Origin of the sequence: Legionella massiliensis, assembly GCF_000756815.1 — a bacterium.
In the GTDB taxonomy this organism is placed as follows: Bacteria; Pseudomonadota; Gammaproteobacteria; order Legionellales; family Legionellaceae; genus Tatlockia; species Tatlockia massiliensis.
On the sequence record NZ_CCVW01000001.1, the window covers coordinates 807398 to 865068 of the forward strand.

A 57671-nucleotide genomic window follows, 5' to 3' on the forward strand; every position below is an offset into this window, starting at 1 on the left:
TCCTTAGATTCCTTACCTTCACCAGGCGATTTTTTAGTTTTCCAGAAACACCATATGTTACGTCCTTATCATGCATCCATTTGTATTGATAACAAGGGGGGGCATATAGAGCTTTATGATGGGGAATGTGTAAAAAAAGCGAATATTGCAGAATGCGATAATTTGATTGAGGATGGCTCATGGGATCCAGAAGAGGATTCTGAAATAGATGCCCCGGAAAGTGTATATTATGTCCCAGTCAGTGAAGTAACCTTAAATATTCAAAGTTTTATTGCAAGACATCAAGATATTTTAGCCTTGAAACAAATAGAACCTCCTAAAGCTCTGGAAGATATAATCCAAGAGCTTGAGGGAACTCAATATGCACAGTTGGTAAAGGATTTAGATTGGGCTGATTCTCTCATAGTTTAGTGGCTATTAGCTTATAACTATGCGAATCTCATCAGGCGGCGCTAATCTACTCTCTAAAATAACTGCAAGATCTTGCAGCTCTTTTTCTAAACGCTCAAATTTCTTTATATCTTTAGAACAGCCTTTTCGAGGAAGTGAAGCATATCGCTTTCTTAACGGATCATCTGGGTGAAGCTCTTTTATCAGTGAGTATGCTTTTTTATCTAAAGCATGTAATTCGAGTACCCTCGTGGCCCTATCACAATCTTGTTTTTTTGGTGAAGCAGGCAGCTTTTCTTTCTTTTTAAACATAGGATTAATCTCCGATTTATTCTATTAAAGGTGTGTCACCGGATGAGAATTAAACAGATGCTATAATTGAATTGCAAATAATTCTATTGAGTGATGTGGTGCTTTATGCAAGAACGACAAGAATTAATGAATGAACTGCTTGATAATGCCAATATTCCCGCATTATCGTTATCTTGGTGTCAAAAAGGCGTTCGCGATAGTGTGGCTTATGGAACGACTGACACCTCAGCCCCAAGCACAGTTGATACCAATACCCTATTTCAAGCGGCATCCCTAAGTAAGCCTGTCTCTGCAGCTATTGTTTTAGACTTGGTTGCCCAGGGGAAATGGGATTTAGACAAGCCTCTAGCTGAGATTGCTGACTATGGCCCTCCAGAACTTAGGCAAGACCCTCATTATCGAACGCTTACAACTCGTATGGTTATTGGGCAATGCTCAGGTCTGGCAAACTTTGGTCAGGATGGTGATGACGGAAAAAAATTTATCGCAGCACCTAACACGCGATTTACCTATTCAGGAGTGGCACTTGATTTTTTAAAGGATGTTATTGAGCAAGAAACACAGCATAAATGGGAAGACATTGCGCAAGATTTTTTTAAAAGAGCCGGCATGACCAGTTCTACCTTTATGAGGCAATTGCCAGATGGCAATCTGCATGATAAGCATCGCGATATTGCTCAAGCACACATGGCCGATCCCTCTCCTGATGGCCCCATGAGCCCCTTAGCTCCACTAGGCGAGAAGGAACCCGGGATCCCCGCGGGATCTATGCTTACAACCGCAGAAGATTACATCTCTTTTCTACAATATTGCTTTCAAAATGATTACCTGAAATCAACACTATTAACTGGCGCTTTATCAACACTACCCCCAACAGCCTCACCCGAAACGTCAAACATCCAATGGGGTTTAGGGATGGGGGTTTATAACGATCAGGAAAAGACCATTGGTTTTCATTGGGGAAATAATACTGGCTCTATTTCATTTTGTGCCATGGATCTGGACACTGGAGATTGTGTAGTAAGTTTTGCAAATTCAATGAATGGGCCATCGGTATTTCAGCAAGTAGCGGAGCCTATTGTTGGTGATATAAAACCCTTATTTGAATGGTTATCTACTTATTGTGCTTATAGTGATATCACCCCCCCTAAAGCACCAGATACTATTGCCTCGACAGTCCATTCAATTCGCGCCTCAGCAGTAGATAAACGCGATGAAGTCACTGAGCGATTCAAGCATAGTGTTGGGCAGCTAAGAGCTAGTCAGATGGATCAAGCCAGCTCTTCAAATACCGCGGGAAGGGAAGGTTTCAATCCTTCTCCGCTAGAAACAAAACCGAAACCACCTTGGGAACAATAAGTCTCAGGTTATTTAATAAGTCACCCCATCCCGAATTCCCGCGGCTTGACCGCGGGATCTATGGGTTCAGAGTGAAGAGCCTCTAACCAGCGGATCCCGCGGTCAAGCCTCGGGAATTCAATCTCAAAACCCATAGCGCTGCCGGCGAGGGTAAACCAAATTCTTTCATCAGCTGAGTAGCGGGGTGCAAATAAATGGGAGTGCCTAAATCCTCGGCTGCTTCCAACAGAGGCCAATATTTTTTGTCGTCAAGGTAATTATTCGCACCATAATTTGAATGGTAAGCCAGCCTGCAAAATTTAATTGATTAATCGCTCGTTCAAGTTCATTAACAGCTGCGCCAACATCATAGGGGGAGATTGAAGCAAAACCTCTGAAATGGCTGGGGTGCCGCATGCAGCAGATCATTAGTTTGCTTAGCAAGGGCCGTACTGGTTGCCTCATCACCTGTTGATGTTACTAGTTATTAACGGCAAATAATTTAAAGGACTCCCAGCAAATTACCTTCGATCTTCTTACACCCTATCCACTACTCAATATTTTAATATTTTAGATGCCCCAATCACCTGTCCTTGAAGGTAAAGTCAGAACTAAGGGTTGAGCCTGTGACTTAGATTAATACCAGCAGTCTAAGATTATTAGTAAAGGTATAGGCAGCTATATATTGATTACCTATTTGAGTTAGCGCAGGCAATCCAATTGGCGGTACTAGTGCAACATCAATAGGATTAATCGCCCAAGATAAAACTGCCTTTAATAAGCATGATAGAGCTAGGAAATACTTCGTTAGCATAAACTTTCCTTATTTATAACTGACGTTAGTCTCTCAGTAAGTGAGCTGTAACGGATCCGCAATAATTTTTTCCTTTTCACTTCGCGATAATTTTTTAATAAGACGCTCTACGCGCATGGCATCCGCCTTGCCACCATTGATTTGCCAGGATTGAGCGATTTTAACGGGTTTAAAACTCCGGGTGTACTTACACTTTCCTGTTCCATCAATATGAGATTGATAGCGCTTTAAAAGATTGTTTGTAAAGCCGGTGTAGTAGGTATTGTTTTCGCATAACAAGATATAAACCCAATAACAACTGTCGTCCATTGTATCCTCGTCGAATTAGCAACAAAGCATTAAACAGTAAAATTTGTAGGTTCAATCTTAATTTTTTCTAATTGTTCTCTCAACTTATTTCAGGAGTAAGGAGGGCTAAAGCGTTAAGGGTATTTGTCATTCCTGCCTTCGCAGGAATGACAAATACCCTTAACTAAATGGCCGTAGCAGTACTATTGTACTGAACAAACCTCGGTCTTCTCTGCAACTACTGCTTGTTCTTTGGGTTTTGCTTGTAATGCTCTGTTTAGTTCAGTTAAGGAAGCTACAAGATTAGCGTTTCTTGCTGACGTTAATTCTTCTTGCGTTAACCCTTGCACAGCTCTATCTGCCGCTAGATTATTACAAGCTATAAAGAAATTACCTTCTCTTTTAATTCGTATGCCTGGGGTACCTGGTCCACTATTTATAGCCAACGTATTGTCATCTAACTTAAAAATTACATAGTTTTCGTTAAGTTGGACAGATGTTTTCAGGGGAAAGGTTGCAAACCATTTCTTGGAATAATCGGAAGCGTCCAGGGTAACCTGTGTACCATTTTGCTTAGAAAAAGCTATCTCTTTATCGTTGTAGGAAAACGGTTGGCTTTTTTCATTTGCCACCTCTTTTTTGGGTTCTGTCTGTAATGCTTTTTTCAGTTCAGCTAAGGAAGTTGCAAGATTCGCGTTTCTTTCTAAGGCTAAATCTTCTTGCGTCACTGCTTTCATAGCTCTATCTGCCGCTTGATTATTACAAGCTATAAAGGAATTACCTTCTCTTTTAATTTGTATGCCTCGGGTACCTGGCCCACTATTCATAGCCAGAGTATTGTCATCTAATTTGAAAACGCTATATTTTTCATTAAGTTGAACAGGTGTTTTCAAAGGAAGTGTTGAAAACCACTTCTCGAAAGCGTCAGAAGAATCTAGAGTAACTTGTGTACCATTTTGCTTAGAAAAAGCTACCTCTTTAGCATCATAGGAAAACATCCGAATTTGCTGGTAAAAATCTTGGGCTTTTTGTAGTTCATCTTTCATAGTTTGCACAGCATCTTGAGGAGATTGATGTGGCTCAAGATAATTCGCTAGTTCACTTAGATAATCTTTGGGTAATTGACTTAAAAACCCATTAGGAGAGGTTCTGTTTCCTTGGACAAAAAGAGGTGCAAATTTTTTTATTTCTTTCTTAAATAAAAATCCCTGCTCATTAAGTTTATCAATAAACTCCAAAAACTTAGGATGCGTTGATGATTCTACTTTTGACGTATCCCATTCATAACCATAGGCTGCTCTAAGCTCAGATGAATACAAAGCTACAAGATTCGTAAACTGCTCATTGACTTTAAGGGAAGGTAAGATGTCAGCAAACTGTGCTTCAAAATTCTCAATGAGTAACTTTCCATAGAAATGATTTTGATAGCCGTGTCGTCCTGCATTGTCAGATTCGAGCTTTTGGACATAGGCTTCTTTCCACGTAGAGTAACTAACTTCTGATTTCTCTTGCATAATATATCCTTTGTTAATAGTTAGGTGGTAGCTAATGCAAAAGAATATCAATGTTGTATTAACGCAATATTAATAGAGATACGCATTGAAGCATGAATACCAATCAGATTGCTTTTATTTTACCACAGCAAAGGGGTGCCAGAAGAACATGCATCTGATGGACTAATATGACCATTAAATAAGTCGATAAGCATAGCTCTATCCTCTTCTTTCATTAAATTATATTGGCTGATTTTTGTTGTTATATATTCAAATAATGAGTTGATTAAAAATTCTAATTGCTCATGTCTTGCTAAATAAATGGTTTCCAAATCCGTCAACATAGACTCAATGGCATCTTTAAAGAGCTCTTCATCGGATTGACTCGTTTTATCAGCAGCTAAAACGAAACTATGATGATCATGAAAGAGCCTACTATGTTTGTGCAACAGGTAGGGGAGCCTTGTATTGGTTATTTCATGGCAGGGATAAATCTTTAAGGCTGTTTTATAAAGCGATTCAACACTAAGTACAACTGCTATAACTTTCTTTATTGGAGAATCGGGGTTCACTTCAAGAAACTCCCCCATAATCGTTAAGAGATTGGCTAATAATCTTTTTTTCCGTCTGGGATGAAAAGCATAAGTCTCGATATTTTCCATAGCATGAATAAATGCCTGCACCTTCGGATGCGACTCATTTAAGCCCTGACTGCTTTCAGATGATGAGGCAAAAAAAGCGAGTCCTGATCCGAAGCCGGAGTCTTTTAAAATTGACCTTGTTTGAACAGCCTCTTCCTGTGTCAAGGTTGAAATATCCGAGTTTTGCATTTGATCCCAATGCGCTAATACCTGCTCTTCATGGGCTAGAGTGGAGCCTAATTGAGGTGTTTGAGATTCTGAACTTATAGAATCACTGCGCTTGCGGGCTTTTTTATGCATCTCTGTTGCTAAGGTCTGAGAGGGCTGGGATTGTGTTGAGCCTGTCCGCAATCTTTTAGGTTCAATTAAGGGTAAATGGGTACTGGGAATACCTGTCTGAATATTGAGACTTAATAAAATCGCTCGTTTTTGCCAGGGCTTCCCTGCGTTGAAGAGTTCTCTTGCTCGATTATGAGAATGTTTTTCTTGTTTTAAATAACAGTCCGCAAGGTATTTCAAGGCTGGGGTCAATAGGTCTAATACCTCAGCTTCATCGCCTTGCTCAGCGCAATCAATAAGAGATTGTTTCACGTAAGATTTTTCATGCTCTCGAATTAGAAAACTAAGATCTGATGCGGGATATAAACGACTAAACTCACCAGAGCCAAGACTATATAATTTATCAACCATCTGCTCAATGCGTTCTGGATTTCTCATAAGCAGCCGTACAATATTTCCCAATGGGTTTGGCTCCATAGGGGCTTGCGGAACCTCAGATGAACTGGATGACGAAGTGGGTGTTGCTCTGCTAAGAGTTTGAATTGGAGCTTGCTGACTAGCTGATGCATGTGAGGACGAGGGAAAATGAGATGAGAGTTCTACTAGTTTGTTAAAATCTGATATGGCCTGACTAGCAGCAGGATTGTCCTCAATTATGGAATCTACGAGTGCCTGTCCTTGTGCAATTAAATAATTATTTGAGATACCATGCAATTTTACGTCGACTAAGAGAGCATAGCTTATTAATTCAAGCTGAGTAGGCGGATTATCCTGAGTCACTGCCAAGAGTTGGTATCTCTCAAGATGCGCCTTCATCTTAGCTAAAAACTCCTGTTTAGACGCTGTATCTTGTTTAAAATAGTAGAGGCGTTCAAGAAGATTTAAATAACCACAATGCATGTTTAGACCGATAGCTCCTGGCAATTTGGATTGAGTTGCAATAGCCAATTTCATTGCTCTGCAAGACTCATTTAATAAACGTTCATAATGAGGAGTGGTGACACCTAGTTCATCAGCAGTAGCAAACCATAAGTCACTTAAGAGTTCTAAATTTTCAGCTAATAATTTGTAGACAACAGTAACCTGTTGGGCTTTTGTAGTTCGCTTTTTTTCATTACGGATGTTCTCCCAGGAGTCACTCATCGAGATAACTCTATTCGTAATCGTGGTCAGCATTGAACGATAAAAAGATAAATTCTCTAGAAGCTCGTCATTAGTGACATTCACACTCTCTCTAACAAATTGATTGATTAGTTGAGATTGGGTGTACAGGACATCTGTTAGGGCATAAACATAGTGGTCACAAAACGCTATTGAGGTGAGTATTTTCGGGCTTTGATCGATTTGAGTCTCAAGGATAGCTAATCCCTTTAAATAATGAATCAAGGCCTTAGAATATTTTTTACTATTGTAATAACGATTGCCTGTTTTTTGATTGATGCTGTTAATGTAGTTTTTCATTTTCGCTCTAGGATAAAAATCTGGAATGACTGAACCCGCTAATATATAAAAGCAAGCTTAATTTTTTATTATGAAACCAGATTTTTTCTTAATAGAGACTATTTAGATCTGAAATAGCTGCAATATCCCTTAGCTGATGGTAATAAGTCAGCCTTAAATCCTGTCAGTGTGAGGAACGGAGTAGGGTCGTCTAGGGCATTTGTCATTCCCGCGAAGGCGGGAAACCATCTCTACATTGGCACTGTGCTTAGCGAGAAATAGTTTCCCGCCTTCGCGGGAATGACAAAATCTTCCTTAACATAATGGCAGTGCTGCGTGAAGTGACCTATTACAGCTGATATTGCCTCCTTTTTAATGTTATCCAGGACAAAAACTAGAAGGGAATTTCTTATCAATACATCCGCGTACATCAATTAAATTTTTAAATGCATCATCGAAGAAATTACCCGCTTTGGGTGCTGGCTTGTTACCTTCTTGTAAGGAATCAGTTCGTTGATTTTCGTTATGAGCTCCACCAACAGAATTACTGCACATCTGATCGCCTGCTGCATTGGCTGCATCATAATAACCATCAGATTCGCCTGGTGGTTTAATCCAGACATAGGCATCAATCGGCAATTGTAGATCTTGCTGAGCACTGTCTTTGTAGAGTGGATTAATCAATTTAGGATTAGACTCTGGCAACAATCCTAAGCCGGCAGAGGTTGGTTTCGCAGGAATTAACTTCCCAGGATTATCAGTCTCTACAGGCTGAATATTTTGCACGTTACACCAATTTCCACGATGATGTCGTTGATCAGCGCGTGAATAGTTAACTAGCTGATTGGTATTATTTTTCGCTAAATAATCATCATTATTAACTATCCATCCGTTGCGGCTAGTGTCAACTAGAAAATGCTTATTCGCATATTTTGCCTGAGAGGGTTGAACAATCCGATGATTATCGAGTTGCTGCAAGGTTCCATTGCTGCCTAGGCTCGCTATTTCGGCAACAAAAGAGGCCTCATCATAGGCATCATTCCAACTATAGTAGGGCGTCAGCATAATCCATTTAGAAGCTGTAGGGTTTTGATAATTTGGCAAATATTGATCGTAACTAAAGGCTTCATTTAAGGGGGTGTAATTGGATGTATTGCTAATAAATCCACGGAGCTTATTAAAACCAGCACCTAAAACATCACTATTATAGATATTCGCTACTTTATTCATATTGGTAGCCCAGCCTAACCATCCTGAATGGGCAATGTCGAGGTACATTGAAATATTAGCGCCTGGATTGCTAGAAAATTGCGATAAGGCATAGTTAACGCCCTGAGTATAGACTCCTGAACTTGCAGCAAGAGCACAGCGGCCACTATTCGCATTGGTGATTAAATTAGGTAAGGAATCGGGTTCAATAACCAATACAGTGCGCACATTCTCAGAGTTTGCTTGCTGGTAGAATTCGTCAAAAATTAATTTGATTTTATCAATATATTGAGTTTGATAATTAACCAAATCCTCAGGTTGTTTGAACTCTCCATTTGAGGAATAAGCATCACAATCACGCATAGGAAGATCATAAATAACAAAGCTAATAACCTGCGGTTTTTCGCTACTAGCCTGTTTTAATGCTTCCTCTAAATGATACTTAACACCATGTGTTCCTCGTGTAGGGTTATCTTCAATAGCAGCCTTATTATCGAGCCATATTGCAGTCGATATATTCCATTTGCCTTGGTTATCTAATAACCCCAGTGTTTGAGTTTTGTTTTTATAACTTGGATTTCTTTGGAAAAAGTCATTAACCTCTTGAACATAATCAGGATTAATATATCCCTTTGCACCGGAAAATGGATTCCCATCTGCAAAAGACGCGGAATATGCGGGGGTTAGTCTTGCTAAAGTAAAGAGTAAAACCCCTGCAAAATATACGGCGGAAAACAGTATTTTCAATGCAAAACTTTTCTTCATTTGCACTCCTTTAAGGTTGGATTTTATAGGAAATACCCCTATAAATTTAGGAGTATTGCCCTATATTATCTTCTTTTAAAAGTGCCTTAAAAACCTGTCTTTTGTAGCAGCACAGACAAACCTAAATACCCATGTTAGCGTTGTCGTCGTCATCAGCACCCTCCTTACTTTTATCATCACGCATAGTTTCGCATGCTGCTTTAGCTTGTTGCTGTAGTTGATATTGCTGGAATTGTTGTAGTTGCTGACGTAGATGTAGTTGCCGTCGTTGTAGTTGATGTAGTTGCTGCTGGTTTGGTTGTGGCTGTGTGTGCACGTGCGGTTGTGGATGCGGCTGTACGTGTGTTTGTGGATGTGGTTGCATGTGTGTTTGTGGATGTGGTTGCATGTGTGGTTGTGGATGCGGCTGCATGTGTGGTTGTGGATGCGGCTGCGGCTGCATGTGTGGTTGTGGATGCGGCTGCATGTGTGGTTGTGGATGCGGCTGCATGTGCGGTTGTGGATGCGGCTGCATGTGTGGTTGTGGATGCGGCTGCATGTGCGGTTGTGGATGCGGCTGCATGTGCGGTTGTGGATGCGGCTGCATGTGTGTTTGTGGATGTGGCTGTGTGTGCACCTGCGGTTGTAGATGCGGGTGCATGTGTGGTTGTGAATGTTTCTGCAGGAGTGGTTGTGGCTGCGGCTGTGGTTGTTGTGGATTTTGTAGATTACTAGGTGTTGCTTTAATACTGCCGGCTGAGCCAGACCCTGAACCTGAACCTCCTGCGCTAGGGTTGGCTTTGAGGGTATTTTGAGGGTTATGAGCTGCAGCGGCTCTAGCAGGAGCATCAGGCTCGATATCTGGGACATCATCAGAATCAGATTCAATGTCAGTCTCGGCATCAGGGTTGACCCAAATACCGGCATGATTACGATATTTTCTATTTCTAATATCAGAGTTTAATAAAACAGTGGTTTGCATAGAAGGATGATCCGTTGCTCTTTTATCACCAGCGCCAAGCTGAAGTTCTACGTGGTTTAATGTGCGGGCTTGCTCCATAGCAAAAGAATCATTGCTAGGGCCTAAAGTATTCGCTTGCATGAAGTAGGTAAATTTTGTTGCACCTGAAGAAGCTGGTGTTAGATAATCACCGCTATTTCCACCTATTGATGGGCTGGAAAAGTCCTGCGCCATTTTCTTAAAGTTAGTATCTCCTATATATCCAATAACCGTTCTCTCTGCTTTTACTCGTTCTGCATAATTTTCTAATAATTGTTCTGCACGCTCCTGATATGCTGCTATCTTATTAGGAATATGAGGAACTAAGACACTGTATTTCCCCTGCCCGGTTTCGAACATGATTTCACCTAATGTAAATCCAGCAGTAATTACTGCTCCCTGAAGGCTTATTGCATCTGACATGTCATCTCTAATGTAAAAATGCATGCTTTGCTTGTCGTCTGAATGACCATGACTATTCTTTCCCTGTATGTAGAATTTATGTAATTTATAAGTATCGGGGCGTATTCCTTGGTTGCTTACAGCAGCAGCAGCCGCAGCTGCTCCTGTTGGTGCTGCTGCCGTGTAACCTGTGGCAGCAGGAGGCTGAGAGCCTGGCAAAGTAAATTCCTGAGGCAAATTTTCTCTTTTACCTTCTACAACGGCTATGACCTGAGGATTTTCTCTATTTTCAAATAATTTGGGGAATGCTTCGTTATATGTAGTTACCTTAGGGAAGTGTTGTATTTTTGATGCCAAGAGGCTCATAGTGGTCGAGGGCATAGTGGTTGGCGTGTTCCCGCTATGGGGTTTATAACCGGCAGCTGTCTGTATCTTCTGATGGTATTTCGTAGAAAAATTTCGAGAGGCTTCCTGAGAGAATACTGCAACTTTAAATCCATCTTTCCAGGGTCCAGTACCAGAGCCGTTACCTACTATTTTGCGATATGCATGACTCATTGGCTGGGCGATCTTATCTCTAATATGTACGCTGTTGGATCTTGTTAGTTTATTGCCTTCTGCTTCTAGTTGTGTATCGGCTCTTTTGGGCGCGTATCCATTTGGGGCAGCGGTTTTCGCAGCGGCGGCAGCGCCAGAACCAGAACCTGAACCAGCGCCAGCAGCACTGGCGGTAGTAGGGGGGGGAGAATTATTTTTCTGTGTGGGGGGGGGCTTTGCAATCCCATTGTTACCAGCATTCGGGTTCTTACCTGGCATCATAATCTCCGATAAAAACTAACCGTCAATCGGATATTATGGTTTTTGTCGAATCAACGTGTCCTACCAATAATTATATTGCACGAAAAACAAACAATCAATTTGCTTAGTTCTCCAGGCTTGTTAAGAATTGCCAACAGTCGCTATTTTTTTTAAGATGAGTTAAACCTGTCTTTGGACTATAAAATGCCAAAAGAATCTTCAACTTGTAAAACCTTAGTTAGACTATGTACTGTTCTTTTTCTTCAAGTTTTTTTTCTAAAAGATATTCATGCGGCAGAAGTCTCTAAAATCAATACACGCAGCTCACCCTCAGAAACAGAATTTCTATTCATTGGTACCATGGAACATAGTAATACTATTAATAACTTATCTGAGAAGGGGTTATTTCATTCCTTGTTACTTGCGGATTACCTCTATAACAAAGGTATGCCAAGCAAGGGTAATACAGCAATGTATGCTTTATTTGATGTTGATTATCTGTCTCAAGGCCTGCCTGATTTAGCACCCCTACAAGCTCTGCAATATTATTCTGTCTACAAAATAGGCCATGGCAACGGCATAATCACATCGGCTTTAAAGCATAATTTTGCTGGTGATTGTGTTAATCCTGGTAACTGTAAGGTGGTAGATGACCTGATAAAATCCTCAAAAGGCAAACAAAGATATGTATTTTCTATGCCAAATGAAGATATCAATGACTTAGTTGCAGCCTTACAAGCTAAATATAGTAATTTTGAGTTTGATCCCATACCCGCTGACTCTACAAGCTACAATGTACTTTTATCAGTCTCAGACAAGAAATCAATCACTGCACAAACCATTAATGATGGTATTAGTACCCCCGATTCTTACCCTCCTCTTGTAAAACCCTTTAGCGACGATCCCAATTTCATTCAGGATGTTGGATTATTGCGGCACGGATCACCCACCGTTAAGTATTCTCCTTTAAAATCAGGGTTAAACAAGAATGAAACGGTTTATCTAGTGCGCCACGTCGAGAAATATGCAGATACGGGATTCGATATTTTTCCTGATGATGGGAACTATGGTTGTATTGGTGAATGGCGGGCTCTTTTTAATCCAGAATCACTGCATCAAATCCTGGGTTACACCTTACCGGATTTTCTTTATGCGCCAAATCCAACTCATTCTTATGGTAAGGCTTCCTATGTGCGAGCAACTACAAGCATTGCTCCTTACTCCATTAAATTCAATAAATTAGAATCCTTTGCCCCAGAGGAAATTGGTATTGACGGATTTAAGATGTATAAATATTTATTTTATGCAGACCAAGGCGGGCCAGACTTTAACGGTAAAACAATACTTGTCTCTTGGGAAAGTTTGAATATAGAAAAAATGATGTTAAGGCTTTCACTCGATTTTAAAAATAATCCTTTTAATTCAAAGGGTGGTATTTTAGGTTCTGGATGGCTAGATGGTTTTGAGAATGTCATTAAAATTGTCATTGATTCTGATGGAAATTTATCCGTTGAGAGTTTATATGAAGGTATTTCAACTACGGCATTAAGAGAATCCAAGGTTTGCCCAACGGGTTTTAGTTCCTAAAATAAGCAATCTGTAGGTAGAGAATATGGGGAATAACCAACTTATGAGTGCTTATTTTGCAGCTCTTAACCAAATCGATGAGTTAGTCTTCTTTATCTCTACTGAACTTACCATTATCGAAGTCAATTCAGCTGTCGAAAAATTTTTTAATTTAAGTAAGCAAGACTTTGAAAATCAAAGAATATCTCAGTTTTTAAATCAGCCGGATGAGATCTTTTCGTTTTTGAGCGCCAAAAACAATCTAAGAGATTTGAAAATACCAAAATCAACGATTCATCAAAAAGAAATAACCTGGGATGTCTGCCCAATATGGCGTGATGAGAACAATATAGACTGTTTTAGCCTGATTGGTCGTATAAATACTGATGAACCGCGGCAAGAATCTGAACGAATGAACGAACTGGAAACAATAATCGCGAATTTACCAGGCAATGTTTATTGGTTAGATAAAAATTGTGTTCAATTAGGCTGTAATGACAATGTTTTGAAAATGCTTGGAATCACCCTTGATGAATATGTGGGCAAAAGCTATGAAGAATTGGCTGAATACCTTAATTGGGACTGGGAACTTATCAATTCTTTCAAAAAGGCCGATTTAGAGGTGCTTGCAACCGGGAAGCCTATTTACAATGTTGAGGAATTACCTGTTAAACACACGGCCGGCCATATAGTTAACTATCTGACTACTCGTGTTCCCTTAAAAAATAAAGCAGGTGAGATTACTGGCGTTGCTGGGATATCAATTGATATTACTGAACGTAAAAAGATGAATACTATTTTGGCCAATATTATTGCTGAATGTACTCCTGGAATGCTTTATTGGAAAGATAAGGACGGTGTTTATTTAGGCTGTAACGACTTTATGATTAAAGAAGCAGGTATGCAATCCGCTTGTGATGTAGTAGGAAAAACGGATTACGATTTATGGCCGGCACAGGCTGCTGGGTTTAGAAAACATGATCTTGAGGTAATGAGGACGGGCAGCTCTGTTAGCATTGAAGAATATGTCACCTTAGCCAATGGTGAAAACAAATACTTTGCTACAGCTAAAATGCCTTTAAAAAATACCCATGGCGATATCATAGGTGTAATCGGTACGTCTCTTGATATTTCAGAAAGAAAAAAAATAGAGAGTGAGTTCCAGGTTGCAAAGAAGAAGGCTGAGGTTGCTAGTCAGGCCAAAGACGAGTTTTTACGTAATATAGAACACCAATTACGTACCCCCTTTAGCGGAATTTACTCCTTAGCTTTAATCGCTGCAGAGCAGGTAACTGATCCGCATATTAAAGATCTTCTAGTGACAACGGCACAATCAGGCGAAGAATTACTTTTGTTTATTAATGACATTATTGATTTTTCTCGAAGTGGGATGGACAGAAATGTCGTATTGGCTAAAAAATTTGATTTAAAACAATTGATTGAAAAAGCCATTATTATTGAAAAACCAGCAGCTATAGTGAAGCAACTCGAGATAAGTTATCACTATCCTAGCGAGCTCCCCTCTATTTTTATCTGTGATCCAAAACGCCTACAAAGAATCCTATTACATCTATTAAGTAATGCGATTAAATTTACTCCGAAGGGGCGTATTCATGTTGAAGTGAGGCTTGGTAAACAAGTTGATGAGAAAAAATATATTCTGCAAATCTTAGTATCTGATACTGGTATTGGTATCGCTAAAGAAGACCAAGAGTTTATCTATGAACAGTTTTATCGTGTTACGCCGGCTAACCAGAATAAATATGAGGGGGCTGGTTTAGGGCTTTCAGTGGTTAAACGATTATTAGACGATTTGGATGGCGAAATTCAGGTGCTTAGCGAATTAGGTCAAGGTTCAACTTTTATCTGTACTTTAGTTCTAATGCGCCCATTACTTGATGAGGCTATTGATGAAGAGAGCAATCCCAATAAATATTTTCTATTGAAAAAAAATGGCAAATAGACAATTAAGATATGTTTAGACCGGGTTTAAGCGCATAGGTAATAGGTCAGCCCTATCACCCTAATGCAACGTCATCCAGAGCGCAGCGAAGGATCTCCAGGATTAACACTGTGCCACATTCAGGAGATCCTTCGCTGCGCTCTGGATGACGTAGCGCTGAGACAAGGAGGGACGTGACCTATTAATGTCGTCAACTTAAGGAGTAATACCTCAGGTTTGAAGACGATATGTCCTCTCTCCCCTTGGGGAGAGAGTTAGAGACACTGCCATTAAGTTAAGCCCTACACCATTGCCTACGTCCCGCGGCTTGTCCGCGGGATCCCGTGGTTTAGCTAGATCCCTGGATCCCGCGGACAAGCCGCGGGACGTAGGCTCGGGAATAGTCCTTAAGTTGACGCCATTGCGTGACCTATTACGCGCATAATTTCTTCCAGACTTTAATCACTATTTCGGCTTCTTTTGCTGTAAAAGGCTTATTAAAATAGCCAACCATTCCATAAGCAATTGCTTTATTTTGATAGCCTTCTTCATTATGAGCAGTAACAGCCATAATAGGCGTCGTTTTGTTTAAATCACTGAGTTGTTTAATCTGATTCGTAACCTCAAAGCCATCAGGTCCGTCCCCAAGACCAATGTCCATTAAAATGATGTCATAACGAATAGTCATTGCTTTTTCCAATGCAGTAAAGCTATCCGCAGCAATATCAACCTTACAACCTTGGTTAACCATGTGAATAGTTGCCACTTTTTGTGCTAAAGGAGAATCTTCAACTACCAAGACAGAGATGGGATAACTCATTTTATCCTGAAAGCAATTAGTTAAATTAGAAATAGTATAGTTCAGGATCTGCTCGATTTTTAAATCTTTAAGTACAAAATCAGGCAAAGTTAGTCTTTTTATGGATCTGTACGGGCTGATTTTGGGGCAAAGGGAAAAACAAGAAGCCCTTCTTCCCTATGGGCACTACCATTAAGTTAAGGGATTTTATAACCGTTCGCGCTGAGGAGTGTGCGTAAGCACACGTCTCGAAGTGTCACCGTGCAAGGCTTCGAGACGGCCTAAAGGCCTCCTCAGCCCGAACGGCTTTAATGTAGCGTCCTTATCCATAACTGACGTAACTTAATGGCAGTGTCCCCTATGGGGAGAAGGTGCCCGAGCGGATGAAGGGAGGCTTCTCCCCTGATTAAAAAGTTAAAGGGATGATTTCAGGTAGGCTGCTATCCTTTAAATCGACAATATTGGATTTAACTTCTTGCATGCGCTCTTTCATCTGTTTAAACAGTTTAGGATCATATTTAACGCCTCTTTCTTCACGATTTGAAAGATTATCTTTAAAGAAATCGGTAAATTTCGCCACTGCAACGCTCAAAGACTCAATGAAGGTTAAAGAGCCCTTATTTTTAGAATCGATAATTTTTTGTGCTGCAGAAGAAAAGGTCATTCCTTCTGTCTTTAATAAGTTGAGAAGCGCAATATTGGTGCGCTCAACTGCCAGGGTAGACATCTGGATACTATTTAACATCTCCGGTGAAATTGCCGGTTTTTCGCTGATAAGATAAGACGCCACATGAAAATGATTATTAGAAATGGCTTCACGCAGATATTTAATTTTATCTGTATCGCTTAATTGATGATTTGTTTTATGCAATTGCTCCACAAGGACTTGGACTGTTCCCTTGCTTCCGCTTTTGACGGCATTTAATAAAGGATCGTTTGGCTTTCCTCTGTATGCCAAAATTGCTTCAGATATTCGCTCACTTAAGTTCTTTTTGATAGGAGCAGCCGCTGCTTCTCGGACTTCTTCAGAGATAGTTTTGTCGTCAGGCATTGCCCGTGCAATTAAGTGATTAATTCGCTGTTCTATACAATATTGCAATAACTCTGGGTTCCCACCCTTTGCTGCATAGGCAATATCACTAATGTTAAAAACATTATTTTCATCATCATAGCGTACTAACATTTTATTATATGAAGCGCTTATTTCCTGATCTTGCATCAAGACCTCAAAGGCTTCTTTTCTTCCGTGCTCAAGTGTTTGTTTAATGCAGGAATAGCGTTTATCCTTATCGTTGATTTCAGGCAAGAGCGCGCGTAAAGCCCGGGGATTATTATTTACTATCGCACTTCCGATGGCATCCCAGATATCAGTTGGTTTTCTCTTTAATAAATAGTCTATGATTGAACCGTCATTATCCCAGGCAGCGAAGGACAAGGTGGTAAATTTTTGATCCCCAGTGAAGGCTACAGCATTAACATCCGGTAAAAAGCGATCGTAAATTGAGGTAACCTCAGGAAAAGGCCTGTCCTTCAAATCTTCTGGATGTCGTATAACTTGCAGTTGCAGCCCCATATTCTTCCCGCTGAAAGTGAATACATTAGAGTGCAATTCTTTCACTAAGTCTTTTTCATTACTAAAGTATTTGTAACCTTCTGAGTAATTAGGGTCGTAAACGGCATAGACATTATTAATTTTTTGAATGGAAATTGCATGGTTCACACTACTAACTTGCATAACCTCATTATTTTTTAGTGCTAATTCCTGAAATACGGATTCCCAGTTTTTATCATTGGCAACCAATGCTAAATCAAAAGAAGATTTAAGCGCATGTCCATTAACAGATAACATTTCTATGGCATTAGTTTGTCTCAATTTCAAATTATACTTCTTGGGATCAAAGGTCGCTGCTACTCGCACGGCAAAGCGATCGATGTCTTCCTCGCTAATTCCTTCAACCTTGGTTCCATCTGCAATAAATTTAAGAATGTTTTGAAATTTGCCTAGTTCTCCTTTTAAGGCATATTCGGCATGAAGTGCAGCTAAACCATTGCAAACCCCTGTTTTATTCATGCGAAATGGTAAGTTTTGCTTTTCCAGATAGGCATTTAAATGTCGAATAATACGACCTTGATTAACATCTGTACCCATTTTCTTACTCCGCTTTTGTTTTAATTACATTATAAAAAACGGGTATTACCGCCAGCTTAATCATTAATGCCTTTTTGGAATAGGGCATTCCGATCAGGATTTGGAACTATTGTTGGATTAATTATTCCGAGCAATCCCTAGCCTGGATGCAGCATCGTTGCATCCAGGCTACATTTCATCAACAGGCCCGGGCAATACTTAATTGCGGCGTATCATCAATATCTCTTCTTAATTCTTGCAACTGCTGTTTAAAGTTGAACTGCTGTGCTTGTATTTGTGTTTGGGATGGGCAGATTTTATCGAGACAACTTTTAGCTTCTTTAGAGGTTACTTTAGCTTCTAAATTAGTCCTTAGACCCATACGTTCCATTTGATGATTTATATTAGTAAGGAGCTTGAAGGGAGTCCATGCCTTCTCAAGAGCAGGTAAAAATTGGTTAATTTGCGGAGTTGTTAACGTCCTAAGAAACTGATGTATAAATTTCTCTGATGTAAAGGAAAGTGATTTAAGTAAGGAACGTCCCTGCGCAGGCGATATCTGCTGCATTAACTCACCCAATTGCTCAGGGGTTTTTTCCATCTCTTTGATTGAGCCTTTCAGGGCTTTAAATGCTGCATTTTTTTGTTGATCGGTTAAGAGCTTATCCATTAGTTTATTGACATCGCTCATTGAGCCAATTAACGATTTCAGCCCTTGCTTATTTAAGACTGATTCAACTTTTTCTGCTGGAATATATCGCAGGATATTCCCTAGGTCCTCACTGTTTTTGACGATGTTAGGCAAATTTCCTTTAAATAAATCATAGGCAGATTTCCGTGATGCTTCAGACATGAAATGAAGTTGTTTGGCGAGAACTTTAGGGTTGTCAATTGTTTTAATATCGAGAATTAGCTCCCCATCATTTTGTTGATCAAGGTATTGGAGTAAATCAGGATGCAAGAGAACGTTTTCTTGTATAAAAGGGGTCATTAGGTTTTTTAAATTCCCATATTCAAGATATGGAATCATAGGTTTAATACTTTCTAGATTCGCAAGCATATTCTCCCGAAATAAACGCTTTTGTAGAGGGGTTGCATTCTCAGGAAAGTCACGAAGAAGGTTATAGACATTATTCCGAAAGATTTGAACAGGATTGGTTGGCGATAAATCATTACCTCGCTGAAATTGCTTGTTGATATATTGATTTATATTTTCAAATTCAATGATAAATTCTCTAATCGCTTCCGCCTGCGAAGTACGGTCACTTATAACTATATTGACCAAATGCTCCTTACTTGTGTAGCATTGTTTTAGCGCATGGAGGGCTTGTAGCTGTTTAGTGCTCAATGTTCCCAGGCGAGTTTGAAGATCGGGATACTTTTGAGCGACTAAAGCGAATAATTTTTCTTTTATCTCAGGCAAAATTTGCAGACGGCCATCGACACCAGGAAGAAATTTTTGTTGGACTACTTTGGGTACAAAGAAGACCGTATCATTATTATTTGCTGGTATATCTTCGAATGGAGATAAATTTCGTCTTTTAATAAAATTGAACATCCTTTGATGTAAAGTTCTATTTGCTTCGTTATGGTCAAATTTCGGGTAAGTATAAATTGATGTGTCACAATTGCTGGGGAAAAGAGGTGCCATTTGCCTAAAAAATTTTCCATGGAAAGGCATAGTTAGAACTGGATGTTTAGTATAAGCACCCAACATGACTTCGGCTTGAACTAAGTTTTGGAGGCCTGTTAAATCGCAGTTTTTAACGAACTCTGAACCATTTTTTTTGGCATTTTGTTTACTGTGGCCTGGAACCGGTTCCACCGCTAGTAGAGACATTGGTATGTTTAATTCATCAAGATGACGAGCCACTGAAAATGTAGTTACTGCTCCTCGACTAAACCCTGTCATATCAATAGAGTCCACTGGAATTAAGTCTTCACCCTCTGCTCCTTCTATAATAACGGCGTTACCAAACTTTTCTTGCAATTCATTAAGGGATAAGTAATTGTTTAAGTTAAAGCAGTTTTTGATATTTTTCCCCACCGTATCAAGATTAGGACTTATAAGGCCCATCAGCGTTGATCTTCCACCAATTTGACTATATTGGCAGCCGGAAAAGTAAACTCTGACGACATCTTCTTTATAGGGGACTGGGTCGGTATCACTAATCTCCTCAAACCGAGAATGCTCATCAGAAGCTTCTCCACCTGTGCCAGCAAAAACAAAAAGTATTTTCTTACCCATGATTATTCTCCAAGAGAATGACTGCTTATTGGTTAAATTATAAAAAATGGGCATTATCCTAGACTTAATTCGAAAAGACTTTTTGGCATATAGCATTCCAATCCGGATTGCTAGTAATAGGTTACCCCCATCCCGAATTCCCGCGGTCAAGCCGCGGGAATTCAATACTGGAGCGGAGGCGGACCTATTACGATTACTATTCGATTTACGAGTAGTTTTGCCCCAGAAATGGGGCAAGTGAGGATTTGAAAATAGGATTTCTAAGAACAAAATAAAACGGATATTTCTATGGCAAGGCCAAGAAAATCATCACAAGCATAATTAAGCCGGCAAACAATCCTGCAGCTGGCTGTGCATTCCATGTGGGTGACTGCCACATGCAGAACCATTCTCCACCAATAACAATAAAACCGACCATGTATAGAATAAAACCTAAGAATAATCCTATTATTGCCACATTCTTAGAGCTGTTAAATTCTGTGTCGCTTGCATTAATCTTGGATAAAAGTCGAAAACAACCCAGCCAGCAAAGAATAGCCGTCAACAATTCGCTGGCGATGATTAGATAATATATTCCAAGCTGAATTGAGGGATTTGTAATTGCGCGTCGCTTTAATATCGGGACATCAAAGGTGGTATCCATGCTTAATACATGTTGTACTGCAGGGAAGTTAGAGGTGTATTCAATTAGATTATCAAAGGCCACCAGGCTAAAAAATAAAGCAATTGATCCAACTAAACCTAGTTTTACATAGCGCAAATTCATATCATCCCTAGCAATAAGCAAATATCACTAATCATATGCACTAAAAAGACTACAAGCAACGTAGGGCGAGGGTGTTATTGCATTAGAGTTCAAGACAGAGCAAAAACTGGGCTCATTGGCGAGCAAGCGAAATCGGATTGCTTTTCTATATCGCTAAAAAATAGATGAGGATTTCTAGTTCGTTTTCTTTCTGTCTTTATTGACTCCTCAGAGGCCTTTTTAAACGAAGTAGAGGCTAGGGTATACACAGTTCCCCCACCTAGAGCCGTTAACCCTATGCCTGCTCGGCTTATTGCTGGAATAGACGGTAATCTTATTGGCGATAGAAACAGAAAAGTACTTATTGTCAGCATGATATATTTATAGATATTTAAGCCACACTTTATGCCTTGAACCAAGAGGGGTACCGGGCTAGATTCTGAGAATTTTGCAATTGCTTGCTCATGCTCATAATGCAAATAGTCTAAATAATCTCGAAGACTATAATATTCATCAGATTTTTCTAAATTTATTAGTTTTTCTTCTAACAAATCCATTTCTTTTGCCAGTAGCGCTATTTCCACCTTCTTTTGAGCAATAGTTAATTGATGTTGCTTATTAATTTCATCATAAATTTTTGTTATCAAAGTACTAAGAAAATAAATACTGCAAAATACCGTTATAACAATTAAAACGGGAGGATTGATTGCAGCTATCGCCAAGGCACCAATATAAGGGTTAATGCCATCAATTAAGGCACTCAATAGCACTGACAAAAAAGATAGAGTTTTACTTAGAGTAGTTTGCTTTATGATTTTCCTGCGTAATTCTTCAATTTGATCGAATTCTTTCAGATCCGCGATTTCGTTTAACAGCGTTTTAGCATCATTGAGCATTTTATCTTGCTGATTTAAGCGATAGCGACTCCAAATACGGTTTATTAGGGAAACCACTCCTATCACTAAACCGAGAGGGATAATTAACTGACGTATATCTACAATATCAAGCAAATGAAGTAAGGTTAAGGTGCTTGTCACACCCCGTAAGGCATTGCGCAAGCTTTTCAAGGCGTCCCTGATATAAGGCCATAGAATAGCGATAAAACGTTTAATAGGATTCTTATCGTCTTTATCTAAGCGAGAGGCTAAAAAGGCAAAACCCACAAAACTGATGGTACTAATTGCGGTAAGCGCAGCACCTAAGGGAGAGCTTATCCACTCTTGCATTGCTATTGCTGCTGACTCACTATTTTGTAGAACAATATCAAAATAATATTTGATCATAGACATGGAAAGTTTGCCGCTATCTATAGCGAGATAAATACTATAGAAAGAAACAAATTTTTGAGATTTTTTAGAAGATGTGGAAGCCATTACTAGTCGTAATCAATCGGCTAAGGGCGGTAGAATATATAGAAGAAAAAAATAAAATACAACTGGCTAGGATCTGCCACAAGTTAAAACCGCTACCTCAAAACCGTTCGGGCTGAGGAGGCCTTTAGGCCGTCTCGAAGCCTTGCACAGTGCTTGCCGCACAGACCTCTCAAAGAACGGTTTTCATTACTTCCTTCGCTTAAGCGTGGAGAAAAGGTGTCTGAAGGATAGATGAGGGGTTTCTAGTTCAAAGTTTGCCCCAAAGAGGCTTAGTTGCTCAGCGCGAACGGATGTAAATGCCCTTTAAATTTTTTAAACTTACAATCCTTCACTAGGCTTAAATAGTTGAAATACCTCCTTAATGATCGATAACTGGTTTAATTCTGGAATAACAATAAAGCGTTTTAATTGCGAAGATTTATTGCAAAAACGCTGTAATGATTTGGTTCTAAATAAAATATCTTTACCACCAACGATAACGTTAAAGGGTATTCTCAAATTACTAATGCTATTTTGGGGATCTTGTGGAGTTAGCGCCTCTGCCATTTCATTAGTATATCGAGTAGTTAATAAAGGATCTTTTTTCAGCATTCGCTTATTAACCCTTAATGTGACCACATAATCATTTTTATAATAACTATGACTACTCCATCTATTTATCCCGAACTGACGTAAAGTTAGTTGCCCTAATCGTGGCATTAGGGCAGTTTCTTGAGGTGTTTCAGATAGAAAGCCTACTGGTATGATATGGTTCCAGGTATTTTTAAAATAACGCTTGAGGATAAACGAAAAATATTTATTAAAGATTAATTAGCTGGTAGCTGATCTATCTACCACTACTTATTTGAGAATTAATATCAGCTCTGGCACCTAAGTGTTTTATATGGATTAGAGACTCTGGCTCAGAGGATTTTTAAGAGAGGATAACTCCTTCTTTTTCTCACAAGGGCGGTTGTCTTCATCTTTTGATTGTGTACAACCCCCTCTGAAAAATCTTAGTGGCGTTTCGCTGGTTTTTTTAAATATTGCCTGTTGAACCACACCGCCAATCACCGGTCCTTCAACGAAGCATAATGCCTGTAATTCTCTTTCCATAATATACATGCTTTGCACATCGATAAAGCTCATAATTTTTTGTAAACGTTCTTTCCTTTTGGATTTATTACCGAACCCAACAAGATAGCTTAGGGATTCTAGATGATGTTTCTCGAGCCGTACTACATCTGCCAAGGTAACTGTTTTGTGCACATCAGTGATGAGGCATGAGTTATAAAGAATAGCCAGATCCGCGTTGTGTACCGCTCTATCGTCTGCTACTTTCAAACCGACGATAGCGCTGATCAATGCTATTTCAGCAACCGTGTTTATTGACGTATCTATCGTGTCAAGCCTTCTTGAAAACTGGTCAAGAATATGAATTATTTCTCCCAAATCAACAATACAGCCATCACCACCTCTAATCGCATAAAAAACACTGCAGAGCTCATGTAAGTCATATTTTATTTCTTTTGCCTGGAGCATCGCCAATATAGTTTTCTCATACCATCTGTACTGCTCCATTCTAAGTCCAAAAAAATGTACGGGGATAGGTGGTAGCTGGGACATTATTGTTGATAAGTCGAACTGCTCTTCCAGTTTCAATTCATCTGCAGAAGAAACAACTGTTCCATCAGTTTTTTTTAGCATATTAAATACCAGTTTTAATTAAAAATTTTGCAATTATAAATTAATCAATAAGCTAATAATACTGAAATAGTGTTTTATGTAAACGGCAGGTCTGTATTCCCTTGAGACGCTAGATTTTACCTGATTTGGATGCGACTGATTATATTCAGAAAAATGCATTAAATTTGCTTATTTAAAGAACTAGTCCATACTTATTCTGTATAAATTTTAATCACTTTAACATGGTTAAGCAAAAGGAGTTGTCTATGAAAGTTAAATCATTAGCTGCTGGTTTAATAATAGCTAGTAGTTTCGTTTTAGCAGTTGGGTCAGTTCAAGCAGCCTCATGTTATAACTACAAACCGGGTTGGCATATGGTTCCCAAAAAATGTCATATTAAACCTGCAGAAAATTGGCAGGAATATACTAGTGGCGTTTATACACAACCAACAGCGCGAGGTTTATTCTAGGATTAGTGATAGAAGGTTGTCATCTTCGCTCCCGCGAGGATGGCAACGATTTACTGAACAAATCAACGATAAATTTTCTGCAAACTACAGAAACCCTCAAAAACCCACAAGATCAAGAAAAACAAACAACCTTGTACAACCTGTTAACCAATGAAGTTGCTAATTTAAATTCAAATGCGAAGGGCTCGAGAGAGGTTAGTCGACTATAACTGTAATAAATACGTAACTCATTTAACAAAAGCCTAAGGAAAGACTTATATCATCGCTATAAAGGGTTTGCGGCAGGCAATTAGATTCTAAGCAGAGCGCATTAAATACCTGGCGTTTTCTTCATCCAATTTGATACTTATCGTTCAATTTTGTTCAATTACAAAATTGAAATCTAAGTAATAAAACGCCAGGTATTTAATGCGCTTTGCTGGATACCTAAGGCGCGAGTGACTGTGCGGGTAACTCCTGTAAATCCTTTCTAATAAGCTTGGCTATCTGTTCGCCAGTGGTTCCCCGATTTTTTAAGTAGGCTGCTAATTCAGCCGATGAATCGTTGTTGCGAGCAATTTCTTCTATTTCTTTGCGCATGCCATCGCCTATCCAAAGACCGAAGCCTGTCTCTTGTGTTTTATAATAAAGCCGCAATGGCCAACCTAAGGTCTTATCTTTCTCTTCATCACCTGAAAGTACTAATATGATATTTGGTGTAACTAGGTAGCATGTTTTCGAACGGGCAGGACCTCTTGGTTCGCTGGGGCTGAAAAATAAAGATTGAACCATTATGTAACTCTTGTGACTAAAAAAGAGCATTATTGTACGTCGATGAATCAAAGAAAATCAATGTTGTGCAAAACCTCATTGATTCAGTGAGCTCCTTTATTAGTCTTTTGACGCTTTCTGGATAGGAGTTAAAGAACACAAGCTAGTAAAGGTCTGCATCTCGGTTGTCTTTTTTTGATAGTAATTATTAGCTGATCAATGCAATCATGGTGGAACAAGGCTAGGGAAAATGTCATGAGTAAAGAAAAAAAGTATTTTGAAATTAATAAAGCATTGTGGAACGAAAAAACAAAGCATCATATCGTTTCCTCCTTTTATGATGTAGAAGGTTTTATTGCCGGTAAAACCTCCCTTAAAGACCCTGAGTTAGAGTTATTGGGCGATGTTCGTGGACTATCAATACTACATTTACAATGCCATTTTGGATTAGATAGCCTATCTCTAGCGAGGATGGGGGCTCAGGTGGTTGGGACAGATATTGCGGATAAAGCTATTGCTTATGCGGTGGAGCTAGCTCATAAAAACGATCTATCAGCTAAATTTGTTTGCTCAGATACTTATTCTGTACCTAAGCTGATACAAGAAAAATTCGATATAGTCTTTACAAGTTATGGCGTAATAGGCTGGTTACCTGATATGCAGCTTTGGGCGCAAGTCATTAGTAAAATGTTAAAGCCAGGTGGTAAGTTAGTTTTTGTTGAATTTCATCCAGTAGTTTGGATGTTTGATAATGATTTCACTAAGATTCAACATTCCTATTTCAATACAGGACCTATTATTGAAACCCTTAAAGGGACCTATGCTAACAAAGATGCCGATATGGAAATGAAGGAAATAGGTTGGAATCATCCTATGAGTGAGGTAATACAAAGTCTTATTGATGCTAAATTGCGAATAGAAGTATTAAAAGAATATGATTATGTGGAATATGATTGTTTTAGTAATCTAGTACAAGTCGCTGAAAATAAATGGCAGATAGAAAACATGAAGGCTAAGCTCCCCCTTATGTATGCACTGCAGGCAGTAAAACGAACTTAGGCTGGGCTTGTCAGTCCAATCGCACTTAGAACGCTATACAAAAAATGCTTTTTGTCCCCTCTCCACCGCGCGCAGCATAGAGGACAATGCATCTAAGCCGATTCCAGAGTAGTCACGAATTTAAAAAATTTATCAGTTTCTATAATTTCTTCACGTTCTTTGAATGATAGAAGAGTATTAGCAACGCTTGAACTATCTCCATGTATTTGGATTGCTTTTAGTGTTTGCTGCATTGCTTTCATCGCAGCGCGTTGTAAATCAGAAGGGATAATGGCGATACTATAACCCATTTGCCTTAATTCCTCAGAGGATACCAGCGGCGTTTTGCCACCATAAAACATATTAATAACTTTGGGTTCTGTGATAAGGGTTGCTATTTTTTCAATCTGCTCAACTGTTTCGGGAGCCTCTACAAAAATCATATCTGCTCCAGCTTCTAAATAATATTTTGCTCTTTCAATGGCGCTAGAAAAGCCTTCTACAGCGATTGCATCTGTTCTAGCAATAATAAGAAAATCAGTTTGTGAGCGGGCTTTAATTGCCGTACGGATTTTAATACCCATCTCTTCTTTAGGAATTAAGGTTTTCCCCGATAGGTGTCCGCACCGTTTAGGAAAGGTTTGATCTTCAAGGTGTATTGCGGCAACTCCTGCTTGTTCAAACTCTTGAACTGTGCGTACAGTATTCAATTCATTGCCAAAACCTGTATCAGCATCAGCAATCACGGGTAAATGAGTGGCGTTAGCAATTTCCTGCATTCGTTGTGCTACTTCAGTTAAAGAAAGTAACCCTATATCAGGTCTACCCGTACTCCGGGCTATTGCACCTCCACTTGCATAGATTGCTTTAAAACCTTCTTGGGTGGCTAGCTTTGCTGAAAGTCCATCAAAAACCCCTGGGGCAGTAACCAGTTCATCAGCAAATAATGATCTTAGTAGTTTTCCTTTCACTCGACACTCCTTCTTAAAACTCATTGGTAAAGAGTATATACCCTAATCTTTGTTAAAAATTTCAGAAATAAAACCATTTACTTGCATTTGCCACAATTTATAGAAATGCCCATTTTTATTTTCCAGTAATTGATTTAATGCGCCATCTTCTACAATAGCACCATCTACAAAAACCAAAATTCTATCCATTTCTTTTAATGTAGATAAACGGTGGGCAATAACAATAACGGTCTTATTTATCATAACTTCATGCAAGGCTTGATGAATATCGTCTTCTGTTTGCGAGTCTAGCGACGAAGTTGCTTCATCCAACAGTAAAATGGGCGCATTTTTTAAAAATGCACGGGCGATAGCAATACGCTGTTTTTGTCCGCCAGAGAGTTTAACACCTCGCTCCCCAACCAGAGACTCATATTTCTGAGGTAAATCCATAATAAAGTCATGACAATGCGCTTTTCTAGCTGCATCGATAACTTCTTCCTCGGTTGCATCAGCTCGGGCGAATCGGATGTTATCCCTAATTGTTCGGTGAAAGAGTTCTGGTTCCTGCGGAATAGTCGCAATTTGCGATCGCAACGAGCCTTGAGTGACCTTTTTTATATCTTGATTGTCTATAAAAATAGTGCCTAGCTGTATATCGAGAAGCCGTAAAATTAATTTAATAAACGTAGACTTACCGCCACCAGAGTAGCCAACCAAGCCAACTTTTTCTCCTGGCCTTAAAGAAACAGTCAAGTTTTTAAACAATTCAGCTCTATTCTCATAATGAAAAGACACCTCTTGAAACCTAATTTCCCCCTTATGGATCTTGAGTAGGGTCGCATCAGGTTGGTCTTTAACTTCATGGGACTGTCTTATAAGGCTTAATGCCTGATTGCAGGTTCCAACTACTTTGGAATAACGCTGCATCTGTTTTCCCATATCGTGGACGCCCCAAGTAAATGAAATTGACAAGGTTAGGACTAAAGCAAAATCCCCTGCGCTTACCCATCCTTCTTGCAATCCCCAAATAAGCATTAGCAGCATGGCGCCAATAAGAATTGAAGCACCAAGACCCTGAAGCAGATTAGTCTTCAAATTAAACCAAGATAATTTTCGATCGCTCTTAACAACTTCATCTAAGGTAGTATCAATGTTTGAAATTTCATGGCGCACATTATCAAACAGTTTTACACTCATGACATTCGAAATACTATCGGCAACAGAGCCCGATAATCTGGAAATATTTTCTGAGAAATCTCTCGAGTAATTTTCTGCCCTTTTTGAAGCCAAATATGAAAGCAATACAAAGACAAGAGCCCAAACAAACAAAATAATGCCAAATATTGGATGAACAACTGTAAATAGGGTTCCACTAGCAATCAAAGCAGCAAACACCCTCGGATAAAACCATTCATTCGGAATAGTCACCAAGGGCTCAATATTTTCCATCAAGTCCGTAATTTTTTTTGTCAAAGCACCAGAAAAATTGTTGTGAAAAAAAGTATAGGAGTGATTAAGTAAATACTGCAGCAAATCTTTCTCAATTGTGGCTCTAAGATAGGGGTACAACTGTAAATTAACATAATCATACAAACGAAAGTTCAGATTAATCACTAAGCTCATAGAGGCATAGAGAATAGCTGGAAAAATAATGGCATGAAGTAGCTTGTCTTGGTTGTGTGAATATTGAACAACATTATCTACAATCACTTTTAGCAAATAAGGGGTTAATGACATATCGATTGCCCACAGCAAGGCAACCAAAACAAACCCAGCTAAATAACGTTTTTTATCTTTCAAATAATGCCAAATAAAGCCCAGCAATGAGTGGGCAATTTCTGGTGAGCTACTATGAGGCATTATTACTACTCCTAATCGGTTCATCCAGGCTAAATATTAATCCAAGAGTAGCTTACAACCCTATTTTGGTAAACTTAAAGCTACTGTCTTTAATTTTATTATTTATCTGGGTTATTGCTTTTCCTCTATTCGCAGAAAGGACTTGCTTGGTGGCTGCTAAAGAGATATGCGGTGTATAATTTGCCGGAATAATATCCGCATACATTTTGAAATTAGTATGATAGTCCTTATTGTATTTTTCGAGTAATAAATTTAGTTTTAAGTTAATGTTTTTAAGTTCGTTTTTAGTTGGTTCGTCCGGAAATAAAACAATGGCATTGCGGGTGCATTTTTTATTATTTTTTGTGGGATTAGGGCATGATGGAGACACTTTGTAAATGCCTGATTCTCCAAAAAAATAATTTAATGATGATTCTGACTTTAATTCATTTTTCATCATTTTTATTAGATTTTTATCGGATTTTCCGTCTTTAATCCATCCTGCCGTAACATGGTAATTAGGCTTGTTAATTTTCTTTGTAATATTATCTTTTTCAATAACAGTATCCTTTACAAATTGCTCATATATCTTTGATTTTCCATCTGGGTTGACACGCAATAGTAAAACAAGATCAGTTGGCTTTGCTGCAAAAGAAAGAGAAATTTCTACTAAAAAAAGACAAGCAATTAATATTTTATTCATAGTCAACTCCAATAAGGTTTATTAAACAATATCAATAAAATATTAATTAGTGCTTAGTCGGTCTTCGTAAATCGTGGCTTTGCAGTAAAAAAGCATTGATTCAGATGTTAAAACATCAACGCAGTTGCCTAGGTGTAGATTCAGGCGCCTTAGCTTCTTCTGCGGGGAGTTGTGCTTTGTTAAAAAATCCGGACCATGCTTTCTTGATTGATTCTGGGACCGGGTAAACTCTTAAAGAATCAGAAACTTTTGAATTCCAGGCAAGCTCATCCCCAAATTTTTTCATTTTAACACCTACATTGGCCTTCAATGCAAACAGGTTCAGATCTGCTGTACTGACTACTGCTGCCTGAACAACAGACCCTCCTCCTACGTAAGGTCTTAGATTTCTTCCGTTGTTATCTTCTTCATGTTTTCTTTTCATACATTAATTTCCTCGCAAATAACTTCTCTCATTAAAACTAGGCTGTATAGACTAAAGTGGCCTGCTTAAATTTTTATTAAGCGCACTAAGTAAGTTGGTAGGGGAGAATAGAACTGGCTAAATAAAGGCCAGAAAGGTTGTTTATTGTATTATAATGAAAAATATAGATTCGTTCTCAGAAGCCTATGTTAATTGGCCTATTTACCCCAAAAGCAATAGATGATTTACGTTTACTGCAAATTTCCTACCCGAATGAACGCGTTGGAAATTTTTCTGGTGGCGAGTTTTTATGTAAAAAAGAGGGTGCTTTAGTCACTGAACTTGATGGAACTGCGCCTATACGATTAACCTTTTTAGATCATTTAGGTGGTGGGGTGCTTGGAGGTAACGATGGTAGTCTTACCGCTGAGGCTTTTGCAGAGTCACTAATTGCTCAACTCAATCTGGTAAAACAACATCACGGTCAGATGATTACGGATGGAATAAAAGATCTGGATCTTTTAGGCTGTCAAGGTGCAAAACCTTGGACGGATGCAGATGGTGTTATACACGATAGCATAGCCGAGATAGTGGCAAAAAAACTCAATGACGCTGGCTATGGGCACATAACTGTCCATGCTTTTTCACCGGAATTTATTGCAGATCCCGAGATAACCCCTACGCGTCTTCGTTCAACAGGAATGCCTGGTCAACCGTTTGAGTTCTATGGATTCACGGATGAAGGGATAAAGGCATGCGATGATGCAAGCGATGAATTGTGGCGTGCACAAGCAGATTATCACCAATTCTACAACAGTTATTATCGAGCTTGGGATGATTATAATAGATTGGCCGCTATGCCCTATTTAAACCAGGCAGATGCAGTGCTGTATAAGCAAGCTGATGACTGGTTGTCTGTTTTTCCAGCCCGTAATGCAGTACGTAGAGCAGAAGTAGATCGTTTGGCCTATGAAGCTGATCAGATCTTTATACAAAATCGTCGTCCTCAAGGGGGAACCATTGGTCGTATGGATGTACGGCAAGCATTAGCTGATCCACGAAATGTATTCAAATCAGTTAATGAAAAATGGAGGAAGATGATGAGGCAGGAGTATTTATTGACGATACATTCTGGGTGAAAGAGGCTCAACCAGAAATCGAACCACCTCAAGAAGAAAAAAAGTTGGTGAAAAAGCTTGAAAGCTTTGATGAGTTTAAAAAGTTATATGGAAAAATGTTGGAGAAAGAAACAGATAATAAGAACAGTCCCAATGATGAAGAGAATACCGATAATATCCCCTCTAAAAATATCTAATGCCTTATCCATAATCATGAGATCTAGTGAATTTAATTAAATTGCTTTAGGGAATAAATTCCCTAATAATGCCCCTCTTCCTTTATTTTCAGCTATTGAGGAAATGAATTATGCCTTCAGTAAAACCTGTTTCTTTTCTAACAAAAAAAGCTCCTTTAAATGAAGTGGTTAACTTAGGCTCTTCGGAGGATGTTGCACAGAATGCTATTGCTATGGAGCTGCCTTATCAAAATTATGAGATTTATGCGCCAATAATTGGAGAAAATATTGTTGAGTTGGGTGCAGCGGATAGAAAAAAATACCTTCCTCTATTAACGGAGATACTACAAGATATTTTGACAGGAAATTTTGTTGAAAATAGAGCGAAAATTCAAGGAATTTTGGAATCATCTCATGCGGTAAGAAAAACTCTAATCTATCAGCTTTATTTTAATTTATCTAAAAGGCACACAGACTGGGATAAGGTTAAAGCCTCCATCTTAGAGCAACACAAGGAAATATTTCAGCAATTGGAAAGCTATGGTGCGCAATGGCATCATATTCGACAGCAAAATAAGGCGGCATTTCTCGATTTAGGCCGTACCGTTTTTAATACGCGCCCAGCTGGTTTAACTGCCGCTATTGGTGATATTACCTTGGCTAATTGTGAGCATGGCTATGAAAACTTCATAGAGGCGCTGCATGACTGCTTACCTTTAGGAGGTAACATTAATGCAGCTATGACCTTGAATCCTAAGTTTGGTAGTTTTTTACACTATTATCTAGCCTTTGAATTCCCATATGCCACTAAACTTATTCAGTCTATCGATGCGCAAAGAAGTACTAAAGAAAATACACTCTTTGATTATGAGGCACGAGATGGTTATGGCAATACTCCTCTGCTGATTGCAGTTTTTACTCGTCAGGAATCAGCCGTTTTAGCCTTATTAGGTTTAATGAAAAAAGGGCGAAAAGTGGGTATTGATATGCCCGATGCAGATGGACGGACTCCTTTGTTAATTGCCGCTGCCTTAGGAATGAAAAAAGTAGTTGCTGAGTTATTAAATCAAGGAGCAAATCCTCTAGCGCAAGATAAACTGGGGAGAGGATTGAGCGATTATAGTCGTTTTTCAATCGACAACCTCTCTGCCTTATTAAGACCCTTTGTACACCCTGAGCGAAGCGCTAATATCAATCACAGTTATTTATATGCTAATGATATCTGGAAAACGCCGCTTTGTTATTTTGCAAATGATGAGCAGGGTCTTACTGGTGATGCTCAAATCCCTTTTCTTGTAGTCTTATCTCCATTATCACCCCATAAAGAAAAATTAAATGCTGTAGTTGCTTGCCTCCAAAAAGAAGCGCGCAAGGGTGATGAAAAATCAGCTAGATTGCTGGCTTATGTCCAAAATCAAATTGAAAAGATTGTTGGAACAAAAACGGTTAAGCAACTCTGTATGGAAGGGCAGACAGCGGTACAGGATTATCTAATGAGCACGCGGGCAACGACGGCGATACGTCTTGCAAAAGAAAGTCGATTAAGAAGAGCCTGTGCTTTAGGCGATATAAATCTGGTAAGAACCTTGTTAGATGAGGGTATCAATCCAAACACAAAGGATCACCTGGAGCGAACAGCCCTACACTATGCAGTAATGCGCGCTGAATTAATACAAAAAGAATTGCTAGAAGAAGCTAATGAGCGCGGGGAGTCACCTTCTGCTGAGCAAGTAAAAAAATCACAAGCGATGCATCCTCAGATTATTGAGTGCTTAATCAATCATTCAAAAATACCTTTGGACTGGGATGCGACTAATAAGGCAAAGAATAGCGCAAGAAATTTGTTAGTTCGCGATGCAGAAAGCCAGAATCAAGACGACGCAGAGACTGCAAAAGAATGTCTTAAGAGATTTCCGGCCGAGGTTTTTGTGGAAACAAAGAGTGCCGAGGCAAGCAGTGAGATTGTATTTACGGGGTAGGAATACTTGTATCTGTTCGCGCTGAGCAACTCAGCCCCTTTGGGGCAAATATCGATAAAGACCTCGTCATCCTGAACGTAGTGAGGGATCTCCGGGATTAGCACAGTGCCACACTCAGGAGATGTCTCTCTACGTTCGACATGACGTACGTCTTTGGGAGCACAGAGATACTAAGGCCTTCCAAGTCTAATAATCTTATCCAACTGATTGGAAAAACTTTGAATTTCTTTTGCGCTTAAAGCATCTAAGCCGCTCCGGATAAGGCCATTTTCTCTAAGCGATTCATTGAAATGTCGCATCGTTAAAATTTGTTTAATATTGTTTGGGGTATAGAGCATTCCCCGTGGATTAAGAGCAAAAGCATCCTTTGAAATCACCTCATCGGCCAAAATAATATCGGCGGTAATGACTAAATCTTTGGGGGCTACGCCTGAGACAATATAGTTATCCGCCTTGTCAAATCCCGATTCTACTTGCACCCGTTTAATGAATGATGAAGGAGGAATTGTAGCTAGGTGGTTGGCAACAATAATGACGGTTATTTGGCGTTTTACTGCTGCGCGAAATAAAATTTGTTTAATCGCCTTTGGGCAGGCATCACCATCGATCCAAATTTGCATAGTCTAATACTCGTAAGCCTTCATACCTACATTCAATTTAATGGGCTTAAAGAACTCATAATACTAGGTTCCAGCCTATTAGATATTGTACATAAGCGAATTAATATCAAATTATAGGGTTCTACTCCAGTGCTAATCTTGTGGATAGGCCCTGGGGGATGGTTTTATTTTTTGACTCTTTAAGCATTTTCAAAAAGCATCGTTGTTAAAAGGCGCTCATTGTACCATAAGAAGCCAAAAGGGCAGCTAATAGCCAGAAATTTTGCAAATTTGTGGTATAATTCGACTTTGTCGAAAAAGATAACTTAATTGACGCTCTATTCTCTAGGTTTAAATCATGCAAAAAAACAAATCATTATCATCTATGTTCCCTCTTTTTCTGGTGTTGTTCATTGATGGCATGGGCTTAGGATTATTATTCCCCATATTAAATACCATTCTGATAGAGCCTCAAGCTGGGTTTTTATCTGTCGATACTAGCATAGGCCTTCGAGGTTTCTATTATGGCTTAACCATTGGCATTTTCATGATTTGCTGGTTTTTTGGTGCGGCGATTCTAGGTGATTTATCTGATAATGTGGGGCGCAAAAAATCGCTATTAATCTGTCTGATTGGTGCTTTTCTGGGATATTCCTTATCGGCGGTTGCTATTTTGCTTCATAGTTTTTGGTTACTTATTCTAGGACGCATTATCGCTGGTTTCACCTCAGGGAGTCAGCCGATAGCTCAAGCGGCAATTGTTGATATTAGTCCTGATGAGCAAAAGGCTCGTAATATTGGCTTGATCTTGTTATCCGTTTCCTTAGGCTTTGTTTTTGGTCCTATTTTTGGTGGCCTGCTTTCAAATAACCAACTTGTCTCCTGGTTTGATTTTGAAACACCGATGTATTTTGCTGCTGCTTTGTCTTTATTGAATGCCTTTTTATTACAAGGCTCTTTTCAAGAGACCTTTGCGAAAAAGACTAGCACTAAAATAAGCATTCAATGGCACCATGCTATGCATATCTTCATGTCTGCATTTAAGCATGATGCAATTAAAAAATATTCTATTGTCTTGCTGGTTATGATTTTCGGTTGGTCAAATTATTTTTCATTTATCTCCTTGTACTTATCGCAGGTTTATCATTACACAACGATGCAAAATTCTTTTTTCTTAGCGATAATGGGGCTTGGATTTAGTCTGGGTTGCGGCTATATCGTTAACTTTTGTACTAAACGTTTTTCCTTTGAGCCAATTGTGATTATAGGATTAATAATTACTGCCCTTTTGGTCTTAGTGACTCTGCTTGTGGATCAAGAATGGGTTGCTTGGGTTTGTGCCCTGTTCATTGGCGTCAGCTTATCGGTTGCCTATTCAGTCTTGTTGACTATTTTTTCTAATCAAGTGGATCAAAATGAGCAAGGATGGGTCATGGGGGTGACTGGTTCGGTGATGGCACTTTGCTTTGGTTTAACCTCAGTTTTCACCGGTCTTATTGCGCAAGTGGGTGCGGTATTACCTATGGTTTTGGCTACCGCAGGGTTGGCAGGAAGTGCTGGAATTTTGATTCTAGTCCGCTCGGGTCAAGCTGCAGTAAATCAGGTAGAAGTGCTGGATTCCAATTTGGATAATGCGCCGCCTTCTATGTAAAAAACGGCTCCACTTTTTTAAGAAAGCATTACCCTCATTTTTCCCTTCGCCCCAGACTTGGGGCGAAGGTGCCCGCAGGGCGGATGAGGGGGGGCTGGTTCGAAGTTTTTCCTGATATTTGCCCCAAAGGTACTGAGTTGCTCGATAAGTCTTGCATTTTCTCGTTTTAAACGCGAAAGCTCGGCCGGTTGACGCTTTTTTAAGCCTATCTCTATTACGCCCCCCGTCACCTCTCTGTTATTTGGTTAATTAATATAGTATTAATTTTATATTGATATAATTAATAAGAAGCTACTTATAAAGAACTGTCATGGCATTTTCTAGATATGAAGAATCCCTTAAAGAAACCGTCTTAATACACCGAGAAATTGAGTTTTATGAATTAAAATCTTCTATTGAAACCCTTTTATCAAAGGATCCTTCGTACACCATGGATGATATCAATACTATCGTTACTCAGTTAACTGAATTATTTCAATCAATAAGTCAAGCAAAAGAACCGAATGTAAATGAACACTCCATTTTCCAGACGAATGGCTCTGCCTTAGTTAAGATTCTTCATTTCTTTCCGCAAAGAAGTTGGCTGGGGGTTATGCAGGTTTTCCATCAACGTAACTACTTGACGTCATTAGTTTATTGCGAGGAATTTAGTCTGCACCAATTAGAGGATCCTGAGAATGAGGATAGAATTCTTGATTATTTAGAGGAAAAGCTTGATCTCGATGCAGTAAAGGTAATTTCATTTTTTAAAGATGATAAAGAAAAACTTTTTAATATTCTTCTTAAAAAATATGGCAATAAAGATACTCCGATGTCTTTAACTGTGTTTGAAGAATTACTACCGACTATTCCATCTGCCGATCTAAGTAAAAAGGTAATTGATCTTTTTTTGGATAATTATGATGGCCAATTCAACACATTAAGACAGCTCAACGCGTTATGGAAGAATTGTCCTCAGAACAAAGCCTATATTATGGAAAAAGTAAGGGATAACCGTCTTTATGCGCCGGAAGGGCACTATACTTTATCTCAATTTTGGAAGATAGCCCGAGAAGATCAACAACAATCTCATCAAGTTTTAGCTGCAAGACTTAAAATTGCCTCAGATAAGCTTGAAGACATTCCTCTTGATCCTGATACAGATGATAAGCTTGCAGGTTTTGAACCCTTTAAAGAATTAGAGAAAAAGGCAAACAGCCTGGCAAATGAAAAAGATGAAGATAGTAAACTCAAATCTAAGGCAATTAATTTTGTGCTAGAGGAATGCAAAAGACTCCCCATTGATATGATAGGGGAATATCTGAGTGAACTCTCTAAGTCCTCCAATGAAAAACAATCAGATAGTGTCAAAGAGATATTAAATATCTTAGAACGTCCACGTGGCTCTTGGGGATGGTTGAGAGAGCCAGTTTTTGGCAAATCAACTGAAACAGCTGAATTATTAAGTGGGTTCGCCAAGGCAATTGATGAGATGCCAAACAGCGATCTGTCAAAATATTTTTAAAGATCAAAAGAGTAGGGTATCCGTTCAGGCCGTCACCCTACCCCGTCGTAATCCATTACCTCAAGCGGATGGTTTTGAGGTGTGCAAAGATTAAATTTCAATCTGCCGGCCTATTTCAAATACCGATTCTGGCGGAAGATGAAAATAATCACTCATGGGCAGGGAGTTCCGATGCATAAAAGCAAAGATAGCCTTAAAGTACTTTAATAGAGCGTTACTATTGCGTCGGATCATTACTGTATCGTGACCAAGATAGTAAGTAATGTCTTTGATATTGATGTCATAGCCCTGTGCCTGCAAGTTTTTTAACACGTTAGGAATATTAGGATGTTCCATAAAACCATAGTTGGCCACGGCACGCCAAATACCCGTTGCTACTTCTACAATCTGTATCTTCTCATTACGTTTACACCTAGGAACCGATAAATAATTAATTTTTAAAATAATAACCTTATCCTGCAACACATGATTTTTCTTTACATGCCAAACCATAACGGGGGGAATATCCTGATCTCGGGATGTAAGAAAAACGGCTGTTTTAGCCACCCTTGCGACCTTTTCTTTTTGAATGGTTTCCAGAAAGGTATCAACAGGAATACTTTTCTCCTTTTGCTTGATTTCAATGGTTTGGTAGCCTTTGTGCCAAATAGACATAATGGAATAGATTAGGACTGCAAAGGTGATGGGTAAATAACCGCCATTGGTAAATTTGGTGAGGTTAGCTGTAAAAAAGGATGTGTCCACAATCAAGAATAATCCGGCAACAAGCCCTGCTTGGATGATATTCCACTTCCAGACTTCACGTAGCGCAATAAACAATAGAAAGGTTGTTAAGAGCATAGTGGTTGAAACGGCAATACCATAAGCGGCAGCTAATTTTGCAGAGCTACCAAATCCAATAGTGAGCCCAAGTGTTGCTAGCATTAAAAGCCAGTTAACAATGCCAATATAAATCTGCCCATAGCCTTCTGATGAGGTTTGAGTGATTCTTAATCTAGGCAGCCAGCCTAACTGCATCGCTTGCCTCGTCATCGAAAATGCTCCGGTAATGATCGACTGGCTGGCAATAATTGTTGCTACAGTAGAAAGGATTATTAAGGGCAATAAACAACTACTTGGGCATAGCATATAAAAAATATTGTGTTGCGTTGATGCGCCTTCCAAAACCAAAGCTGCCTGACCTAAGTAATTAAGAATAAGGCTTGGGAACACTAAGCCAAACCAAGCATAGCGAATGGGGGAGGCACCAAAATGCCCAAGATCGGCGTACAAAGCCTCTGCTCCGGTTACACAAAGAAAAATTCCGCAAAGAATAAGAAATCCTGTTACACCATTAGACAATAAAAAGCTTAAACCATAGATTGGATTGATCGTCTTTAAAATAGCAGGATGCTGTATAACTCCCCATGCGCCTAAACCACCAATAGTTAAAAACCACAGAGCCATGATAGGGCCAAAGGCAGAGCCAATATTCGCGGTACCCTTGGGTTGTATTGCAAAAAGGAAGATAAGAATAGTAATTGCTGTAGGCAAAACATAATACTTAAGCGATGGAGAAAAAATTTCCATTCCTTCTATGGCTGAAAGCACGGAAATAGCTGGCGTAATCGCTCCATCCCCATAGATAAGAGCAGCCCCCATAAGGCCAAAGGCAATAATAAAGGGTCTTTTTTTTAGCTTTAAACATAGAAGGGACATTAGGGCAATAACGCCTCCTTCGCCATCGTTATCGATCCTTAAAGCAAAGTTAATGTACTTAATCGAAGCAACTATTATCAGGGTCCAGATAATCAACGAGACTGAACCTAAAATGGCACTGACGTCTGGTGTTCCTCCGCCTGCGAGCAAGATCACTGTTTTGTAAGTATAAAGAGGGCTTGTTCCAATGTCTCCGAAAACGATACCCAAGGCTGATAGGCTCAATGCTCCTAATGTAGGGTTTGGATCTTGCTGGCGTTTTGCGGGCATATCCTGGGCTCTCATATAAAATTTATTCTATTTAATCATAGCTGAATAAATAAAAACTATGGGACAGTTTGTATTGAACAACCGCTAGAGCAGTGCTATTTCAAAGCATAATTAATTATTTAGATTACACTTTAGTTATTGGGGCTTTTTATCTAATGATTCTGGCGCTCAAGACGTTTAGGGAGAGCATCATGCATGTATCTAAAGGAATATTGGTTTTTCTGCTTAGTCTATGGATTCCTTCACTGCAAGCGGCAGTAAGTATTACCCAGATAGTGGTTTGGCAATGTGATTCCTATGATAGGGACACAAGCTTCAATGGCTATGGCAGCAGTGAAGGATCCTCAATGCATAATGCCATGAGCTTATGTAAAAAAGAGAGTAAAAGCCCGGGGACCTGTAAGGTTTCGCAAGAATATTGCGATGCCTTAGTTAATGGTCAATCAATACGACCTTGGTGGCAGTGTAAGGCCTTGGATTCTCTCGGATATCTTTGGGTCGGCAGTTTTTATCGATTAGCAGATAATGCGCTTTTAGACGCAAAATCTCGATGCTTCTCTTTTAGTGCCGTGCCAGCCACTTGTTATACAAACGCCTTCACCTGCAAAAAACTCACTCCATAGGCAGTGCTATACTAAATATACCCTTTAGGAATATACCCTTTAGGAGAAAAATCATGGCCAAAATGGAAATGAAAAGTTTTGATGCGCCTGAAGAACTCCGTGAATTGCCAAAAACTCGAATTGAAGTACTTAATTTTGGTGAAACAACCATTATGCGTGCTATCTTCCAGCCTGGATGGAAATGGTCTGAATGTGTGAAACCAACAGTAGGTACCCAAAGTTGCGAAGCGCCACATTTCATGTACATGATCTCAGGTCGTATGGTGATTGTAATGGATGATGGAACACAGAAAGAAGTTGGACCTGGTGAGGTCGCTCTCATTCCACCAGGTCATAATGCTTGGGTAGTAGGCAATGAACCCTGTGTCGCCATTGATTTCACTGCAGGCAAAATGTACGGTACTACTAAGTCTTAAACGATATAGGGCGAGGCACAAGGCAAGTTAAGGAAGATCTTGTCATTCCCGCGAAGGCGGGAAACCATCTCTATATTGGCACAGTGCTTAGCTAGAAATAGATTCCCGCCTTCGCGGGAATGACAAAAGCTCTTAACTTAACAGTAGTGGGCACAAGGCTGTATTGGGAGTGCATTGTTATTGAGACCGTTGCTGGGATTGTGAAAGAAGGCATTCAGATGAGTGCCTCTTGATACCAACCTGTCAACTGACTGTGGTAACTGGTTGTTTTCCATAATTCTATGATGATAGTTGCGTATTTTTTTGACAAACCTAAGTTGGTTGTGTTTAGACGTTTCCTTCCAATAGTGTGCAGATAAGTCACATCCCATATTTTCGACAAGTAAGGGGCCGCTGGCCTGCGGGTCGGGGTTTTTTAATTCTTTATTATTTTGTTGGAACTTAAATCCTGCGGGCACCAAATTGGCCTGTTGTAATGCTTGGATTAGTCTGTGCCGGAAATTTTGGGATTCTTCTGAATCCCCTAAGCTGTTGAAATACACTGCGCTTTGAATTTTACCTTGGCTGAGCGATAGTTTTATACCCAACCAAGATTCGCGGACTCTGATGGGAAGCAAAATTGTCCGCTGATTATTGCTTAGCTCCAGAGTGTTTATATGAATTTTCAATAGGTTGATTAGCTGCGTTGGCTCACTGCGGCTAGTCTTTAAAATATGAACGGAGGGGTACTCTTTGAGCGTGGCCTTCCATAATCAGCTTTTCCTGTAATTTGACAATTTCATCTTCCTGCTCTGGATGTCGGTCTATGCGAAGAGTTAGAGCATCGATAGTTCCCGCAATTGCCCATTCTCTGCCATGCGTCTTAAGACGTGAGTGCTGTTGCTAATATTTAGAGGTATTACATGATTGAGACCAGGTATTAAACCTAATAAATCGCATAATACTTGTGTATCAATCCTTCCTTGCAACTGTTATTTCTCTGCTAAGCGAGATAAGCAATGCAGGGCGAAACCAATGCTGAAAACGCTAAGATCCTCGGCACCCGTCATCAAGCTAAGTAGATTCTCTAGGGTTAGGGCGTTAATCTTGCCATGCAATTGCCCTTTGTCTATCAAGTGTGCTGTACCATCCAGGCTATTGCTAATGGCTTGGGCATCAACACCCTCCAATTTAGGCAAGCGCGTAAGCAATTGCTGTAGGATTTCTGCATCGATGTTCCCTTGTATATGTCCTCTCTCTACCAATACGCCTAAGCTATACAAGCTGCTACCTATGGATCGAGCGTCGACATCATCTGACTTAAGCAAGCGGTTGAGTAGATAGATACGGCCAGTTGAGTTGCATGCCTAAGACTAGCTGGGCTCGGCTAAGTATCCCAAGATTATTAAATAAGAAATAAGGGTTACTTTTGGGGTTGTGTAACCAGCCCCTCACTTTATTGTTATCCTCCCAAAAAGCAGAGAAGGCATTCAAGATTTGCTGTAATGCCTGCACATCTTGTGCTTGCAAGGTCTTGCTAGTTTTAGCGGTTATAGATAAGCGGCGTAATTCTTTTTCGCAGTCTTTTATGGCTTGGTAGGGCGAGGGGGCTATATCGGAGGTATGTCGTTTTCCAGGGGGGGAATTTCTTTTGTCAGGGTAATCACGCTTCATTTTTATCTCCAAAACTGATTGGAATTTTATTGCTTTAGTTTTCCGCAACTAGTTCAACATTGGTCATGAAGAATAAATATTTAACAAAATTAGAAGTACCGTATAAAATACGGTATTAAGTGCTTCAATGAGTTGAAGTTATGAAATCTCAGAGGTTAAGCTATCTAATCTAGCTTCTGGGAAGCAAATAACAGGAAAGAATTTCAAACCAGCGCCCCGAGGGGGCGCACAATGAAGGAAGTTCTTTGGGAGTGATATTAATTCTTTTGAATAATTAGGTCTTTACTATGTCATTTAATAATCTGCAAGATACTAGCTCTGAATTGATCATGAAGCCAGTCGGCTCAGGTATTCAGTTAATTCACCCCGACTCTGTTAATCAAGACAAGGATGAGCAGAGAATTATCTCTCCCTATAGCGTTGCTGATTTCTTAAAGCTACCTTCCAGCGTTTATTTTGTTAATAAATACCATGCGATTGAAAATCTTAATCAGATGGCGGTAGATGCTTGTAAGTATGAGTCTATTAAGCAAGCGCTTGGGCGAGGAGAAGCAGATCATACTCTTTCAGAAGATTCTTTTCACCAGCTCATGGTCGATCAAAAGCGAACAATGCAAACGGAAACAATGCAGATATTTAATAATGAAGTCTGTTTGCAAGATGAGAGTTTTTTCCGTTGTTTGGTTGTTCTTAAACCCTGGTACGATCTGCACTATAAGGTCGCTGGGGTTATTGGGGTAACGGTCGTTGTTGATGAGCATTCCTTAGCTGAGACCTTAACAGCGCTTACGAAAAATGAGTTTTTAAATTATGGTACAAAGGCGGTCAAGAATAGAGCGCTTCCCAATACGATAAATGGCGTCCCACTATCTCCGCGCGAAACAGACTGCGTACAATATTACGTTAAGGGAAAAACAGCGAAAGAAATAGCGAAATACCTCAATTTATCGCCACGCACGGTAGAGTTTTATATCTCTAATCTCAAAGAGAAATTAGGGGTTTCAACAAAATCTCAGTTGATGGAGCTTTTAATTACATAGTACTGTACGGTATTCGTAAATCGCTGACGCATGGAGAGGCACAGGAATAAGTTTATGAGTTATTACAAAGTTAAGACGCAAGGATGTTTTTTGTTTTTGATGATCATTGTCTTCTCCAACTCCGCTGCAGAGTCAGTAAGTCTTTGTGGGGGTCCACAAGCGATGCTTGCTGTAGTCGATCGACCAACAATTGCTGATAGTCCTTGTACGGTTGGGGTAGGGCATGCGATTTTTGAAGGCGGTTTTCAGCTGCAGAAGCAAATTGGAAGTGGCCATTCGCAGCAATTTCCCTCGATGGTATTCCGAGTTGGCTTACCAAAGGAAAATGAACTTTTTGCATTTTTGCCAAATTATTTTCATCAATCGGAGGCTCCATCGTCTGGCTTAGGCCCAACTGGGATAGGGTATAAGCACATACTTCATTACACTGAAAAATGGCTACTAACCTTTGATACTTTAGTCACTCCTCCGTCTGGCTCTGTAAATTATGGGAGCCAAGGCTTAGGGGGAATAGTGAATGCAATTTATAATTACAATTTTAGCGATAGTTTAAGTTTTACCTGCCAGCTTGGTTATAGCTCTCAAACAGAATCAGAGCTAAGCGGTGGCCACCGGTTTGCCTCTTTAAATCCAGATGCTTTTTTGACTTGGTCCCTGAGTGATAAGCTCCAACTATTTGGTGAAGTCTATGGGCAGAGCAAAACGGGAGTAGGTCAAGGTAGTGGCTATGCTACTCAGTTTGGTTTGGTCTATCTTCTAGCGAAGAATATGACGGTTGATGTTGAAGTTGGCAAACGATTGAGCGGTTTAATAGGAAATTTTGAGAATTATCTCGGTGCTGGGATGGCCGTGCAATTTTAGTGATATCGCCTGGCTAAGGACTGAAAGATAGATTCTTGTGACACTGTGTGTGCCCTCTCCCCAACCCTCACTGCTGTTAAGTTAAGGAAGGTTTTGTCATTCCCGCGAAGGCGGGAAACTATTTCTGGCTAAGCACTGTGCCAATGTAGAGATGGTTTCCCGCCTTCGCGGGAATGACAAATGCCCTTAACTTAACGTCAGTTATGGATAAGAGCAATTAACAACCTGAATGAAATAAATTAAACCACTACCGTATTCTCTACGGTACTCACAATCAAATGAAGTTGTATAAAATATATACCGTAATATAACTGCTGACTTGTAAATTAAGATGTTTTTTCAAAAAAAGAATATCACCAGTGTTAGCTCTAGAAACTAAAGAGAATGGCACTCTTCTTGAACAGGCTTGATCCTAACTAAAATAGATTTAAGGAGAAATTCCAAGTGCCCCAGAGTTCCAAGTTACTGCGTGGTGAAATACTAGAGATAGAGAAAAATATGCGCAACCTCGTTGATAGGATAAACTGGACGCCTATAGCGCCAGGTTACGCAGAATACCTATATGAAATAGAAGCACTTCGTCGCAACATTAATTTTATTAAGCAAGAAATCTATAAGGAATTAAGGGATCAAGAAAATGAAACAGCAACTAAAGAAGCTATCTTAAGAGAGCAGCAAGAAAAAATCACCTCATTAACCAATAAAATTGACTCATTTTTAGCAAAAGAAGAGTATGCCGATGCTGTAAATTTTAGACTTGAAAATAGAGGAGATTTCGAATTATATCTCGCAATATTAGCTGAAAAAATGGAATTGAAACTAGAGGAAGACAACGTTTCTACAAGTCCCCAAAAAATAGAAGAATTTAATCAGGCACGCTTATATCTTTACGAATTATTACCTATAGAAAAAACCGAGATTTATGTTCAACGTATTGTATTTGCTATTAATAGTCTAGATGAGTTAATAAACACATCCACTTCTGAAACCGAAATAGAGCTTTTAAAATTTAAAAAACTTAAGTTTTACATTAAAGCTCATTATTGTATTGGAATACCTGGAAACATTCTTGTTAGTGAATTAAGCATATCTCAAATTCTCTTGAATGAGATAGAACAACTACCTGCTACCTTAACCACTTTTGAAGATCAAATTAGTCATCTAGTTATTAAGTATGATCTTTTGAAGAAAAAATATGTGAACATTAAAAAAATTAATCAGTTAGCAGAAAATTCCGAATGTTTACCCAGTAAAATCGTACTTCAAGACAACGAAATAGATAGATTGAATCAAAATCTGAAAAAATCAGAAATAACTATTGGACAACAGGAAAAAACAATTACAAAGCAAGCGCAAGAATTAGCTCAAGCAATACAACAATACGAATCTATTGATAAACTTCAAAATCAACTTGCTGAACAAGTTAATCAAGCAAAAAAACTAGAGGCTATTAATGAAAATTTGCTACACGAAATTCAAATAAAGGAAAACCAACTCAAAGATAAAGATGCGCAACTAACCTTGCAAGCTAAGTCGCTAGATAATAGTACTCGTAAATTCAATAAGCTTTTTGAGCAACAGAAACAACAAAATGCGCACATAGCCAAGTTAAAGCTTCAGATTCTGAAATCAGATACTGATTATTTAAAGAAGGCACAAATAATAATAAATGATATTGCAGAAAGGATTAATGAGCATCAATGGGATCTGGCCTTGGGTGGAGGAAGAAATTTATCCGATAAAAAAGTCAGTGAAACAGGCTATAGAATTTGTGAGCATATTACTGCTTTTAAGCGGATTAAGAGCCCTAGCAAACAAGAAGTAGCAGATTGCCTAACCACTATTTTAGATTTTGCCTTGAATGGTCTTAATAGAGGCTCTTCTTATTGCTTCTGGCACGGACAAAAGGAGTCCTCTCGCAGAGAATACGTCGTATATGTTGATGTTATCAACGAATTTTTAGCCACCCATCACCCATTTCCGCAAGGTTTGGCGCTAGTGGTTTAAGTTCCGGTGCTCTTGTCGCCCTTGCTAAGACTTTCTCTTTGTCGCCAAGCAATTTCTGGGCTTGCCAGATTTCTCCGTAGATGCGTTGTTTTTCTTTTCCCTTGCTTTTCCCCATTGCTTCGAGAGCAAGTCGCATTGCCATTTTTAAATGGTCAAGCGATCTCTTAAGCTCTGTGATTGTCTTCGCATTGCTTGCTTTATTTTTAGCTGCATTAAGATCTTGCAGCGCTTGGTCAGTTGATTTCCTGGGAAACCCTGATAGCTTCCTCATTCTTTCCTTTAGCTCAAGATCTTGCTCTAATTCGTTCTTAGTCATGACTGACTCCTACTGCAGAACGGTAATTGCCTATGATTTTAATTTAACTGATGAGGATTAATGAAAATTGAGGAATGCAGGATTTTTTGGAATGGGTCTTGCGAAAATGGAATGACCAGCTTTTATGAATCCGTTCGGCCTGAGCAGCTCAGCCCGAACGGAATGTGTCTAGAACTAAAACGCCCAACAAAAGCACCCTCCAAAGGAAAATGAATCCATCCAATGATGTGAATGAGACTGACAAGACTCATGATGTTGATGATGCGAGGTCATAGGCATCGAAGTGATCACCTTATCACCACCATAAGTACCATAATATTTGATAGGTGACCAAGATGGGCTTACAGGGGGTAATTGCGGGTTATAGGAGGAAAACTCATCACTGGCATGTACAGGTTTACCTCCAACAACGGTCATTAGGGAATAAATCGATTTAATTTCCTCGTCGGGAACTTGGAAAAAGTCCTTCGATAAAACAGCAAAGTCAGCAAGCTGATTTGGTAGGAAAGAGCCTTTATTTGCTTCTTCCTTAGAAAACCATGCGCTGCCTTTTGTATATAATTCAAGCGCTTTTTCACGAGAAAGGATATTGTCATCCTGATATAAAGTAGCCCCACCAACAGACTTGCCTGTAGTCAACCAATATAGACAAAGCCAGGGATTATAGCTGGAAACTCGTGTTGCATCGGTGCCTAGACCTACGGGAATGCCGGCCTCCAGAATTTTTCTAATAGGTGGCGTATATTGCGTTTTTTTATCGCCATAACGCGCAATAAAATACTCGCCCTGAAAGGCCATGCGATTCTGTATAGCGATGCCGCCACCAAGCTGTTTTACTCGCTCAATCGACTGGTCAGAAATTGTTTCCGCATGATCAAAGAACCACTGGAGTTTATCGATGGGCACTTCATTGTGAACCTGCTCAAACACATTGAGCGCTCGCTCGATGGACTCGTTATAGGTTGCATGTAATCGAAACGGCCATTTACTCTCTGCTAACAGCTGCACAACAGGCTTTAACTCTGTTTCCATCGAGGCAGCTAAATCAGGCCTTGGTTGCTGGAAGTCTTCAAAATCAGCTGCGGAAAACACTAGCATTTCCCCGGCACCATTGAGGCGATAATAGTCATTGCCTTGTTGATAATGGGTTGTTTGGGTCCAGTGCTCAAAATCCTTTAATTCTTTTCCTGGATTTTGGGTAAATAAATTATAAGCAATACGGACTGACAATTTATTTTCCTTATCTAAGTTGTTGATGATTTCATAGTCCTCAGGATAATTTTGAAAACCACCACCAGCGTCAACCACCGAGGTTATGCCCAGGCGATTCAGCTCTCGCATAAAATGCAGAGTAGAATTAATCTGATCGCTTTTATCCAGCTTGGGACCTTGGGCTAGAGCAGAATAAAGAATAATGGCATTGGGATGGGCAATGAGCATGCCGGTTGGATTTCCTGCCTTATCGCGCTCAATGAAGGTACCCGGCAATTCTTTGGTATTTTTATCATAGCCAATCGCTCTTAGAGCGGCTTGATTTAATAAAGCCCTATCATAAAGATGAAGCAGGAATACCGGTGTATCCGGTGAGACTGCATTGATCTCAGCTAAGGTTGGCATTCGCCGTTCTTTGAATTGAAATTCTGTCCAACCACCCACCACACGAACCCATTGTGGTGCGGGGGTGCGTGCGGCCTGTTCCTTGAGCATCAGTAGGGCGTCACTCAAGCTGTGAATGCCATCCCAACGTAACTCCATATTGAAGCTTAATCCACCACGGATAAGATGAATGTGGGAATCATTCAGACCAGGGATTACCACCTTTTTATGCAGGTCAATTAATCGAGTTGCTTCTGTTTTTAATTGAAAAATTTCCTTATCCAGGCCAAAAGCAACAAATCGTTGATTGTTAATTGCGGCAGCAGTTACTGTTTTGCCGTTAATTCCTGGCCCCTTAAAGAGCCCGTTAAAGTAGATTGCGTCCATTTAAGTTGTCCTTGAATAGCATTATTTGATGAGTTTCCCATGCCATTTTGCCCTTGATGGCTGTCCATGCACCAAGGTATAAGCATAGTCAACGCCCATGCCATAGGCACCACTATGCTCTCTAACAAGATCCATTGTGGCGTTATAAGTCTCTTTGTGAGCCCAATCACGTTGCCACTCAAGTAATAGCTGTTGCCAGGTCATCGGTATAACACCAGCCTGAACCATACGAGCCATAGACCATTTATGTGCGTCTTTGCTTGTTCCGCCACAGGCGTCTTCTACGACATATAATTCATAGCTATCTTGCATGGCTGAAAAGGCGCACATATTAATGCACACTTCTGTCCATAAGCCGCCAAGGATTAGCTTTTTTTTCTTGGTCTCTGCTACATGTTTCCTCACTGTTTCAGAGTCCCAGGAATTCATGCTGGTTCGCTCAATCACATTATGATCGGGATAAACATCCAGTAATTCCGGCCAGTAAAGACCGCTAAAACTTTTAGTTTCTACGGAGGTTAAAATGGTAGGAACCTTAAATATTTTTGCTGCTTTTGCCAGAGCTACCGCATTGTTTTTTAACGTTTGCCTATCGATGTTAACGACTCCAAAGGCCATTTGTGGCTGATAATCAATAAGCAACAATACTGAGTTACTTGGTGTTAATAGCTCTATTTTCTTATCCATGATGATTCCTTGTTCATGAGTTTATTAAAAAATTCCTACCACTTAAATGTAGTTAGCTTATCGCCATTAGGGCAAGTCAAAAAATAAAAGTTCAGAGTCGCTCTCAGAAATACTTTCTAACCTTTGCTCCTCGGCGATTGCTAATCCATCCCCTGCAACTAGCTTCACGCCATTGACGGTCGCTGTGCCTTGGGCAACTTGCAGCCAGTATTTGAGTTGAGGATTAAGCACTATGCGCGTTTTATTTCCTGCATCAAATTTACCAACAAAGAGGCGCGCATCCTGTTTAATCTCTAGCGAGCCTTCTTCGCCATCAGGGGAAACAACCACACGAAATTGGTTGTGCAAGTCTTCCGGCGTGAATGTTCGTTGTTGATAGCGAGGTTTTTGGTCATAGACCTTAGGGATTATCCAAATCTGCAGGAAGTGAACCTCTTCTTCATTGGACGCATTATATTCACTGTGAGTAACCCCTGAGCCTGCGCTCATTAGCTGAACATCGCCTGGTTTAATAATTGATCCGCTACCCATACTATCCTTATGCGCCAATTGGCCTTTTAATACATAAGATATAATTTCCATATTACTATGGGGGTGCGTACCAAATCCTGCTCCTGGAATGACCTTATCCTCATTGATAACCCGCAAGACGCCATAACCCATCTGTCTAGGATCATAATAATGGCCAAATGAAAAACTATGCTTGCTGTTTAACCAGCCAGCCATGGTTGGTCCGCGTTCATTTCTGTCTCTTCTGGTTAACATGGTTTTCTCCTTGCTGCTTTAGGTTTTTTATAACCTAATTACACTATAGATTATTTCCATGGTAATGATAATATTCGTTTATTGAACAACTTAATTCTAAAAAGTAGAACAATGGATAAGTTAGCGAATATAGAGGCCTTTGTAACCGTTGGCAAAACAGGCAGCTTTGCAGCAGCAGCAAAAAAACTGAATCTTGCCAATTCAGTGGTGAGTAAACGAATAAAAGATCTAGAGCAGTTCTTAGGTGCTCAACTGCTTATCCGTACAACGCGAAAGGTTGCATTAACAGAAACAGGCCGTAGCTATTTTGATTATGTGCAAAAGTTTTTAGATGATTTAGATGAGGTTGAAAATAGTCTCCGTTATAAAACAGATAAACCAATTGGCACCATCAAATTAGCCGCCCCCCTTAGTTTTGGTATGCATTTTTTAGGCGCGGCAATAGCGTCTTATCTAGCTAAACACCCAGAGGTGACAATTAAAACCTATTTGTCTGATCGCTATGTGGATTTGATGGAAGAGGGCTATGATTTAGCCATCCGCTCAGGTTCTTTAAACGATTCCACTCTGATAGCTAAGAAACTACTCTCCTGCCGCAGAGTGGTCTGTGCTAGTCCGCAATATTTTGCAAAACATGGCAAACCTAATTCACCGGAAGCATTAAAGGAACATATTTGTTTGAGCTATTTGAACTTAGCTGAGGGTAAGTCTTGGCCTTTTATGATTGATAAGCGGAAAGTCTGGCAGCCAGTTTCTGGGAATTTTTTTTCTGATAATGGTGATCTCTTGCATCAGGCTGCACTAAGCGGCTGTGGTATCACGCTGTTGCCTACCTTTATCGTTGGCAAGTCGATTGACGCGGGATTGTTGGAAATTGTTCTGGAAGAGTTTGAAGAAGACGATTTTTCTGTTTATGCCGTCTATCAATATACAAGGCATTTACCAGTTAAAATCAGAACGCTGATAACTCATCTTGCTGAGTATTATGATTTTGCACCGCTATCTTGAGCGACCTAGCCGTTGGGAAGGGCGGATGAGGGTTTTTAAATCTGGTTCACCCTTAACGCCATTTGTTTTAATCAAGATAATATAACTATACTTAGGCGTTTGATTTAATTATGCAAGGAATAGCAAAATGAAAAACATTGGAATTAGTACTTGCCTCCTCTATTTAGTTCTGCATTGGTCAACGGCTACAGCTGCCGCACAAAGTAATCTAACTATTGAATGGTCAACCGGTGCTGCCGCTACCACCGCTACTGCACAAAATAATAGTTTTGCTGTAGGCCCACAATATGACACAACCCATGTCTATGTTGCCCCTGAAGACTTTGACTCCTTTGTTAGTAGTTTTATCGCTACCTTTGGCGGTAAGGCCTCAAAACAAGGTGTTTTTCAGGTAACGCCCACCCCAAGTCAAACCATGTCTCAGTTGGCATTAACGCCAGCCGGAACAATTTCCGTGTTTGGTTTTAAAACCCCAATCCCCTATCCTTTTGGCCTCGAGCGTACAGGTTATCTGGTGAGCGATTTTGATCAGGCAATTGCTGCTGCTCGTAGCGCAGGTGCTGATGTCATTGTGGCTCCTTTTCCTGATCCCATCGGCCGCGATGCTATTATTCAATGGCCAGGTGGGGTAAATATGCAAATTTATTGGCATACTACAGCGCCTTCCTATGAGCCCTTGACGACTATTCCAGAAAATCGTGTCTATGTTTCCCCTGATCGCGTCGAGCCTTTTCTAAATAGTTTTCTCAATTTTTCAAAAGGAAAAGTGGTTGAGGATGAAAAACAGGCTCCTGGTGCCGAAGTAGGTCAAACTGAAACTACTTACAGGCGTATTGCCATAGAATCAGGCTATGGAAAAATGCTGGTTCTTGTAACTAATGGCCATTTAATCTGGCCTTATGGACGTGAGTTAACAGGCTATGAGGTTGGCAATTTACAAGACACTTTGGCTAAGGCTAAAACCGCTGGCGCGGAGATTCTTGTTCAGCCTTATTCTTCAGGAAAACGAATCTCGGCGATGATTAGATTTCCTGGAGGCTATATTGCCGAAGTCCATCAGTTTGCAAAATAATAGTGAATATTCTTGCCGTTATTTGTTGCCTGCTATTCGGTTATTCCTTAGCTATAGCAGGCACGGAATCAGCAATACCTAAACGCCCAGACATTATGTTTAATCGCTGGCAAGAGGATTGGTCAGTATTAGCTGATCCTCGAGTTCCTCGTCAGCCTTTTGATAATTTAAAATATATTCCTTTATCAAAATCAGACCCCAAAACCTACCTTTCATTCGGTGCTAATGTCCGTGAGCGTTTTGAAAGCAATGATGCCGTCAATTTTGGTGTTGGGAAGAGTGTGCCGCAGTCTTATTTGCTGAGTCGCACAGAAGTGCATGCCGATTTGCGCATTGCTGATTTAATCCAGACTTTTGTGCAGTTGCAAAGTGATTTTGCTCCCTGGAAAACGATCATTCTCCCAGTAGATCAAAACCGATTAGATTTGGAGCAAGCCTTCATAGCGGCTGTTGAACCTATTAATGGTGGTGTTTTCAAGCTTCGTATGGGACGTCAGCAATTTGCCTTTGACTTACAACGTTTCGTTTCTGTGAGAGACGGTCCCAACGTACGTCAATCCTACGATGCAGTTTGGGGCGACTATGAAAAGGGAGACTGGCGTGTTATTTCATTCTATAGCCAGCCTGTGCTGACGCTGAATTATCGTGCCTTTGATGATTACAGTTCGAGTAATTATACCTTTAGTGGGTTTCGCGTTGAGCGAAAGGTTCAGGGGTTGGGGAAAATCAATTCCTATATTGCTTACTATACACATGATAATGTTCATTATATTTCCGTATCGGGAAATGAAAGACGAGCCATTATCGATGCGCGTCTTGTGGGGGAAGGGGCTGCATTTGATTGGGATTTTGAGTTTATGGGGCAAAAAGGAGTAATTGCCAATAAAAAAATCCTAGCCTGGGCAATTGGATCGCGTTCAGGATACACACTCAAGAATCTAGTCTGGCAGCCACGGATAGGCATGCAGGTGGATTTAGCCTCTGGTAACCACAAGCGACGAGTTAACACCCTTGGTACTTTTAACCCACTTTTTCCTAACGGCTATTATGTGACTTTGGCTGGTTATACCGGTTACTCAAATTTCATTCACATTAAACCTTCATTGACCCTAAAACCTAAATCAAACTTTAGTACCATGATAGCTGCAGCGGCACTGTGGCGAGAAACCACTAGCGACGCAATTTACACCCAACCACTTACTCCAGTACCCGGCACAGCAGGTGAGGGAGGCCAATATACGGGAAGCTATTTCCAGCTTCGTTTTGATTGGCTCATGTCTTACCATTTTGCCAGCGCGCTTGAGTTCGTGCACTTTGAAGTTGCCGAAGCAATTCGCGCAGTTGGTGGGCGAAATTCAGATTATATTGGCGTAGAACTGAAATTTGGCTGGTGATTACCCCCTCGTCCCTACATTCCGTCATCCAGAGCGCAACGAAGGATCTCCTGCATGTGGTACTGTGCTAATCCCAGATATCCTTCGCTGCGCTCTGGATGACGGAATTTATTACGGTGATTAAAGCCATCCTTGGCGAGTGGGATGAAGAGTTTTAAAGCTTGGGGGCTTCATTATTTGATGCAGGGGCGAGAGGAACATCTGATGTAGGTTCGGGTTCAACAGGTTGAGAGTGACTAAAAAAACCAGAAGACGCTTTAGCTATAGAAGGCCGAATACTTTCAGGAACTACTGCATCCAAGGGCTCGCTTCCGAGTATTTCCCCAACGCCAGCTACCGTTGCGAAGATGGCGCCAGTAAGTCCCATTCTTAGGGGTAACTGCTTGACTGCATTTTTGACGAAGGTCTTTCCCATTTCTTTAGGATTCTGTACAACTAACTCTCCCACTTCCTTTAACAGGGTAAAGGAGTTTTTAGCCCTTAACTCACCCTGCTCGTTCACTGTGGTCTGTGTGAGTGTATAGTCTTTGAAGAGTGTAAATGGATAGGAGAAGAAGGCAGCTGTCATACCACTAAGAGCCCCTGCTGTAAAATGCCGGGTGTTTTTCTCATCAATGGGTAAGTTTTTTGCAATCTTGTCTTCAACCACACATAAGGCGGAAAAATTTACGACCCCAGATAGATAACGTGGCATAAATCCTCCTAGCATTAATTGGCGAGAATTGTTTAGAGTCTTCCACTGAAAATCTTTGGGTAGAAAGCCAGGCATTTTTTTATAGTGGGAAAGCGACTCTGGAATTTGGGTAACAATAATGTCGCCAAAGGCAGCAGCCATAACATAGCCTGTTTTACTGAACTTAGGGATACCTGTTTTTTCTTGTACCTCAATTGCCTCTTCTATTTCTGGCGTCAATTCCATGGGCTTATGTTTTTTGGTGCCTGTAACATAGAGTGTTCTAACTGAAGAGCCAGTTAAGGAGGCTAAGGTTCCAGCATAAACGGCTCGGAAAAGACCAAAGGTTCCACCTGAGTAACTCGGTAAAAAGTTCCCGTCTTTGGTTAAATTAACTAAAACGGTTTTTACTGGGCTCTGAATAGCGACGACCGCGCCCGAGGTAACGGCGGCGACGGTGGTAAAATTAAGACCATTCCATACCAATGAATTTAATTTAAAAGGGTTGGGTGTTGTTTGGCTTTCCGTTGCAGTTGTTGTAGTTTCCCCAGTACTACTAGAATGATTTTGTTCATTTTTTGATTGCATTATAGTAACTCCTCGAGTGATTTGGAGCTACTATAAAGTACCTATGTTAAGAAAATATTAAATGTGACCCTTTTTTGGCTTCTTTGCTTTTTATATACAAAAAATTTACAATTTTAGCTAACTCGGTTAAAATGCGAACATTTCGTAACACTAAAAAATCAGGGAGATTTTATGTTCCGTGTTTTAAGTTCATCTCTAGGTAGAGCTGCTCGAGAAGTAGCTATAGAAACAACGAGAACCGTTGTAGCTACAGGAATAGGGATAGCAACCTATCAAGCTGGATCTTCAACATATAATTTTTTTAATAAACTAACAGCAGAAAGTGCTCCTAAAAAAGACACAGCAGCAGCTGAGCTTTTTCGAGATCGTCTTACTCCATCAATATAAGGACAGGCCATGTGCCAATGGTTAATGGCCAGGCTGTATGACAAGATCATGCAAGATGCAGAGGAAAAAGGCTTAAGAAGCTGGCGTCAGCAATGACTACAAAATTTATCAGGCGATGTACTGGAATTGGGCTGTGGTACTGGCGCTAATCTTGCGTTTTATCCTAATACCGTCAAGCATATTGTCTTAACTGAACCCAGTATTCACATGCGGAAAATACTGCAGGCGAAATTAGCAGATAACCCCCAAGACAATATTGAACTATTCAATGACAAGGCAGAATCCTTATCATTAGCGGATGCTAGCGTTGATGCTGTTGTATGTACCTTAGTGCTCTGCTCCGTTAAGCATTTAGAAAAGACCTTGTCAGAAATTTATCGCGTACTTCGACCGCAGGGTAAGCTTATTTTTATTGAGCATGTCGCAGCGACAAATAATGTTGAGCGCTATAAGTGGCAATGCCGATTAGAATTTTTATGGAAGTGTATCGCGGCAGGTTGTCATGTTACGCGGCGTACAGAAGAGGCTATGACTCAGGCAGGATTTAAAATCGTGGAGATTGAACGCCAAAGTATGCGTGGTGTTCCAAAGATTGTTCGTCCTAGTATCCGTGGGATCGCGGTGAAATAATCTTTTTCATTCCGAATCCCCGCGGCTTGACCCATAGGTATCTACACAAGTGACTGTAATAGACGCACGTCATCCAGAGCGTAGCGAAGGATCTCCGGGATTAGCACGGTGCCACATTCAGGAGATCCTTCGCTACGCTTTGGATGAGGTAATGTTGAGACAAGGAGGGACATTTGTGTAGATACCTATGGGCTTGAGCGCGAGAATTCGAGTTTTTCTGGGATTACAGAATTTTGTCCCGTACAAAGCCGCCACACCGCTCTTCTTTTACCAATCTCGGCTTAGGTGAGCAGTATATTTTCTTGAAAGTATTTGGCTTAATGCTTTATGACACAATTAATTTACGAGCTTTAGTCAATCTTACCTTGAATTTTGGAGGCGTCATAAAAAAGACTAGTAGTAATAGATGCCGTATTGAGATACAAAATATCTATGCCTTTATCTGTGTTCCTGAAGAAGCATTAGCCAGGGCTTGTAATACAGCAACTGTAGTTATGCATGGAGGTGGGCATCGTAGTACTCGCAGTCAAAATAATGACCGGGAAAATGCACCTGACTACCTCATTGAGCAGTTTAAAGATGCGTTTACCCGTGCAGGCTTCACGCAGGTGAATTTGGGGTTGAATGGACCGGCGACTCTTAAGCTTGGTAGCCAAATGAGGTGATAATGACAATAGGTCTTAGCCAATGGGCTTGCAGCGTTCTTTCTTCGCGCGGCTTAATACTAAAAAGCAGGCAGCCGGAGGTGGTGCAAGATACACCTTGGTCTTACGTCCTTCGCTTTGCAACAACTGAGGGCTATGTTTATTTGAAACATACGCCAAAGCTGCTTGCATTGGAGGCTGGAATTACCCAGATCTTGCATGATCAATTTCATGCCTCTGTTCCAGAAATTATCGCAGACAATCCTGAGTTAAATTGCTTTTTAATGAAAGATGCGGGCAGCCCCTTGCGAGGGCTTCTAAAAAAGCAGTTCGATGCGTCTCTGCTTAGCAAGGCTATTGAGCAATTTAGCGCAATACAATTAGCTGTTGCAGAACAGGTCGATATTTTTCTTGCTCTTGGTGTGCCCGATTGGCGCTTAGATCTCTTACCTAAATTATTCGAGCTCTTGCTTTCAGAAAAAACGGTTTTAGAGGCTGATGGCCTAACAGCAATAGAACATAGTCAGTTAGAAGCTCTGCAGCCAATGGTCGCTGATTTATGTAAAAAATTGTCTGCTTATCCTTTTAAGCAAACCATCGTCCAGTGTGATTTTCATGACAACAACATTCTTATCAACGAAGACTCACAACAACTCACCTTTATTGATCTAGGCGAAATAGTGATTTCTCATCCCTTTTTCTCATTGATAGGTTGTCTGCGGCAGGCACAATTCCATCATGTACTGACGGAAGAAAGTGATGCCTATCTGCTGCTAGTGGATGCCTGTGCTAAACCCTTCCCATCTAAACAACAGTTCAGTGAGGCTTTCGCTATCGCAAAACGTCTGTGGTTTATCTATGAGTCCTTGGCGCAAAATCGCTTAAGGCTTGCCTGTGATCAACAACGATTTAAGTCCTTTCAAAGGCATGGAAAACTCAGCGGTCAATTGAGAGCATTTATAACGCTTGCATTATCGTAGACCCCGCGGTCGACGCCCATAGGTCTCTGCATAAGTGTCTGTAATAGGTCATGTCCCTCCTGGTCTCAACACTACGTCATCCTGAGCGCAGCGAAGGATCTCCTGAATGTGGCACTGTGCTAATCCCGGAGATCCTTCGCTGCGCTCAGGATGACGTGGCGTTGGAGTGACAGGGCGTTCAATTACAGACACTTGTGTAGAGACCTATGGGCTTGACCGCGGGATCTATATCTCTATTCCGTTACAAAGATTCGTTTAGCTTATAGACAGCGAGTGTGTAGACTCTGTAACTAGATCTTGCTTTGCAGCATTTGCTAGGCTTCTGTTGATGTTTTGCAATCGATCTACCGCTGTTATATGCCCGTTTTGTAAGGCATTTAGATATAGGCTAACAGCTGTGTCAAATGCTACCGTGCTTATTAGCAATTTCTGTGATGAGGTAGGAGTTCCAACTATTTTTCCTTCTCTGTTCATCTTCGCTTGCATATTTATCTCCTTCGTTTTTAGGTCTCAACAAAAAGCAAAATTCTACCACAATAGATAAATTTTTTACATCAAAGAGTATTGATTAATCTCGTTTTGTTCTAAAAATAGTTAAAGTGGTTAATGTTTTGTTAATAAAACTCTGGCTATAATATTTCATACCACAACATTTTTTAAGAGGTGAAGTATGCCAGGCATTAAAATTCATGATGATAACTCTCCTTTGCAGGGGGCTGTATTGTTTTTAAATGCTACTGTGAAGGCTTATCTTGAGAAGAATGAAAATAGGAATGACGCAAAATTCTTACACCTAAGGCAAATGATGGCGCAAGACTTGTATTTGACCGATATTAGGCTTCCAACAGAAAAAGAAACATATCATCAAGTTGATTTAGTCGGTTTTAAGAAAAATGGTGATCCGGTTTGTTTTACCTTTAGAGCAACAGAAAATCTTGCTATTCACCAGTCTAAAGAAACAACACTTGGGCAAATGTCAGAACCCAGTCAGGAAATGGCTAGAGATATTCAAAAACATCTTGGTTTTGACGTCGGAAATCGCCAAGAAAATACCTTATAAATTAGCCTTGAGCTAATTTTCTGACAATCGCTGGTAATAGGCGTTACGATATTGCCAGTAGCATCCTAAGCCGAATAAGTAAGTGATAGCGGCGATTATTATAGTCATATAAAACCCGA

At 40.1% G+C, this 57671-nt stretch carries 55 protein-coding genes and 1 pseudogene (2 of these 56 running past the window's edge); 25 read left to right on the forward strand and 31 right to left on the reverse strand.

What is annotated here, in order from left to right; translation table 11 throughout:
* A protein-coding gene (locus BN1094_RS03445) for a hypothetical protein (RefSeq protein WP_043872969.1) crosses the window boundary here: on the forward strand, positions 1-411 show its end. The gene continues 504 nt to the left of window position 1, outside the view; 411 of the gene's 915 nt are visible here — the last part of the coding sequence; the start codon falls outside the window, past its left edge; its stop codon occupies positions 409-411.
* A 6-nt stretch (positions 412-417) separates the two neighbouring features.
* On the opposite strand, the gene BN1094_RS03450 is transcribed toward BN1094_RS03445, so the two are convergent.
* On the reverse strand, positions 418-702 hold the full coding sequence (locus BN1094_RS03450; protein WP_043872970.1) for a hypothetical protein: 285 nt from the start codon (positions 700-702) through the stop codon (positions 418-420).
* A gap of 105 nt (positions 703-807) precedes the next feature.
* Here BN1094_RS03450 and BN1094_RS03455 point away from each other — a divergent pair, with 105 nt between their 5' ends.
* The gene (locus BN1094_RS03455) at positions 808-2061 is read left to right on the forward strand and encodes a serine hydrolase domain-containing protein (protein WP_043872971.1); all 1254 of its coding nucleotides are present in this window, start codon (positions 808-810) and stop codon (positions 2059-2061) included.
* A gap of 204 nt (positions 2062-2265) precedes the next feature.
* Here the strand turns inward: BN1094_RS03455 and BN1094_RS03460 are convergent, their stop codons facing one another.
* From BN1094_RS03460 to BN1094_RS19450, 7 genes are all read right to left on the reverse strand, one after another.
* Positions 2266-2457 (reverse strand): hypothetical protein, encoded by a 192-nt coding sequence (locus BN1094_RS03460; protein ID WP_043872972.1) that lies wholly within the window; start codon positions 2455-2457, stop codon positions 2266-2268.
* Positions 2458-2671: 214 nt separating this feature from the next.
* Entirely contained in the window at positions 2672-2854 is a 183-nt protein-coding gene (locus BN1094_RS03465) for a hypothetical protein (protein ID WP_043872973.1), read from the reverse strand.
* Positions 2855-2887: 33 nt separating this feature from the next.
* Complete coding sequence (locus BN1094_RS03470) at positions 2888-3163, reverse strand: GIY-YIG nuclease family protein (protein WP_043872974.1); 276 nt, start codon at positions 3161-3163, stop codon at positions 2888-2890.
* A gap of 182 nt (positions 3164-3345) precedes the next feature.
* Positions 3346-4656 carry a hypothetical protein gene (locus tag BN1094_RS03475; RefSeq protein ID WP_043872975.1) on the reverse strand — a complete coding sequence of 437 codons (1311 nt, stop codon included), beginning with the start codon at positions 4654-4656 and terminating at the stop codon, positions 3346-3348.
* A 119-nt stretch (positions 4657-4775) separates the two neighbouring features.
* Entirely contained in the window at positions 4776-7016 is a 2241-nt protein-coding gene (locus tag BN1094_RS03480) for a hypothetical protein (RefSeq protein ID WP_043872976.1), read from the reverse strand.
* 357 nt (positions 7017-7373) lie between these two features.
* Entirely contained in the window at positions 7374-8969 is a 1596-nt protein-coding gene (locus BN1094_RS03485) for a glycoside hydrolase family 6 protein (protein ID WP_052403113.1), read from the reverse strand.
* Between the two features lie 121 nt (positions 8970-9090).
* A complete protein-coding gene (locus BN1094_RS19450; protein WP_141650412.1) occupies positions 9091-11169 on the reverse strand; it encodes a hypothetical protein in 2079 nt (692 codons plus the stop codon).
* 183 nt (positions 11170-11352) lie between these two features.
* Here BN1094_RS19450 and BN1094_RS03495 point away from each other — a divergent pair, with 183 nt between their 5' ends.
* A complete protein-coding gene (locus BN1094_RS03495; RefSeq protein ID WP_043872978.1) occupies positions 11353-12735 on the forward strand; it encodes a hypothetical protein in 1383 nt (460 codons plus the stop codon).
* Between the two features lie 25 nt (positions 12736-12760).
* A complete protein-coding gene (locus tag BN1094_RS03500) occupies positions 12761-14677 on the forward strand; it encodes a PAS domain-containing protein (protein WP_043872979.1) in 1917 nt (638 codons plus the stop codon).
* A gap of 412 nt (positions 14678-15089) precedes the next feature.
* Here BN1094_RS03500 and BN1094_RS03505 read toward each other — a convergent pair whose 3' ends face one another.
* The 7 genes from BN1094_RS03505 to BN1094_RS03535 form a co-directional block, all read right to left on the reverse strand.
* Complete coding sequence (locus BN1094_RS03505) at positions 15090-15563, reverse strand: response regulator (RefSeq protein ID WP_043872980.1); 474 nt, start codon at positions 15561-15563, stop codon at positions 15090-15092.
* A 298-nt stretch (positions 15564-15861) separates the two neighbouring features.
* Positions 15862-17604, reverse strand: a complete 1743-nt coding sequence (locus tag BN1094_RS03510; RefSeq protein ID WP_043872981.1) for a hypothetical protein — start codon at positions 17602-17604, stop codon at positions 15862-15864.
* A 178-nt stretch (positions 17605-17782) separates the two neighbouring features.
* Entirely contained in the window at positions 17783-20101 is a 2319-nt protein-coding gene (locus tag BN1094_RS03515) for a hypothetical protein (protein WP_218054599.1), read from the reverse strand.
* Positions 20102-20117: 16 nt separating this feature from the next.
* The gene (locus BN1094_RS03520; protein ID WP_043872983.1) at positions 20118-20597 is read right to left on the reverse strand and encodes a DUF2165 family protein; all 480 of its coding nucleotides are present in this window, start codon (positions 20595-20597) and stop codon (positions 20118-20120) included.
* 89 nt (positions 20598-20686) lie between these two features.
* On the reverse strand, positions 20687-21865 hold the full coding sequence (locus BN1094_RS03525) for a hypothetical protein (protein ID WP_141650413.1): 1179 nt from the start codon (positions 21863-21865) through the stop codon (positions 20687-20689).
* Positions 21866-22267: 402 nt separating this feature from the next.
* Positions 22268-22540: an alpha/beta fold hydrolase gene (locus tag BN1094_RS03530; protein WP_043872984.1), complete on the reverse strand. Its 273-nt coding sequence runs from the start codon at positions 22538-22540 to the stop codon at positions 22268-22270.
* 297 nt (positions 22541-22837) lie between these two features.
* Positions 22838-23635, reverse strand: coding sequence for a hypothetical protein (locus tag BN1094_RS03535; RefSeq protein WP_043872985.1), 798 nt, complete (start codon positions 23633-23635; stop codon positions 22838-22840).
* A 245-nt stretch (positions 23636-23880) separates the two neighbouring features.
* Between BN1094_RS03535 and BN1094_RS03540 the strand changes: the two genes are divergently transcribed.
* Both BN1094_RS03540 and BN1094_RS03545 read left to right on the forward strand, forming a co-directional pair.
* Positions 23881-24084 (forward strand): hypothetical protein, encoded by a 204-nt coding sequence (locus tag BN1094_RS03540; RefSeq protein WP_043872986.1) that lies wholly within the window; start codon positions 23881-23883, stop codon positions 24082-24084.
* A 5-nt stretch (positions 24085-24089) separates the two neighbouring features.
* Positions 24090-24293, forward strand: a complete 204-nt coding sequence (locus tag BN1094_RS03545; RefSeq protein ID WP_043872987.1) for a hypothetical protein — start codon at positions 24090-24092, stop codon at positions 24291-24293.
* A gap of 217 nt (positions 24294-24510) precedes the next feature.
* Here the strand turns inward: BN1094_RS03545 and BN1094_RS03550 are convergent, their stop codons facing one another.
* Positions 24511-24855, reverse strand: coding sequence for a hypothetical protein (locus BN1094_RS03550; protein WP_043872988.1), 345 nt, complete (start codon positions 24853-24855; stop codon positions 24511-24513).
* 234 nt (positions 24856-25089) lie between these two features.
* Between BN1094_RS03550 and BN1094_RS03555 the strand changes: the two genes are divergently transcribed.
* A complete protein-coding gene (locus tag BN1094_RS03555) occupies positions 25090-25893 on the forward strand; it encodes a class I SAM-dependent methyltransferase (RefSeq protein ID WP_043872989.1) in 804 nt (267 codons plus the stop codon).
* Positions 25894-25985: 92 nt separating this feature from the next.
* On the opposite strand, the gene BN1094_RS03560 is transcribed toward BN1094_RS03555, so the two are convergent.
* From BN1094_RS03560 to BN1094_RS03575, 4 genes are all read right to left on the reverse strand, one after another.
* The gene (locus BN1094_RS03560; protein WP_218054600.1) at positions 25986-26843 is read right to left on the reverse strand and encodes an isocitrate lyase/PEP mutase family protein; all 858 of its coding nucleotides are present in this window, start codon (positions 26841-26843) and stop codon (positions 25986-25988) included.
* 42 nt (positions 26844-26885) lie between these two features.
* Positions 26886-28685, reverse strand: coding sequence for an ABC transporter ATP-binding protein (locus BN1094_RS03565; protein ID WP_043872991.1), 1800 nt, complete (start codon positions 28683-28685; stop codon positions 26886-26888).
* Positions 28686-28737: 52 nt separating this feature from the next.
* Complete coding sequence (locus tag BN1094_RS03570; protein ID WP_043872992.1) at positions 28738-29367, reverse strand: hypothetical protein; 630 nt, start codon at positions 29365-29367, stop codon at positions 28738-28740.
* A gap of 115 nt (positions 29368-29482) precedes the next feature.
* Positions 29483-29791, reverse strand: coding sequence for a hypothetical protein (locus BN1094_RS03575; RefSeq protein WP_043872993.1), 309 nt, complete (start codon positions 29789-29791; stop codon positions 29483-29485).
* A gap of 185 nt (positions 29792-29976) precedes the next feature.
* Between BN1094_RS03575 and BN1094_RS03580 the strand changes: the two genes are divergently transcribed.
* From BN1094_RS03580 to BN1094_RS03590, 3 genes are all read left to right on the forward strand, one after another.
* Complete coding sequence (locus BN1094_RS03580; RefSeq protein WP_043872994.1) at positions 29977-30909, forward strand: hypothetical protein; 933 nt, start codon at positions 29977-29979, stop codon at positions 30907-30909.
* Positions 30858-31085: a hypothetical protein gene (locus BN1094_RS03585; RefSeq protein ID WP_141650414.1), complete on the forward strand. Its 228-nt coding sequence runs from the start codon at positions 30858-30860 to the stop codon at positions 31083-31085. Before BN1094_RS03580 ends, BN1094_RS03585 begins: the two co-directional genes overlap by 52 nt.
* Before the next feature lie 110 nt (positions 31086-31195).
* On the forward strand, positions 31196-33043 hold the full coding sequence (locus BN1094_RS03590; RefSeq protein WP_043872996.1) for an ankyrin repeat domain-containing protein: 1848 nt from the start codon (positions 31196-31198) through the stop codon (positions 33041-33043).
* Positions 33044-33213: 170 nt separating this feature from the next.
* Here BN1094_RS03590 and BN1094_RS03595 read toward each other — a convergent pair whose 3' ends face one another.
* Positions 33214-33663 (reverse strand): YaiI/YqxD family protein, encoded by a 450-nt coding sequence (locus tag BN1094_RS03595; protein WP_043872997.1) that lies wholly within the window; start codon positions 33661-33663, stop codon positions 33214-33216.
* 337 nt (positions 33664-34000) lie between these two features.
* Here BN1094_RS03595 and BN1094_RS03600 point away from each other — a divergent pair, with 337 nt between their 5' ends.
* Positions 34001-35293: an MFS transporter gene (locus tag BN1094_RS03600; RefSeq protein ID WP_043872998.1), complete on the forward strand. Its 1293-nt coding sequence runs from the start codon at positions 34001-34003 to the stop codon at positions 35291-35293.
* 310 nt (positions 35294-35603) lie between these two features.
* Positions 35604-36797, forward strand: a complete 1194-nt coding sequence (locus BN1094_RS03605; protein ID WP_043872999.1) for a hypothetical protein — start codon at positions 35604-35606, stop codon at positions 36795-36797.
* Positions 36798-36887: 90 nt separating this feature from the next.
* Here BN1094_RS03605 and BN1094_RS03610 read toward each other — a convergent pair whose 3' ends face one another.
* Positions 36888-38765 (reverse strand): potassium transporter Kup, encoded by a 1878-nt coding sequence (locus tag BN1094_RS03610; protein WP_081935069.1) that lies wholly within the window; start codon positions 38763-38765, stop codon positions 36888-36890.
* A 191-nt stretch (positions 38766-38956) separates the two neighbouring features.
* Here BN1094_RS03610 and BN1094_RS03615 point away from each other — a divergent pair, with 191 nt between their 5' ends.
* Together BN1094_RS03615 and BN1094_RS03620 are read left to right on the forward strand one after the other, a co-directional pair.
* Positions 38957-39388 (forward strand): hypothetical protein, encoded by a 432-nt coding sequence (locus BN1094_RS03615; protein WP_043873001.1) that lies wholly within the window; start codon positions 38957-38959, stop codon positions 39386-39388.
* A 53-nt stretch (positions 39389-39441) separates the two neighbouring features.
* On the forward strand, positions 39442-39804 hold the full coding sequence (locus BN1094_RS03620; RefSeq protein WP_043873002.1) for a cupin domain-containing protein: 363 nt from the start codon (positions 39442-39444) through the stop codon (positions 39802-39804).
* Between the two features lie 971 nt (positions 39805-40775).
* Here BN1094_RS03620 and BN1094_RS03630 read toward each other — a convergent pair.
* Both BN1094_RS03630 and BN1094_RS03635 read right to left on the reverse strand, forming a co-directional pair.
* Complete coding sequence (locus tag BN1094_RS03630) at positions 40776-41066, reverse strand: hypothetical protein (protein ID WP_043873004.1); 291 nt, start codon at positions 41064-41066, stop codon at positions 40776-40778.
* Positions 41067-41103: 37 nt separating this feature from the next.
* A complete protein-coding gene (locus tag BN1094_RS03635; RefSeq protein ID WP_043873005.1) occupies positions 41104-41457 on the reverse strand; it encodes a hypothetical protein in 354 nt (117 codons plus the stop codon).
* 287 nt (positions 41458-41744) lie between these two features.
* Between BN1094_RS03635 and BN1094_RS03640 the strand changes: the two genes are divergently transcribed.
* The 3 genes from BN1094_RS03640 (at position 41745) to BN1094_RS03650 (ending at position 45365) form a co-directional block, all read left to right on the forward strand.
* Entirely contained in the window at positions 41745-42497 is a 753-nt protein-coding gene (locus BN1094_RS03640) for a helix-turn-helix transcriptional regulator (protein WP_043873006.1), read from the forward strand.
* A gap of 54 nt (positions 42498-42551) precedes the next feature.
* Positions 42552-43358 (forward strand): transporter, encoded by an 807-nt coding sequence (locus BN1094_RS03645; RefSeq protein ID WP_052403115.1) that lies wholly within the window; start codon positions 42552-42554, stop codon positions 43356-43358.
* Positions 43359-43856: 498 nt separating this feature from the next.
* Complete coding sequence (locus tag BN1094_RS03650; protein WP_141650415.1) at positions 43857-45365, forward strand: hypothetical protein; 1509 nt, start codon at positions 43857-43859, stop codon at positions 45363-45365.
* On the opposite strand, the gene BN1094_RS03655 is transcribed toward BN1094_RS03650, so the two are convergent.
* The 4 genes from BN1094_RS03655 to BN1094_RS03670 all read right to left on the reverse strand — a co-directional run bounded on the left by BN1094_RS03655 (position 45307) and on the right by BN1094_RS03670 (position 49116).
* Entirely contained in the window at positions 45307-45681 is a 375-nt protein-coding gene (locus tag BN1094_RS03655) for a hypothetical protein (RefSeq protein WP_043873008.1), read from the reverse strand. The two genes, BN1094_RS03650 and BN1094_RS03655, sit on opposite strands and share 59 nt — an antisense overlap.
* Before the next feature lie 174 nt (positions 45682-45855).
* Positions 45856-47664: an amidohydrolase gene (locus BN1094_RS03660; RefSeq protein ID WP_043873009.1), complete on the reverse strand. Its 1809-nt coding sequence runs from the start codon at positions 47662-47664 to the stop codon at positions 45856-45858.
* A 21-nt stretch (positions 47665-47685) separates the two neighbouring features.
* Complete coding sequence (locus BN1094_RS03665) at positions 47686-48351, reverse strand: hydrolase (RefSeq protein ID WP_043873010.1); 666 nt, start codon at positions 48349-48351, stop codon at positions 47686-47688.
* Between the two features lie 66 nt (positions 48352-48417).
* Complete coding sequence (locus BN1094_RS03670) at positions 48418-49116, reverse strand: pirin family protein (RefSeq protein ID WP_043873011.1); 699 nt, start codon at positions 49114-49116, stop codon at positions 48418-48420.
* 111 nt (positions 49117-49227) lie between these two features.
* Between BN1094_RS03670 and BN1094_RS03675 the strand changes: the two genes are divergently transcribed.
* The 3 genes from BN1094_RS03675 to BN1094_RS03685 all read left to right on the forward strand — a co-directional run bounded on the left by BN1094_RS03675 (position 49228) and on the right by BN1094_RS03685 (position 52590).
* The gene (locus tag BN1094_RS03675) at positions 49228-50124 is read left to right on the forward strand and encodes a LysR family transcriptional regulator (protein WP_043873012.1); all 897 of its coding nucleotides are present in this window, start codon (positions 49228-49230) and stop codon (positions 50122-50124) included.
* A gap of 127 nt (positions 50125-50251) precedes the next feature.
* Positions 50252-51196 (forward strand): glyoxalase, encoded by a 945-nt coding sequence (locus BN1094_RS03680; RefSeq protein ID WP_176695253.1) that lies wholly within the window; start codon positions 50252-50254, stop codon positions 51194-51196.
* A gap of 2 nt (positions 51197-51198) precedes the next feature.
* Positions 51199-52590, forward strand: a complete 1392-nt coding sequence (locus BN1094_RS03685) for an alginate export family protein (protein ID WP_245614159.1) — start codon at positions 51199-51201, stop codon at positions 52588-52590.
* 154 nt (positions 52591-52744) lie between these two features.
* Here the strand turns inward: BN1094_RS03685 and BN1094_RS03690 are convergent, their stop codons facing one another.
* A complete protein-coding gene (locus BN1094_RS03690) occupies positions 52745-53851 on the reverse strand; it encodes a hypothetical protein (protein ID WP_052403116.1) in 1107 nt (368 codons plus the stop codon).
* A 171-nt stretch (positions 53852-54022) separates the two neighbouring features.
* On the opposite strand from BN1094_RS03690, the gene BN1094_RS03695 reads away from it, so the two are divergent.
* From BN1094_RS03695 to BN1094_RS03710, 4 genes and pseudogenes are all read left to right on the forward strand, one after another.
* A complete protein-coding gene (locus tag BN1094_RS03695) occupies positions 54023-54238 on the forward strand; it encodes a hypothetical protein (RefSeq protein WP_043873013.1) in 216 nt (71 codons plus the stop codon).
* Between the two features lie 114 nt (positions 54239-54352).
* Positions 54353-54868 (forward strand): annotated as a pseudogene (locus BN1094_RS03700) (class I SAM-dependent methyltransferase); the annotation flags it as partial.
* A gap of 233 nt (positions 54869-55101) precedes the next feature.
* On the forward strand, positions 55102-55533 hold the full coding sequence (locus BN1094_RS03705; RefSeq protein ID WP_043873014.1) for a hypothetical protein: 432 nt from the start codon (positions 55102-55104) through the stop codon (positions 55531-55533).
* A gap of 2 nt (positions 55534-55535) precedes the next feature.
* Positions 55536-56492, forward strand: a complete 957-nt coding sequence (locus BN1094_RS03710; protein ID WP_043873015.1) for a phosphotransferase — start codon at positions 55536-55538, stop codon at positions 56490-56492.
* Positions 56493-56747: 255 nt separating this feature from the next.
* Here the strand turns inward: BN1094_RS03710 and BN1094_RS03715 are convergent, their stop codons facing one another.
* Complete coding sequence (locus BN1094_RS03715) at positions 56748-56978, reverse strand: hypothetical protein (protein ID WP_043873016.1); 231 nt, start codon at positions 56976-56978, stop codon at positions 56748-56750.
* 184 nt (positions 56979-57162) lie between these two features.
* On the opposite strand from BN1094_RS03715, the gene BN1094_RS03720 reads away from it, so the two are divergent.
* Positions 57163-57552 (forward strand): hypothetical protein, encoded by a 390-nt coding sequence (locus BN1094_RS03720; protein WP_043873017.1) that lies wholly within the window; start codon positions 57163-57165, stop codon positions 57550-57552.
* 12 nt (positions 57553-57564) lie between these two features.
* Here the strand turns inward: BN1094_RS03720 and BN1094_RS03725 are convergent, their stop codons facing one another.
* A protein-coding gene (locus tag BN1094_RS03725; protein ID WP_043873018.1) for a spermidine synthase family protein crosses the window boundary here: on the reverse strand, positions 57565-57671 show its end. Its footprint extends 2356 nt past the window's final position; 107 of the gene's 2463 nt are visible here — the last part of the coding sequence; its start codon lies beyond the right edge, outside the window — the gene reads right to left on this strand; the stop codon is at positions 57565-57567.

Coding starts and splice junctions, on each gene's coding strand:
- BN1094_RS03535 (WP_043872985.1), bottom strand. CDS start 23,635: ATGCTAAAAAAAACTGATGGAACAGTTGTTTCTTCTGCAGATGAATTG.
- BN1094_RS03635 (WP_043873005.1), bottom strand. CDS start 41,457: ATGAAGCGTGATTACCCTGACAAAAGAAATTCCCCCCCTGGAAAACGA.
- BN1094_RS03655 (WP_043873008.1), bottom strand. CDS start 45,681: ATGACTAAGAACGAATTAGAGCAAGATCTTGAGCTAAAGGAAAGAATG.
- BN1094_RS03580 (WP_043872994.1), top strand. CDS start 29,977: ATGTTAATTGGCCTATTTACCCCAAAAGCAATAGATGATTTACGTTTA.
- BN1094_RS03530 (WP_043872984.1), bottom strand. CDS start 22,540: ATGCTGAAAAAAGATCCTTTATTAACTACTCGATATACTAATGAAATG.
- BN1094_RS19450 (WP_141650412.1), bottom strand. CDS start 11,169: ATGATGCCAGGTAAGAACCCGAATGCTGGTAACAATGGGATTGCAAAG.
- BN1094_RS03450 (WP_043872970.1), bottom strand. CDS start 702: ATGTTTAAAAAGAAAGAAAAGCTGCCTGCTTCACCAAAAAAACAAGAT.
- BN1094_RS03710 (WP_043873015.1), top strand. CDS start 55,536: ATGACAATAGGTCTTAGCCAATGGGCTTGCAGCGTTCTTTCTTCGCGC.
- BN1094_RS03455 (WP_043872971.1), top strand. CDS start 808: ATGCAAGAACGACAAGAATTAATGAATGAACTGCTTGATAATGCCAAT.
- BN1094_RS03590 (WP_043872996.1), top strand. CDS start 31,196: ATGCCTTCAGTAAAACCTGTTTCTTTTCTAACAAAAAAAGCTCCTTTA.
- BN1094_RS03540 (WP_043872986.1), top strand. CDS start 23,881: ATGAAAGTTAAATCATTAGCTGCTGGTTTAATAATAGCTAGTAGTTTC.
- BN1094_RS03520 (WP_043872983.1), bottom strand. CDS start 20,597: ATGAATTTGCGCTATGTAAAACTAGGTTTAGTTGGATCAATTGCTTTA.
- BN1094_RS03605 (WP_043872999.1), top strand. CDS start 35,604: ATGGCATTTTCTAGATATGAAGAATCCCTTAAAGAAACCGTCTTAATA.
- BN1094_RS03550 (WP_043872988.1), bottom strand. CDS start 24,855: ATGGTTCAATCTTTATTTTTCAGCCCCAGCGAACCAAGAGGTCCTGCC.
- BN1094_RS03665 (WP_043873010.1), bottom strand. CDS start 48,351: ATGGATAAGAAAATAGAGCTATTAACACCAAGTAACTCAGTATTGTTG.
- BN1094_RS03555 (WP_043872989.1), top strand. CDS start 25,090: ATGAGTAAAGAAAAAAAGTATTTTGAAATTAATAAAGCATTGTGGAAC.
- BN1094_RS03715 (WP_043873016.1), bottom strand. CDS start 56,978: ATGCAAGCGAAGATGAACAGAGAAGGAAAAATAGTTGGAACTCCTACC.
- BN1094_RS03495 (WP_043872978.1), top strand. CDS start 11,353: ATGCCAAAAGAATCTTCAACTTGTAAAACCTTAGTTAGACTATGTACT.
- BN1094_RS03675 (WP_043873012.1), top strand. CDS start 49,228: ATGGATAAGTTAGCGAATATAGAGGCCTTTGTAACCGTTGGCAAAACA.
- BN1094_RS03690 (WP_052403116.1), bottom strand. CDS start 53,851: ATGCAATCAAAAAATGAACAAAATCATTCTAGTAGTACTGGGGAAACT.
- BN1094_RS03585 (WP_141650414.1), top strand. CDS start 30,858: ATGGAGGAAGATGATGAGGCAGGAGTATTTATTGACGATACATTCTGG.
- BN1094_RS03610 (WP_081935069.1), bottom strand. CDS start 38,765: ATGCCCGCAAAACGCCAGCAAGATCCAAACCCTACATTAGGAGCATTG.
- BN1094_RS03470 (WP_043872974.1), bottom strand. CDS start 3,163: ATGGACGACAGTTGTTATTGGGTTTATATCTTGTTATGCGAAAACAAT.
- BN1094_RS03480 (WP_043872976.1), bottom strand. CDS start 7,016: ATGAAAAACTACATTAACAGCATCAATCAAAAAACAGGCAATCGTTAT.
- BN1094_RS03615 (WP_043873001.1), top strand. CDS start 38,957: ATGCATGTATCTAAAGGAATATTGGTTTTTCTGCTTAGTCTATGGATT.
- BN1094_RS03650 (WP_141650415.1), top strand. CDS start 43,857: ATGCGCAACCTCGTTGATAGGATAAACTGGACGCCTATAGCGCCAGGT.
- BN1094_RS03525 (WP_141650413.1), bottom strand. CDS start 21,865: ATGTCTATGATCAAATATTATTTTGATATTGTTCTACAAAATAGTGAG.
- BN1094_RS03570 (WP_043872992.1), bottom strand. CDS start 29,367: ATGAATAAAATATTAATTGCTTGTCTTTTTTTAGTAGAAATTTCTCTT.
- BN1094_RS03600 (WP_043872998.1), top strand. CDS start 34,001: ATGCAAAAAAACAAATCATTATCATCTATGTTCCCTCTTTTTCTGGTG.
- BN1094_RS03670 (WP_043873011.1), bottom strand. CDS start 49,116: ATGTTAACCAGAAGAGACAGAAATGAACGCGGACCAACCATGGCTGGC.
- BN1094_RS03575 (WP_043872993.1), bottom strand. CDS start 29,791: ATGAAAAGAAAACATGAAGAAGATAACAACGGAAGAAATCTAAGACCT.
- BN1094_RS03510 (WP_043872981.1), bottom strand. CDS start 17,604: ATGGGTACAGATGTTAATCAAGGTCGTATTATTCGACATTTAAATGCC.
- BN1094_RS03460 (WP_043872972.1), bottom strand. CDS start 2,457: ATGCGGCACCCCAGCCATTTCAGAGGTTTTGCTTCAATCTCCCCCTAT.
- BN1094_RS03695 (WP_043873013.1), top strand. CDS start 54,023: ATGTTCCGTGTTTTAAGTTCATCTCTAGGTAGAGCTGCTCGAGAAGTA.
- BN1094_RS03485 (WP_052403113.1), bottom strand. CDS start 8,969: ATGAAGAAAAGTTTTGCATTGAAAATACTGTTTTCCGCCGTATATTTT.
- BN1094_RS03640 (WP_043873006.1), top strand. CDS start 41,745: ATGTCATTTAATAATCTGCAAGATACTAGCTCTGAATTGATCATGAAG.
- BN1094_RS03660 (WP_043873009.1), bottom strand. CDS start 47,664: ATGGACGCAATCTACTTTAACGGGCTCTTTAAGGGGCCAGGAATTAAC.
- BN1094_RS03620 (WP_043873002.1), top strand. CDS start 39,442: ATGGCCAAAATGGAAATGAAAAGTTTTGATGCGCCTGAAGAACTCCGT.
- BN1094_RS03500 (WP_043872979.1), top strand. CDS start 12,761: ATGGGGAATAACCAACTTATGAGTGCTTATTTTGCAGCTCTTAACCAA.
- BN1094_RS03565 (WP_043872991.1), bottom strand. CDS start 28,685: ATGCCTCATAGTAGCTCACCAGAAATTGCCCACTCATTGCTGGGCTTT.
- BN1094_RS03720 (WP_043873017.1), top strand. CDS start 57,163: ATGCCAGGCATTAAAATTCATGATGATAACTCTCCTTTGCAGGGGGCT.
- BN1094_RS03465 (WP_043872973.1), bottom strand. CDS start 2,854: ATGCTAACGAAGTATTTCCTAGCTCTATCATGCTTATTAAAGGCAGTT.
- BN1094_RS03680 (WP_176695253.1), top strand. CDS start 50,252: ATGAAAAACATTGGAATTAGTACTTGCCTCCTCTATTTAGTTCTGCAT.
- BN1094_RS03595 (WP_043872997.1), bottom strand. CDS start 33,663: ATGCAAATTTGGATCGATGGTGATGCCTGCCCAAAGGCGATTAAACAA.
- BN1094_RS03475 (WP_043872975.1), bottom strand. CDS start 4,656: ATGCAAGAGAAATCAGAAGTTAGTTACTCTACGTGGAAAGAAGCCTAT.
- BN1094_RS03645 (WP_052403115.1), top strand. CDS start 42,552: ATGAGTTATTACAAAGTTAAGACGCAAGGATGTTTTTTGTTTTTGATG.